The sequence below is a fragment of the Alkalispirillum mobile genome, from assembly GCF_003664325.1.
GTDB lineage: Bacteria > Pseudomonadota > Gammaproteobacteria > Nitrococcales > Halorhodospiraceae > Alkalilimnicola > Alkalilimnicola mobilis.
Genome location: NZ_RCDA01000006.1, coordinates 1 through 56,568, shown reverse-complemented (window position 1 = coordinate 56,568; position 56,568 = coordinate 1). Strand labels below are relative to the sequence as shown.

General features: G+C 66.4%; 52 protein-coding genes (1 of these 52 only partly in view). 39 read left to right on the top strand and 13 right to left on the bottom strand.

Going from position 1 to position 56,568, the window contains the following annotated elements; genetic code table 11:
• The 4 genes in view from glyQ to DFR31_RS13140 are tightly spaced (each overlapping or abutting the next) and all read left to right on the top strand, a layout consistent with a single transcriptional unit that may run on beyond the window.
• A protein-coding gene (gene glyQ, locus DFR31_RS13155) for a glycine--tRNA ligase subunit alpha (RefSeq protein ID WP_245971201.1) crosses the window boundary here: on the top strand, positions 1–119 show its 3' portion. Its footprint begins 835 nt before the window's first position; only the last 119 of its 954 coding nucleotides appear in the window; its start codon lies beyond the left edge, outside the window; its stop codon occupies positions 117–119.
• Complete coding sequence (glyS, locus tag DFR31_RS13150; RefSeq protein WP_121443155.1) at positions 112–2,193, top strand: glycine--tRNA ligase subunit beta; 2,082 nt, start codon at positions 112–114, stop codon at positions 2,191–2,193. Before glyQ ends, glyS begins: the two co-directional genes overlap by 8 nt.
• Positions 2,168–2,746: a D-glycero-beta-D-manno-heptose 1,7-bisphosphate 7-phosphatase gene (gene gmhB, locus DFR31_RS13145; protein WP_121443154.1), complete on the top strand. Its 579-nt coding sequence runs from the start codon at positions 2,168–2,170 to the stop codon at positions 2,744–2,746. The genes glyS and gmhB overlap by 26 nt, the downstream gene beginning before the upstream one ends.
• Positions 2,743–3,504 carry a lysophospholipid acyltransferase family protein gene (locus DFR31_RS13140; protein WP_121443153.1) on the top strand — a complete coding sequence of 254 codons (762 nt, stop codon included), beginning with the start codon at positions 2,743–2,745 and terminating at the stop codon, positions 3,502–3,504. Before gmhB ends, DFR31_RS13140 begins: the two co-directional genes overlap by 4 nt.
• A 216-nt stretch (positions 3,505–3,720) precedes the next feature.
• Here the strand turns inward: DFR31_RS13140 and gyrB are convergent, their stop codons facing one another.
• The 4 genes from gyrB to dnaA all read right to left on the bottom strand — a co-directional run bounded on the left by gyrB (position 3,721) and on the right by dnaA (position 10,017).
• Positions 3,721–6,141, bottom strand: a complete 2,421-nt coding sequence (gyrB, locus tag DFR31_RS13135) for a DNA topoisomerase (ATP-hydrolyzing) subunit B (protein WP_121443152.1) — start codon at positions 6,139–6,141, stop codon at positions 3,721–3,723.
• Between the two features lie 73 nt (positions 6,142–6,214).
• A complete protein-coding gene (recF, locus tag DFR31_RS13130; protein ID WP_121443151.1) occupies positions 6,215–7,267 on the bottom strand; it encodes a DNA replication/repair protein RecF in 1,053 nt (350 codons plus the stop codon).
• Positions 7,268–7,340: 73 nt separating this feature from the next.
• Positions 7,341–8,441 (bottom strand): DNA polymerase III subunit beta, encoded by a 1,101-nt coding sequence (gene dnaN / locus DFR31_RS13125; protein WP_121443150.1) that lies wholly within the window; start codon positions 8,439–8,441, stop codon positions 7,341–7,343.
• 220 nt (positions 8,442–8,661) lie between these two features.
• Positions 8,662–10,017 carry a chromosomal replication initiator protein DnaA gene (gene dnaA / locus DFR31_RS13120; RefSeq protein WP_121443149.1) on the bottom strand — a complete coding sequence of 452 codons (1,356 nt, stop codon included), beginning with the start codon at positions 10,015–10,017 and terminating at the stop codon, positions 8,662–8,664.
• A 190-nt stretch (positions 10,018–10,207) separates the two neighbouring features.
• Here dnaA and rpmH point away from each other — a divergent pair, with 190 nt between their 5' ends.
• The 22 genes from rpmH (at position 10,208) to uvrD (ending at position 32,840) form a co-directional block, all read left to right on the top strand.
• Positions 10,208–10,342 carry a 50S ribosomal protein L34 gene (rpmH, locus tag DFR31_RS13115; protein ID WP_011630617.1) on the top strand — a complete coding sequence of 45 codons (135 nt, stop codon included), beginning with the start codon at positions 10,208–10,210 and terminating at the stop codon, positions 10,340–10,342.
• Between the two features lie 4 nt (positions 10,343–10,346).
• Positions 10,347–10,739 (top strand): ribonuclease P protein component, encoded by a 393-nt coding sequence (rnpA, locus tag DFR31_RS13110; RefSeq protein WP_121443148.1) that lies wholly within the window; start codon positions 10,347–10,349, stop codon positions 10,737–10,739.
• Between the two features lie 61 nt (positions 10,740–10,800).
• Positions 10,801–12,492 carry a membrane protein insertase YidC gene (gene yidC, locus DFR31_RS13105; RefSeq protein ID WP_121443147.1) on the top strand — a complete coding sequence of 564 codons (1,692 nt, stop codon included), beginning with the start codon at positions 10,801–10,803 and terminating at the stop codon, positions 12,490–12,492.
• 4 nt (positions 12,493–12,496) lie between these two features.
• On the top strand, positions 12,497–13,831 hold the full coding sequence (gene mnmE, locus DFR31_RS13100; RefSeq protein WP_121443146.1) for a tRNA uridine-5-carboxymethylaminomethyl(34) synthesis GTPase MnmE: 1,335 nt from the start codon (positions 12,497–12,499) through the stop codon (positions 13,829–13,831).
• Positions 13,832–13,928: 97 nt separating this feature from the next.
• Positions 13,929–15,818: a tRNA uridine-5-carboxymethylaminomethyl(34) synthesis enzyme MnmG gene (gene mnmG / locus DFR31_RS13095; protein ID WP_121443145.1), complete on the top strand. Its 1,890-nt coding sequence runs from the start codon at positions 13,929–13,931 to the stop codon at positions 15,816–15,818.
• Positions 15,819–16,481 (top strand): 16S rRNA (guanine(527)-N(7))-methyltransferase RsmG, encoded by a 663-nt coding sequence (gene rsmG, locus DFR31_RS13090; protein WP_121443144.1) that lies wholly within the window; start codon positions 15,819–15,821, stop codon positions 16,479–16,481.
• The gene (locus tag DFR31_RS13085) at positions 16,478–17,266 is read left to right on the top strand and encodes a ParA family protein (protein ID WP_121443143.1); all 789 of its coding nucleotides are present in this window, start codon (positions 16,478–16,480) and stop codon (positions 17,264–17,266) included. The genes rsmG and DFR31_RS13085 overlap by 4 nt, the downstream gene beginning before the upstream one ends.
• A gap of 25 nt (positions 17,267–17,291) precedes the next feature.
• Positions 17,292–18,164 (top strand): ParB/RepB/Spo0J family partition protein, encoded by an 873-nt coding sequence (locus DFR31_RS13080; RefSeq protein WP_121443142.1) that lies wholly within the window; start codon positions 17,292–17,294, stop codon positions 18,162–18,164.
• Between the two features lie 102 nt (positions 18,165–18,266).
• The gene (locus DFR31_RS13075; protein WP_121443141.1) at positions 18,267–18,707 is read left to right on the top strand and encodes an ATP synthase subunit I; all 441 of its coding nucleotides are present in this window, start codon (positions 18,267–18,269) and stop codon (positions 18,705–18,707) included.
• The gene (atpB, locus tag DFR31_RS13070) at positions 18,704–19,471 is read left to right on the top strand and encodes a F0F1 ATP synthase subunit A (RefSeq protein WP_121443140.1); all 768 of its coding nucleotides are present in this window, start codon (positions 18,704–18,706) and stop codon (positions 19,469–19,471) included. The genes DFR31_RS13075 and atpB overlap by 4 nt, the downstream gene beginning before the upstream one ends.
• 107 nt (positions 19,472–19,578) lie before the next feature.
• A complete protein-coding gene (atpE, locus tag DFR31_RS13065; RefSeq protein ID WP_121443139.1) occupies positions 19,579–19,866 on the top strand; it encodes a F0F1 ATP synthase subunit C in 288 nt (95 codons plus the stop codon).
• Positions 19,867–19,917: 51 nt separating this feature from the next.
• Entirely contained in the window at positions 19,918–20,388 is a 471-nt protein-coding gene (locus tag DFR31_RS13060) for a F0F1 ATP synthase subunit B (protein ID WP_121443138.1), read from the top strand.
• Positions 20,389–20,400: 12 nt separating this feature from the next.
• Positions 20,401–20,940 (top strand): F0F1 ATP synthase subunit delta, encoded by a 540-nt coding sequence (locus DFR31_RS13055; RefSeq protein WP_121443137.1) that lies wholly within the window; start codon positions 20,401–20,403, stop codon positions 20,938–20,940.
• A gap of 12 nt (positions 20,941–20,952) precedes the next feature.
• A complete protein-coding gene (atpA, locus tag DFR31_RS13050) occupies positions 20,953–22,494 on the top strand; it encodes a F0F1 ATP synthase subunit alpha (RefSeq protein WP_121443136.1) in 1,542 nt (513 codons plus the stop codon).
• A gap of 30 nt (positions 22,495–22,524) precedes the next feature.
• Positions 22,525–23,388 (top strand): F0F1 ATP synthase subunit gamma, encoded by an 864-nt coding sequence (atpG, locus tag DFR31_RS13045; protein WP_121443135.1) that lies wholly within the window; start codon positions 22,525–22,527, stop codon positions 23,386–23,388.
• A 91-nt stretch (positions 23,389–23,479) separates the two neighbouring features.
• Positions 23,480–24,856 carry a F0F1 ATP synthase subunit beta gene (gene atpD / locus DFR31_RS13040; RefSeq protein WP_121443134.1) on the top strand — a complete coding sequence of 459 codons (1,377 nt, stop codon included), beginning with the start codon at positions 23,480–23,482 and terminating at the stop codon, positions 24,854–24,856.
• 27 nt (positions 24,857–24,883) lie between these two features.
• The gene (locus DFR31_RS13035) at positions 24,884–25,306 is read left to right on the top strand and encodes a F0F1 ATP synthase subunit epsilon (RefSeq protein WP_121443133.1); all 423 of its coding nucleotides are present in this window, start codon (positions 24,884–24,886) and stop codon (positions 25,304–25,306) included.
• An 80-nt stretch (positions 25,307–25,386) separates the two neighbouring features.
• Complete coding sequence (gene glmU / locus DFR31_RS13030; RefSeq protein ID WP_121443132.1) at positions 25,387–26,775, top strand: bifunctional UDP-N-acetylglucosamine diphosphorylase/glucosamine-1-phosphate N-acetyltransferase GlmU; 1,389 nt, start codon at positions 25,387–25,389, stop codon at positions 26,773–26,775.
• Between the two features lie 75 nt (positions 26,776–26,850).
• Entirely contained in the window at positions 26,851–27,681 is an 831-nt protein-coding gene (locus DFR31_RS13025; protein ID WP_121443131.1) for a universal stress protein, read from the top strand.
• A 121-nt stretch (positions 27,682–27,802) separates the two neighbouring features.
• The gene (gene glmS, locus DFR31_RS13020; RefSeq protein ID WP_121443130.1) at positions 27,803–29,635 is read left to right on the top strand and encodes a glutamine--fructose-6-phosphate transaminase (isomerizing); all 1,833 of its coding nucleotides are present in this window, start codon (positions 27,803–27,805) and stop codon (positions 29,633–29,635) included.
• 2 nt (positions 29,636–29,637) lie between these two features.
• Positions 29,638–30,579, top strand: coding sequence for a LysR substrate-binding domain-containing protein (locus DFR31_RS13015; RefSeq protein WP_121443129.1), 942 nt, complete (start codon positions 29,638–29,640; stop codon positions 30,577–30,579).
• 71 nt (positions 30,580–30,650) lie between these two features.
• Positions 30,651–32,840 carry a DNA helicase II gene (gene uvrD / locus DFR31_RS13010; protein WP_245971200.1) on the top strand — a complete coding sequence of 730 codons (2,190 nt, stop codon included), beginning with the start codon at positions 30,651–30,653 and terminating at the stop codon, positions 32,838–32,840.
• Between the two features lie 18 nt (positions 32,841–32,858).
• On the opposite strand, the gene DFR31_RS13005 is transcribed toward uvrD, so the two are convergent.
• Positions 32,859–33,227, bottom strand: coding sequence for a DUF2782 domain-containing protein (locus DFR31_RS13005; RefSeq protein WP_121443128.1), 369 nt, complete (start codon positions 33,225–33,227; stop codon positions 32,859–32,861).
• Positions 33,228–33,239: 12 nt separating this feature from the next.
• Positions 33,240–33,965 carry an LOG family protein gene (locus DFR31_RS13000; protein ID WP_121443127.1) on the bottom strand — a complete coding sequence of 242 codons (726 nt, stop codon included), beginning with the start codon at positions 33,963–33,965 and terminating at the stop codon, positions 33,240–33,242.
• 146 nt (positions 33,966–34,111) lie between these two features.
• On the opposite strand from DFR31_RS13000, the gene polA reads away from it, so the two are divergent.
• From polA to DFR31_RS12985, 3 genes are all read left to right on the top strand, one after another.
• Positions 34,112–36,829: a DNA polymerase I gene (polA, locus tag DFR31_RS12995; RefSeq protein WP_121443126.1), complete on the top strand. Its 2,718-nt coding sequence runs from the start codon at positions 34,112–34,114 to the stop codon at positions 36,827–36,829.
• A 72-nt stretch (positions 36,830–36,901) separates the two neighbouring features.
• Positions 36,902–37,390, top strand: coding sequence for a disulfide bond formation protein B (locus DFR31_RS12990; protein ID WP_170153696.1), 489 nt, complete (start codon positions 36,902–36,904; stop codon positions 37,388–37,390).
• A 295-nt stretch (positions 37,391–37,685) separates the two neighbouring features.
• Positions 37,686–38,342: a hypothetical protein gene (locus DFR31_RS12985; RefSeq protein WP_121443124.1), complete on the top strand. Its 657-nt coding sequence runs from the start codon at positions 37,686–37,688 to the stop codon at positions 38,340–38,342.
• A gap of 19 nt (positions 38,343–38,361) precedes the next feature.
• Here DFR31_RS12985 and yihA read toward each other — a convergent pair whose 3' ends face one another.
• From yihA to msrP, 3 genes are read right to left on the bottom strand one after another with little or no spacing between them, the layout of a single operon-like run.
• Positions 38,362–38,976, bottom strand: coding sequence for a ribosome biogenesis GTP-binding protein YihA/YsxC (gene yihA / locus DFR31_RS12980; protein ID WP_121443123.1), 615 nt, complete (start codon positions 38,974–38,976; stop codon positions 38,362–38,364).
• Positions 38,977–39,022: 46 nt separating this feature from the next.
• Positions 39,023–39,625, bottom strand: a complete 603-nt coding sequence (locus DFR31_RS12975) for a protein-methionine-sulfoxide reductase heme-binding subunit MsrQ (protein WP_121443122.1) — start codon at positions 39,623–39,625, stop codon at positions 39,023–39,025.
• 1 nt (position 39,626) lies between these two features.
• Complete coding sequence (msrP, locus tag DFR31_RS12970) at positions 39,627–40,574, bottom strand: protein-methionine-sulfoxide reductase catalytic subunit MsrP (RefSeq protein WP_121443121.1); 948 nt, start codon at positions 40,572–40,574, stop codon at positions 39,627–39,629.
• Positions 40,575–40,751: 177 nt separating this feature from the next.
• Here msrP and DFR31_RS12965 point away from each other — a divergent pair, with 177 nt between their 5' ends.
• The 10 genes from DFR31_RS12965 to DFR31_RS12920 all read left to right on the top strand — a co-directional run bounded on the left by DFR31_RS12965 (position 40,752) and on the right by DFR31_RS12920 (position 52,220).
• Positions 40,752–41,759 carry a cytochrome-c peroxidase gene (locus tag DFR31_RS12965; RefSeq protein ID WP_211328313.1) on the top strand — a complete coding sequence of 336 codons (1,008 nt, stop codon included), beginning with the start codon at positions 40,752–40,754 and terminating at the stop codon, positions 41,757–41,759.
• A gap of 212 nt (positions 41,760–41,971) precedes the next feature.
• Positions 41,972–42,589 carry a c-type cytochrome gene (locus DFR31_RS12960; protein WP_121443120.1) on the top strand — a complete coding sequence of 206 codons (618 nt, stop codon included), beginning with the start codon at positions 41,972–41,974 and terminating at the stop codon, positions 42,587–42,589.
• Positions 42,590–42,705: 116 nt separating this feature from the next.
• Positions 42,706–44,811 (top strand): cytochrome c biogenesis protein ResB, encoded by a 2,106-nt coding sequence (locus DFR31_RS12955; RefSeq protein WP_121443119.1) that lies wholly within the window; start codon positions 42,706–42,708, stop codon positions 44,809–44,811.
• The gene (ccsB, locus tag DFR31_RS12950) at positions 44,811–45,998 is read left to right on the top strand and encodes a c-type cytochrome biogenesis protein CcsB (RefSeq protein ID WP_121443118.1); all 1,188 of its coding nucleotides are present in this window, start codon (positions 44,811–44,813) and stop codon (positions 45,996–45,998) included. The genes DFR31_RS12955 and ccsB overlap by 1 nt, the downstream gene beginning before the upstream one ends.
• Positions 45,999–46,002: 4 nt before the next feature.
• On the top strand, positions 46,003–46,635 hold the full coding sequence (locus tag DFR31_RS12945; protein ID WP_121443117.1) for a thiol:disulfide interchange protein DsbA/DsbL: 633 nt from the start codon (positions 46,003–46,005) through the stop codon (positions 46,633–46,635).
• A gap of 7 nt (positions 46,636–46,642) precedes the next feature.
• Complete coding sequence (locus tag DFR31_RS12940; protein ID WP_121443116.1) at positions 46,643–47,473, top strand: endonuclease/exonuclease/phosphatase family protein; 831 nt, start codon at positions 46,643–46,645, stop codon at positions 47,471–47,473.
• Positions 47,474–47,582: 109 nt separating this feature from the next.
• Entirely contained in the window at positions 47,583–48,968 is a 1,386-nt protein-coding gene (locus DFR31_RS12935) for a sodium-dependent transporter (RefSeq protein ID WP_121443115.1), read from the top strand.
• 73 nt (positions 48,969–49,041) lie between these two features.
• Positions 49,042–50,277 carry a bifunctional phosphopantothenoylcysteine decarboxylase/phosphopantothenate--cysteine ligase CoaBC gene (gene coaBC, locus DFR31_RS12930; protein WP_121443114.1) on the top strand — a complete coding sequence of 412 codons (1,236 nt, stop codon included), beginning with the start codon at positions 49,042–49,044 and terminating at the stop codon, positions 50,275–50,277.
• Positions 50,246–50,704, top strand: coding sequence for a dUTP diphosphatase (gene dut / locus DFR31_RS12925; protein WP_121443113.1), 459 nt, complete (start codon positions 50,246–50,248; stop codon positions 50,702–50,704). Before coaBC ends, dut begins: the two co-directional genes overlap by 32 nt.
• Before the next feature lie 106 nt (positions 50,705–50,810).
• A complete protein-coding gene (locus tag DFR31_RS12920) occupies positions 50,811–52,220 on the top strand; it encodes a phosphomannomutase/phosphoglucomutase (protein ID WP_121443112.1) in 1,410 nt (469 codons plus the stop codon).
• A 289-nt stretch (positions 52,221–52,509) separates the two neighbouring features.
• On the opposite strand, the gene fba is transcribed toward DFR31_RS12920, so the two are convergent.
• From fba to DFR31_RS12900, 4 genes are all read right to left on the bottom strand, one after another.
• Positions 52,510–53,574 (bottom strand): class II fructose-bisphosphate aldolase, encoded by a 1,065-nt coding sequence (gene fba / locus DFR31_RS12915; RefSeq protein WP_121443111.1) that lies wholly within the window; start codon positions 53,572–53,574, stop codon positions 52,510–52,512.
• A gap of 87 nt (positions 53,575–53,661) precedes the next feature.
• Positions 53,662–55,131, bottom strand: a complete 1,470-nt coding sequence (gene pyk, locus DFR31_RS12910) for a pyruvate kinase (protein WP_121443178.1) — start codon at positions 55,129–55,131, stop codon at positions 53,662–53,664.
• Positions 55,132–55,136: 5 nt separating this feature from the next.
• On the bottom strand, positions 55,137–56,315 hold the full coding sequence (locus tag DFR31_RS12905; RefSeq protein ID WP_121443110.1) for a phosphoglycerate kinase: 1,179 nt from the start codon (positions 56,313–56,315) through the stop codon (positions 55,137–55,139).
• Between the two features lie 61 nt (positions 56,316–56,376).
• Positions 56,377–56,568, bottom strand: a 192-nt coding sequence (locus tag DFR31_RS12900; RefSeq protein WP_147436982.1) for a transketolase-like TK C-terminal-containing protein, incomplete at its 5' end; no start/stop codon positions are given.

Here is a 56,568-nt window from a genome sequence, read left to right as displayed (position 1 = left end):
GCTATATCTTGCGGGTGCGGACCATGGCCCGGGCAGTGGCCCAGGCTTACTACAACCGCCGCGAGGCGCTGGGGTTCCCCCTCTGCCGCGAGCCGCAAAAGGAGAACGCGAATGGCTGAGTCCACCCGCACGCTGCTCATAGAGATCGGCACGGAGGAATTACCGCCGGTGGCCCTGCCGCGACTGGAGGCGGCGTTCCGCGACGGCATCTTGCAGGGCCTGGAACAGGCGGAACTGAGCCATGGCGAGGTACGCAGCTTCGCCGCGCCCCGCCGGTTGGCGGTGCAGGTCGAGGGGCTGCAGACCCGGCAAGCGGACAAGGCCATTGAACGGCGCGGTCCGGCGGTCAAGGTTGCCTTTGACGACGACGGGAACCCCACGAAAGCGGCCGAGGGCTTCGCCCGCTCCTGTGGCACCACAGTGGATACCCTGGAACGCCTGGAAACCCCCAAGGGCGCCTGGCTAGCCTGGCGCGGGACGCAGGAGGGCAAGCCGGCGGTGGAGTTGCTGCCTGATATCGTCGCCGGGAGCCTCAACCGCCTGCCGATCCCGAAGCGGATGCGCTGGGGGAGTGGCCAGGCGACCTTCGTGCGTCCGGTCCACTGGGTGGTTTTCCTGCTGGGTGACGAACTGGTCCCGGCGACGCTGATGGATATCCCGGCCGGCCGGAGCACCCGGGGACACCGCTTCCACGCCCCCGAGGCCATCGAACTGGCCCACGCCGACGATTATGCGCAGGCCCTGCGCGAACAGGGCCGGGTCGAGGCGAGCTTCGCGGCGCGCCGGGAACGCATCCATGACGGCGTTTTGCGCCTGGCCCGGGAAGAAGAGGGCGAGGCGCTGGTCGATCCTGAGCTGCTGGATGAGGTCACCGCCCTGGTGGAGTGGCCGGTGCCGATGCTGGGGAGCTTTGACCCGGGCTTTCTGGAGGTGCCGGAAGAGGCCCTCATCTCCAGCATGCAGGGCCACCAGAAGTACTTCCCTGTGCGAGGCGCGGACGGCCGACTCCTGCCCCTGTTCATCACGGTCGCGAACATCGACAGCCGGGATCCCGAGCAGGTTCGGGCGGGCAATGAGCGGGTGATCCGGCCCCGACTGGCCGATGCGGACTTCTTCTGGCAGCAGGACCGGAAACGGCCACTGGCTGACCGGCTGTCAGACCTGAAGGGCGTCATCTTCCAGAAAAAGCTGGGCACCCTCCACGACAAGACCCGGCGAGTGGCACACCTGGCGGAGCAGCTGGCCGTGGAGATGGGTCAGGATCCGGAGCCGGTGGCCCGGGCCGCCTGGCTCGCCCGTTGCGACCTGGGCACCGAAATGGTCGGCGAATTCCCGGAGCTCCAGGGCATCATGGGACGCTACTACGCGCGGCATGACGGTGAACCCAAGGCGGTCGCCGACGCCATTCTGGAGCACTACCGGCCCCGGTACGCCGGCGAGTCCATCCCCGCGACCCGGGAAGGCCGGCTGCTGGCGATTGCCGAACGGGCCGACACCCTGGCCGGGATCTTCGCCATCGGGCTGGTGCCTACCGGGGACAAGGACCCCTTCGCGCTGAGGCGGGCTGCGCTGGGGTTGATGCGCACGCTCATCGAGGGGGAGATGCCGCTGGACCTGGAGGGGCTCCTCGGGCGCGCGGCGGTCCTGCTGCCGGAAGGGATCGCCGGGCGCAGCGTGGCGGAAGAGGTCTACGACTTCTGCCTGGAACGGCTGCGCGGCTACTACCAGGAGCAAGGCATCGGCGCAGAGCTGTTCGACGCCGTGCTGGCGGTACGGCCCCGCTGCCCGCTTGATTTCCATCGCCGGCTGCTCGCTTGTCGACGCTTCGCCGGAGTGCCTGAAGCGGAGGCCCTGGCGGCGGCAAACAAGCGGATTGGCAACATCCTGCGCAAGACGGAAGAGCCGGTACCGGAGCGTGTCGACCAGACATTGCTGAAAGAGCCGGCCGAAGAGGCCCTGGGCGCGGCGCTGACGGAGACCCGGGGCAAACTGGAGCCCCGCCTGGCCGAGGCGGACTACGCCGGGGCACTGGAGGCCCTGGCGGGTCTGCGCGATCCAGTGGACCGGTACTTCGACGAGATCCTGGTGATGGCGGAGGACCCGGCCGTTCGGCGCAACCGGCTCGCCCTGCTCAAGACCATTCAGGGGCTGTTCCTGGAGATCGCCGATGTCTCCCGCCTGCCTGCCCGCTGAGCGCCCGCGGCTGGTCATCCTCGACCGGGACGGGGTGATCAACCACGACTCGGATGACTACATCAAGTCACCGGAGGAGTGGCGGGTCATCCCGGGGGCGGCGGAGGCGATCGCCCGGCTCAATGCGGGCGGTATACCGGTCGCCGTCTGTACCAACCAGAGCGGCATCGGGCGCGGGCTGTACGACGAGCCCACCTACCAGGCCATCACCCAGCGGATGTGCGCGGTTCTCGCGGAAGCGGGTGCCCACCTTGATGCCGTTTTCCACTGCCCCCACGCACCTGAGGCCGGCTGCCGCTGCCGCAAGCCCCGGCCCGGATTGCTGGAACAGGCCGCGGACCATTTCCGGGTGCCCCTGGACGGGGTGCCCGTGGTGGGCGACAGCCTGCGGGACCTGCAGGCCGCCCGGGTGGTGGGCGCGCTGCCGGTCCTGGTACGGACCGGGAAGGGGCGGCGAACCCTGGAACAGGGGTTACCCTGGCCCGTGGCCACCTATGATGACCTCCGGGGGGCCGTCGCCGCGCTACTGGCCGCTTGGGAGCACTCGGTATGAAACGCCTAAGAACGCTGGTTGGAAGTGTGCTTCACCAGGCCATCCTGGTGTTGAGCCTGCCTGTCTGGGGCGTACTGTCGCTGCTTACGGTGCCATTTCCGTACGCGCTCCGCTACCGGCTGATCACGAGCTGGGGCCATTTCCAGCTCTGGACCCTGGAGCGGCTTTGCGGCGTCCGGATCCGGGTGGAGGGACTGGAGCACCGGCCTGATCAGCCCTGCGTGGTGATGGCCAAGCACCAGTCTGCCTGGGAGACCCTGGGCCTGCTGCGCTGGTTCCGGCCGCAAACCTGGGTGTTGAAACGCGAGTTGATGCGCATTCCCATCTTCGGCTGGGGGCTGGCCCTGCTGCAACCGATTGCCATCGACCGTGGGTCGGGGGCGCGGGCGCGCCGCCAGGTGGTGGAGCAAGGGGTGGCCAGACTCCGGGCGGGCCGTTGGGTGGTCATCTTCCCAGAGGGGACGCGGGTACCGGCCGGTCACAAGGGCCGGTATCGCGCCGGTGGCGCGATCCTCGCCTGCGAGGCCGGAGTGCCGATACTCCCGGTCGCACACAATGCGGGGGAGATCTGGCCGCGGGGCTCGATCATCAAGCAGCCCGGCGTAATCCTGGTCCGCATTGGGGCGCCCGTGGCGACTGAGGGCCGCCCGGTCGGTGAAGTGCTCGCGGAGGTAGAAGGCTGGATCGAAGACCAGATGGCCGAAATCAGCGCTCAGGCATACCCCGGCACGCCGTACACCAAATCCTTCCGGAAATAACCCCTCCTCCTACGGCGACCGCCTCAAGACGCCTGCCTCACAGCCCAAGCCGGGGCCCGCGAAAGGGCCTTGCGCCCTCTTATGCTGCGCGAAGGAAAAGCCCCATCAGCGAAATGCTGCACCAAGGAAAGGGCGGGGGAGTGGCGGAAGGCCACGAAGGATAGCGTGCTATCACCCGACCTGGGCGGCCGGGTGATAGCACGTGAGGAAACGGCTTTAGATATCCAGGTTGGCCACGGTTAAGGCATTCTGCTCGATGAAATCCCGGCGCGGCTCCACCTGGTCGCCCATCAGGGTAGTGAAGATCTCGTCGGCAGCCACCGCGTCCTCGATGGTGACCTGGAGCAGCCGGCGGGTATCCGGGTTCATGGTGGTTTCCCAAAGCTGGTCAGGGTTCATCTCACCCAGGCCCTTGTACCGTTGAATGCTCTGGCCTCGGCGCGCTTCCTCCATCAGCCAGTCCACCACCTCCTGGAGGGTCTGGACGGCCTTGCGCCGCTCGCCGCGTTGGATGATAGCGCCTTCACCGAACAGCCCATGCAGCTGTTCCGCGAGCCGGCGCAGCGTTTCATACTCGGCGGAGAGGAAGAACGCGGGGTTGAAGGCGTAGGGGTAGAGGATCCCGTGCATCCGCTTGATGACGCGAGCTTCCTTGAAACCACCCTCACTGCCCAACTGCATGTCCAGCGTGTAGGTGACGGCCTTGTCCTGCCGGGCGTTGGCCTTCTCTACCAGCGTCTCGAACCACCGGGTCATGGCATCGCCGTCGACGAAGTCCTCTTCGTCGACCGGGGCTAGCGCGGTCATCTCCGACAGCAGGACCGGGTCCCAGCGCCGGCGCATGTGATCGATGAGGTTCATGGCCTCCAGGTAACGCCGGGCGAGACGGCCCAGGGCTTCCCCGCTGATGGCGGGCGCCCCTTCCTGGTGGTGGAGACCGGTATCGTTCAGGGCGATCTGCAGCAGGTACTCGGTCAGCTCCGCCTCGTCCTTGACGTAGTGCTCCTGCTTACCCCGTTTCACCTTGTACAGCGGCGGCTGGGCGATGTACACGTGGCCGCGCTCCACCAGCTCTCGCATTTGCCGGTAGAAGAAGGTCAACAAGAGGGTCCGGATGTGCGAGCCGTCCACGTCGGCGTCGGTCATGATGATGATGCGGTGGTACCGCAGCTTCTCAGGATCGAACTCATCCTTGCCAATGCCGCAGCCCAAGGCCGTGATGAGAGTGCCCACCTCGGTGGAGGAGAGCATCTTGTCGAAACGGGCCTTCTCCACATTCAGGATCTTGCCCTTCAGCGGCAGAATCGCCTGGTATTTCCGATCACGGCCCTGCTTCGCGGAGCCCCCGGCAGAGTCACCCTCGACGAGGTAGATCTCTGACTGCGCCGGGTCCTTCTCCTGGCAGTCGGCCAGTTTCCCTGGGAGCCCAGCGATATCGAGCACCCCCTTGCGGCGGGTCATCTCACGGGCCTTGCGGGCCGCCTCCCGGGCGCGGGAGGCATCAATGATCTTCTCGGCGATGGCCTTCGCCTCAGCCGGATTCTCGTAAAGGAAGTCATTGAAGGACTCCGCCAGGAGGCTTTCAACCACGCTCTTGATCTCCGAGGAGACGAGCTTGTCCTTGGTCTGGCTGGAGAACTTCGGGTCGGGGGCCTTCACCGAGACCACGGCAGTCAGCCCCTCCCGGATGTCGTCGCCGGTAGGGCTCACTTTAAGCTTCTTGGCGTAGCCCTGGGCGTCGAGGTATTGATTCAGGGTCCGGGTCAGGGCGGAGCGGAAACCGGAAAGGTGGGTGCCGCCGTCCCGCTGCGGGATATTATTGGTAAAGCAGAAGATATTCTCCTGGTAGGAGTCATTCCACTGCATCGCGACGTCCACCCCTACGCTCTCCCGCTCGCCACTGAGGTAGAAGACGCTGGGGTGGAGGGGGTCCTTGTTCCGGTTCAGGTGTTCAACGAAGGCCTTGATGCCGCCGGCGTACTCGAAGACATCTTCCTTCTCGGTGCGCTCGTCCTTCAGGGCGATACGGATGCCCGGGTTTAGGAAGGAGAGTTCGCGGAACCGTTTGGCCAGGATGTCGTAGTTATAGTGAGTCTGCGTAAAGACCTCGCGGCTGGGCGAAAAGGTGATGCGGGTTCCCGTTTCCTGGGTCTCACCCACCACCTTGAGCGGCTCCACGGAATCACCCATGCGGTATTCCTGGGTGTGCACCGCGCCGTCGCGTTGGATGACCAGCCGCAGACGCTCGGACAGGGCATTGACCACCGAGACGCCAACCCCGTGGAGGCCACCGGACACCTTATAGCTGTTGTCGTCAAACTTCCCGCCGGCGTGCAGCACGGTCATGATGACTTCAGCAGCGGAGCAGCCTTCTTCCGGGTGCATATCGACCGGAATACCGCGGCCATTATCGGCGACGGTGATCGAGTTATCGCCGTGAATGGTCACCTGGATCTCGCTGCAATGGCCCGCGAGGGCCTCGTCCACCGAGTTGTCGACCACCTCGAACACCATATGGTGGAGGCCGGTGCCATCGTCGGTGTCACCAATGTACATGCCGGGGCGTTTACGGACGGCGTCCAGCCCCCGGAGTACCTTGATACTGTCGGAGTCGTAGCTTTGGGTTTGTTCGGTCATGGGGTAACGCTCTCTGATTTAAGGTACGAGTATACCATCCGGCGGACGCTCCAAGTGTTGCAGGAGAGGGTCGTCATGCGGGGCGTAACCGGCCCTGTTCCACGTGGAACCATCGACCGCCGCCGGCGGGTTCCAGCTCCGTGGGAGTAAGTGCAGTCAGGAAGGCCTGGCCCCCAAAGCCGGCTATCTCCTCGAGGACTTGCTGCCGACGGCGGCGGTCGAGTTCCGCTGCGAGGTCGTCCACCAGGAGCGTAAGGTCCCGCCCGACCCGCTCCTTGGTGGCCTGGGCTTGGGCCAGGAGGAGAGCAATAACCAGCAGTTTCTGTTGACCGCGGGACAACCTGTGCTGCGCGTCCAGACCCCCACAGCGGAATGCCAGATCGGCACGATGGGGACCGCTGTTGGTGAACCCGCGCTGGAGGTCCAAGGTCCGTTGCGCTTCGAGCCGTTCCGCCAGGGTGCTCTCGGAACGCCAACCCGGCCGGTAACTGAGCTCCAGATCCGTGTCCGGCAACCAAGTCTTCACCAGCCGCAGCCAGTAGGGGACGAGGAGTTCCACCAGCTGGCGACGCAAAGCGTCCACTGCCTGGGCGGCCGCCACCAAGCCCTCGTCGTACGCCCAGGCCGTCTTCGGCTGCTGGTCACGAAGGGCGGCGTTGCGCTGGCGCAGAGCCTTCAGGTAACGGCCCCAAGCCTCCTGGAAATCAGGTTCCACGTGGAACACTGCCCAGTTAAGGAAACTCCGTCGGACCTCCGGGCCATCGAGCAACAGCCGCTGGTGCTCGTTATTAATAACCTGTACCGGAAACCGTCGCGCGATCTCCGACAGGCTCCCCCCATCCTGCCCATCCAGCCGGACCTTCGTCCCCTCGGCATCGCGGGCGACCCCGACCACGTGGCCTTCTCGCTCGGCGCGGACCCAGAGCCCCTCCCGGCCTGCAGCGATCATATGCCGGGGTAGTGCGGTCCGAAAAGAGCGAGTCCTGGAGACAAAGTAGATCGCTTCTAGCAGGCTGGTCTTACCCGCCGCGTTCTCGCCGAAAACGACATTGATGCCGTCGCCGGGATCGATCTCGAAACGCTCCAGATTTCTCACTCCCTCCGCAGCCAGCCGCGTGATCCCCATCAGCCGAACTCCGTCCGCACTGGCCGAAGCCGCAGCAGCCCTCGAACCCGGCACTGGATCCACGCCTGTTCCATTACAGGCGCATCGGCATGACAACGTACCGGGAGGTCTGATCGTCCACCCCTTGAATGAGTCCGCTGCTGGCACTGTCCCTTAGCGTCAGTTTCACGTCCTCATCCTCGAGGGCACCGAGCGCATCCAATACGTACCCGGCGTTGAAACCGACTTCCAACGCCTCGCCGGCATAGTCCACCGAGACCTCTTCTTCGGCCTCCTCCTGTTCCGGGTTATGGGAGGCGACCTTAAGCACACCCCCTTCCAGGAGAAAGCGAACCCCACGGTATTTCTCGTTGGACAGGATGGAGACACGGAGGAGCGCATGGCGGAGATCCTCCCGGTTGACCACCGCCGGTGTTTCCGTCGGTTCGGGCACCACCCGCCGGTAGTCGGGGAACCGTCCGTCGATCAGCTTGGAGGTAAACCGCACGTCGCCCAGGCGGACACGGATGTGGTTCTCCCCCAGTTCCAGGTCCGCACCCTCATCCGAATCACCAAGAAGGCGCAGCAACTCTTGCACCCCCTTGCGCGGCACGATCACCTGCCGGGGCGCGTCTACGCCGGTCTCGATGCCTTTCTCGGCGAGCGCCAGGCGGTGGCCGTCGGTAGCCACCATACGGGCCATTGCCGGCTCCAACTCCACCATCAGCCCGTTCAGGTAGTAACGCACGTCCTGCACCGCCATGGAGAAATGCGTCCGCTCGATGAGTTTGCGCAGCTCCCCCTGGGGTAAGCGGACGGTTTCCCGAGCGCCGATATCTTCGACGCTCGGGTAATCGTCTGCTGGAAGCGTCGCCAGTGTGAAACGACTGCGCCCGGCCCGGAGGCTGGCCCGCTCCCCATCCACCTGTAACTGGAGGCGACTTTGATCCGGGAGATTGCGACAGATATCCAGCAGTTTCCGTGCAGGCAGGGTAATTTCACCCGTTTCTTCCACCTGGCAGGGAATGCTCGCCACCAGTTCCACCTCAAGGTCGGTGGCGGTCAACCGTGCCAATCCTTCGCCCAACTCGAGGCGAACATTGGCGAGGACCGGAAGGGTCTGTCGCCTTTCGACCACCCCGATGATGGCCTGTAACGGCTTGAGCAGGTCTTCACGTTGGATGTCGATGCGCATGCTGATCCCTAATAATAAATATGTAGATAAATAAAGACTGTTGTTATTACTGGGTCCACACCCAATTGTGGATAAGTTTCTCTTCCCTTTTAGTTACAGATAGTTACATGGCGTTCTGCTGCTGTACAGCCTGGTTGGCGGCCTGGGGACTACTGTGGAGTAGTGTGTGGATAACTTTCACCCTTTTCTGCAACACTTAACTGTCCAGTGTTTATCCACATCATGTGCTGAGGGTTCTTAACAGGTTGCTGTAGTCTTCCTCAATTCGGCTGTCTTCGGCGCGCAACGCCTCCACCTTGCGACAGGCGTGCAGCACCGTGGTGTGATCCCTGCCGCCGAAGGCATCACCGATCTCCGGCAGCGAGTGGCTGGTGAGCTCCTTGGCCAAAGCCATGGCCACCTGCCGGGGGCGGGTGATCGACCGGCTCCGCCGCTTCGACAACAGGTCGCTTACCCGGATCTTGTAGTACTCCGCCACGGTCTTCTGGATGTTGTCGATGGTGACGAGCTTGTCCTGCAGGGCCAGGAGGTCCCGCAGCGCCTCCTTGGTGAAATCCACCGTGATTTCCTGACCGGTGAACTGGGCGTTGGCGACCACCCGCCGTAACGCACCCTCCAGCTCGCGGATGTTCGACCGGATGCGCTTGGCGATGAAGAACGCCACCTCGTGAGGCAGGTCCACCCCTTCCTGCATGGCCTTGCTCATCAGGATGGCGACACGCGTCTCCAGTTCCGGCGGCTCGATGGCGACCGTGAGCCCCCAGCCAAAACGCGACTTCAGGCGCTCCTCCAGCCCGTTGACCTCCTTGGGGTAGCGGTCGCAGGTCATGATGACCTGCTGTTCACCCTCGAGCAGGGCGTTGAAGGTGTGGAAGAACTCCTCCTGGGACCGCTCCTTGCGCGCGAAGAACTGGATATCGTCGATGAGCAGCGCGTCCACCATGCGGTAGTGGCGCTTGAACTCGTTGATGGCGTTGTGCTGCAACGCCTTGACCATGTCAGCCACAAACCGCTCGGAGTGCAGATAGAGCACCCGCGCCTCAGGACGCCGACGGAGCATGGCGTTCCCTACCGCGTGCATCAGGTGGGTCTTGCCAAGCCCGACCCCGCCGTACAGAAACAGCGGGTTGTAAGCGGTACCGGGGTTCTCCACCACCTGCATGCTCGCTGCCCGGGCGAGCTGGTTGGATTTGCCCTCGACGAAGGTGTCGAAGGTGAAGTTGCTGTTCAGATTGCTTGCCGCGGAGCGACTGGCCGGTTCCTGTTCGGCACTCGCCGAAGGGGCGGGCGTTGTCACCGAAACCTGGCGCCGCTTGGGCGGGGCCACTACCGCGCTGCTGCCAATCTGCAACTCCAGCGCCGGTGGATCATCCGGCCGTTGTGCGGTCAGCAACTCGGTGATCCGGTCCGCGAAGTGGGACTTCACCCAGTCCAGAACGAACCGGTTCGGTGCCAGCAGGCGCAGCCGGCCATCCTCCTCCTGGGCTTGCAGGGGGCGGATCCAGGTGTTCAGCTGCTGGTCGGGGATCTCCTGCTCCAATCGGCGCAGGCATTGTTTCCAGAGGGAATTCTCCATAGCTCAGCGGGGTACCTCGAAACGGGATTCCGTCAGCGGGTGAGTGTGCCCAGAGTGTACCGGCGGCAACCGAGGTTATCCACAGCTTGTTCAATGCCGGCGGGCCTGGGGTAATTGACACTGGACCGCGCGCGCAGTAGATTTGCCGGCTTAGTTTTTCCCGCACAGACAACGGCTAGGAATCATCATCATGAAGCGCACTTATCAGCCCAGCGTTACCAAGCGCAAGCGCACCCACGGTTTCCGGGCCCGCATGGCCACCAAGAACGGCCGTGCCGTGCTGGCACGCCGTCGCGCGAAGGGTCGTCATCGCCTCTGCCCCTGATCGGGTGGTAGAGCGAGCCACCGGTAGCTGTGCCTTCCCGCGCAGCCGCCGGCTGACGCGTCCCCAGGACTACCGACGCGTCTTTTCCGGCGCCCGCAAGGCCGCCGATCGCTACTTCACCGTACTGGCCCGGGACAACGATCGGGCCGGACCCCGGCTGGGCCTGGCGATTTCCCGCCGGGCGGCCCCCCGCGCCGTCGATCGGAACCGGATCAAGCGGATGGCCCGCGAGGTGTTCCGCCACCGGCAAAGCGGGTTGGGGGACCGGGACTACGTCATCCTGGCCCGCGCCGCAGCCCGGGATGCCGACAAGGCCAGGTTGCGACGCAGCCTGGAGCGGCACTTTGACCGGTTGGCCGGCCCGCCGGCAGGTAATCAGAAGAACGGGACGAGTTAGCGCCCGCCGCGATACAGACGCCCGAGGGTGTCCCCTATACCCAACTCCCTGGTGAGCGGTCATGGAAAACCAGCGTATATTCCTCTTTCTGGCCCTTTCGATCATCGGTCTGCTGCTCTGGACCAGCTGGGAGCGGGACACCAGTGCGCCGGTGGCCACCGAGGAGGCCGTCGAGGAAGAGGATGTGCCGGCACCGGCCGAGGACACCCCGGACGATGCGCCGGACCGGGCGGCCGAGGACACCCCGGCGCGGGAGCAGGCCGAAGCCGAGGATGAGCGCCGGGTGCGGGTCGTCACCGACCTGATGGACCTGGAGATTTCCACCCGGGGCGGCGATATCCGCCGGGTGGACCTGCTGCAGCACGGCACGACCGCCACCGATGACACCCCCTTCCGGTTGATGGCGGATGATCGCGACCCGCTGTTCATCGCTCAGACCGGCCTGATCGATGGCAGTGACAACCGCCCCGACCACCGGGCGCTGTTCACCGCTGAGAACGACGAGTACCGCCTGGAAGAGGGTGAGGACGAGATCACGGTCCGGCTGACCTGGTCCGACGCCGATCGCGGCATTGAGCTGGCCCGCGTCTACACGTTCGAGCGCGACAGCTACGTCATCGATGTGCGCCACCAGGTGCGCAACCAGGGCGAGGAGGACTGGAGCGGCTACAGCTACTTCCAGCTCCGCCGCAACCCCGATCCGCCCGGCACCACGCCCTGGTACATCTACACCTTCACCGGCGGCTCCATCTACAGTCCGGACGACCGCTTCGAGAAGATCAGCTTCGACGACATGGACGACGAGAACCTGTCGCGGGACATCCGTGACGGGTGGGCGGCCATGATCCAGCACTACTTCCTCGGGGCGTGGATCCCGCCGGAGAGCCAGGCCCTCCGGTTCTACACCCAGGCGCAGGCCGGCAACGAGTACGTCCTCGGCATGAGTTCCGGTCGCCAGACCGTCGCGCCTGGCGACGAGACCGAGTTCGCCAGCCGCCTGTTCGTCGGGCCCAAGGAGCAGGATCGTCTTCGCGAGCTCCACGACAGCCTCACGCTGAGCGTTGATTACGGCTTCCTCACCATCCTGGCCAAGCCGCTGTTCTGGCTGCTGGACAACATCCAGAACATCGTTGGCAACTGGGGCGTGGCGATCATCCTCGTCACCCTGTTGATCAAGCTGGCCTTCTACAAGCTGTCCGCCACCAGCTACCGCTCCATGGCCAAGATGCGCCGTGTGCAGCCGCGGATGCAGCAGCTCAAGGAGCGCCACGGCGACGACAAGCAGGCCCTGAACCAGGCCATGATGGAGCTGTACAAGAAGGAGAAGATCAACCCGCTGGGCGGCTGCCTGCCGATCTTGGTCCAGATCCCGGTGTTCATCGCCCTGTACTGGGTGCTGCTCGAGTCGGTGGAATTGCGCCACGCGCCCTTCATGCTGTGGATCCAGGACCTGTCCACCCGGGACCCCTACTTCGTGTTGCCGCTCCTCATGGGGGCCACGATGTTCCTGCAGCAGAAGCTGAACCCGGCGCCGCTGGACCCGATCCAGCAGCGGATCATGATGGCACTGCCCATCGTGTTCACCGGCTTCTTCATGCTGTTCCCGGCCGGCCTGGTGCTCTACTGGCTGGTCAACAACGCCCTTTCCATTGCCCAGCAGTGGTACATCATGCGAAACCTCGAGACCGAGGAGGCGGGCGGCAAGGGCGCCAAGTCCGGTAAGTCGGACAAGGGCGACAAGAAGAACGATTAGGCCGATGGCGCAGGAGACCATCTGCGCACTGGCCACGCCACCGGGTCGCGGTGGCGTGGCCGTTATCCGGGTCTCCGGTCCAGCGGTGCCGGAGCTGGCGCAGGCCGTCGCCGGCCGGCTGCCCGAGCCGCGTCGGGCCACCCTGGCCCGTTTCCGCGACGCCGAGGGTGGTGTGCTGGACGAGGGCCTGCTGCTCTATTTCCCGGCGCCCAACAGTTTTACCGGCGAGCCGGTGCTCGAGTTGCTGGGCCATGGCGGCGAGGTGGTGGTCGACCGCCTCCTGCGCCGCCTGCATGCGCTGGGGGCTCGGCCGGCCCGCCCCGGGGAGTTCTCGGAGCGTGCCTTTCTCAACGGCCGCATGGACCTGACCCAGGCCGAGGCCATCGCCGACCTGATTGCCGCCGACAGCGAGGCGGGCGCCCGGGCGGCGTTGCGCAGTCTGGAAGGGGCCTTCGGTGACGCGGTCCGCGCCCTGGTCGACGGGGTCATCCGGCTCCGGGTCCACGTCGAGGCGGCTATCGATTTCAGCGACGAGGAGATCGACTTCCTCGCCGATGAGGCCGTGGCCATCCAGCTGCGGGACCTGATCGACCAGCTTGCCGCCCTGCGGGCCCAGGCCGGGCAGGGCAGGGTGTTGCGTGACGGCATGCAGGTGGTGCTGGCCGGGCCGCCCAATGCCGGGAAGTCCAGCCTCCTCAACGCCTTGACTGAAACCGATACCGCCATTGTCACCGACATCCCCGGCACCACGCGCGATCTGCTTCGCGAGCACCTGCACATCGACGGCATGCCGCTGCATATCATCGATACCGCCGGGCTGCGGGAGAATGCGGATCAAATCGAGGCCGAAGGCATCCGGCGGGCCCGTTCGGCGATGGCCGGTGCGGACCGGGTGTTGCTGGTCCAGGATGTCCGGGAACCGCCTGTCGACCCGGGGCGGCTTGATCTGCCGTGCGATATTCCGCTCACCCGCGTGTTGAACAAGATCGACCTCACCGGACACGTGTCCGGGTTGCAGGAGGAGGGGCGCGAGGCCGTTATTGCGGTAAGCGCCCGGACCGGTGACGGCCTGGCCGAGTTGCGCGATCACCTGAAGACGGCCATGGGCTACCAGGCGGTGGGGAGCCACTTCTCGGCTCGCCGCCGCCACCTGGATGCCCTGGCACGCTCGGCGGAGCACCTGGCGTTGGCCCGGCGGGCGCTGGAAGAAGAGATGGCCGGTGAGATCGCCGCCGAGGAACTTCGCCTGGTCCAGCACCACCTGGGTGAGATCACCGGTGAGTTCACCAGCGAGGACCTGCTCGGGGAGATCTTCAGCAGCTTCTGCATCGGGAAGTAACGCACGCCACCGGTGCCACCCCGGCCCGTGCGGTTGAACCCGGGCGACCGCCGGCGTGATAATTGGCCCCCGTACCCGACCACGCCCAGAATTCCCTATGGATCACCCTGATCGCTTTGATGTCATCGTCGTTGGTGGCGGCCACGCCGGCACCGAGGCGGCCCTGGCAGCCGCCCGAATGGGCGTCCGCACCCTGCTGCTTACCCACAGTATCGAGACCGTGGGCCAGATGAGCTGTAACCCGGCCATTGGCGGTATCGGCAAGGGGCACCTGGTGCGCGAGATTGACGCCCTGGGCGGCATCATGGCCCGGGCAGCGGACCGGGGCGGCATCCAGTTCCGCACCCTGAACAGCCGCAAGGGGCCCGCCGTGCGCGCTACCCGCGCCCAGGCCGACCGGCAGCTTTACCGGCAAGCCATCCGGTACGCCGTGGAGCACCAGCCGAATCTTTCGCTGTTCCAGCAGGCGGTGGATGACCTGATCGTCGAGGGCGGCCGGGTCACCGGGGTGGTGACCGGCATGGGCCTGCGTTTTCGTGCCCACACCGTCGTGCTGACCGTCGGCACCTTCCTAGGCGGGCGGATCCACATCGGCGAGCGCAATTACGGCGGCGGTCGGGCCGGTGACCAGCCGGCCAACGCCCTGGCGGCGAGGCTGCGCGAGCTGCCGTTCCACGTGGATCGACTGAAGACCGGCACGCCACCGCGGCTGGACGGGCGCACCATCGACTGGGAGCGGCTGACCGAACAGCCCGGGGACGATCCGGCCCCGGTCTTCTCGTTCCTGGGCTCACGCGACGAGCACCCGGCGCAGGTGCCCTGCCATATCGCCCACACCCGGCCCGAGACCCACGAGATCATCCGTGGTGCGCTGGACCGCTCGCCGATGTACTCCGGCACCATCGAGGGGGTGGGCCCGCGCTACTGCCCCTCCATCGAGGACAAGGTGGTGCGCTTCGCCGACAAGGACAGCCACCAAATCTTCCTGGAACCGGAGGGGCTGGACACCCACGAGGTCTATCCCAACGGCATTTCCACCAGCCTGCCCTTCGACGTGCAGTACGCCCTGGTCCGGTCGGTGCCCGGACTTGAGCAGGCCCGCATCGTGCGGCCGGGCTACGCCATCGAGTACGATTTCTTCGACCCCCGCGGTCTTCACCCGACCCTGGAGACGCGCCACCTGGAGGGGCTGTGGTTTGCCGGCCAGATTAATGGCACAACCGGTTACGAGGAGGCGGCTGCGCAGGGGCTGCTCGCCGGCCTCAACGCGGCACTGCGGGTACAACAGCGCGATCCCTGGTACCCCCGCCGCGACGAGGCCTACCTGGGGGTGCTGGTGGACGACCTGATCACCCGCGGCACCCGTGAGCCTTACCGCATGTTCACCAGCCGAGCGGAATACCGCCTGATGCTCCGCGAGGACAACGCCGACCTGCGTCTCACACCGGTGGGCCGCTCGCTGGGGCTGGTGGCTGATGACCGCTGGGCGCGGTTCAGTGACAAGCGCGAGCGGCTGGAGCGGGAGCAGGCCCGCCTGGCGGATACCCTGATTCGCCCGGGCGAGGTGCCGGAGGCGGTGGCCAGCGAGGTGCTGGGCGGGCCGTTGCGCAAGGAGCAGCGACTCGACGAACTGCTCCGTCGCCCGGAGGTCACCTACGCGCGGCTGATGCAGCTGCCGGGGGCGGGCGACCCCGAGTCCGATCCGGCGGTGGTGGAGCAGTTGGAGATCCAGGCGCGCTACGCCGGTTACCTGGAGCGGCAACGGGACGAGGTGGCCCGCACTCGGCGCCATGAGCAACTGCCGCTGCCGGCCGACATGGCCTTCGATCAGGTTGCCGGCCTCTCCAGCGAGGTCCGCGAGAAACTGATCGCGCACCGCCCGGCCACCATCGGCCAGGCTGCACGTCTTCCCGGCATCACCCCGGCCGCTGTCTCCCTGCTGCTGGTCCACCTCCGCCGCCAGGGCCTGCTCAAGGAGAGCGCCTAGATGGCCGCCGACCCATTGCTGGGCAGGCTCCGGGAAGGGGTAGCCGCGTTGGACCTGGCGCTGCCGGGGCCACTCCTGGAGGCCATGCTCGCCTATCTGCGCCTGCTGGAGCGCTGGAACCGCGCCTACAACCTCTCCGCCATCCGCGATCCGGAGGAGATGCTGCAGCGCCACCTGCTGGACAGCCTGAGTATCCTGCCGTACGTTGAAGGCGATACTTTGCTGGATGTGGGTAGCGGTGCCGGGCTACCGGGCATCCCGCTGGCCCTGGCGCGGCCCGGACTCACCGTGACCCTGCTCGACAGCAACGGGAAGAAACAACGGTTCACCCGCCAGGTGGCCCTGGAGCTTGGCCTGTCCCGGTTGCGCTTTGCCCAGGCGCGGCTCGACCGCTACCAGCCTGGGTACACCTTCGACACCGTGGTCAGCCGCGCCTTCGCCGCGCTGGGCGATTACGTTCCCGATGCCCTGCGTCTGTGTCGCCCTGGCGGCCGTGTGCTTGCCATGAAAGGCCGGCTGCCGGAGGACGAACTGGTCGCATTGCCCCATGGCCTGCGCCAATGCGACCGGATTGCGCTGCACGTCCCCGGTGTCGATGCCCAGCGCCACCTGCTCGCCTGGACCGCCCCGGCGGTGTCAGCCACTGAGGAAGCGAATCCATGACACGTATCATCGCGGTAGCCAACCAGAAAGGCGGCGTCGGCAAGACCACCACCTGCGTCAACCTCGCGGCCTCGCTGGCCGCCAACAAGCAGCGGGTGCTGCTGGTCGATCTCGATCCCCAGGGGAACGCGACGGTCGGCTGCGGGGTGGACAAGAACACCGAGGGCGGCCGCGGTTATGACGCCCTGCTGGGCGAACGGCCGGTGACCGAATGCCGTCTCCGCGTGGACGAACCGGCCTTTGATCTCCTGCCCGGCAACGGCGACCTCACCGCGGCCGAGGTGGCCCTGATGGAATCGGACCAGCGGGAGCAACACCTGCGCCGTAGCCTGGATGAAGTCGCCGATGCCTACGATTACATCCTGATCGATTGCCCGCCCTCGCTGAATATCCTGACGGTGAACGCCCTGGTAGCCGCCCACGGCGTGCTGATTCCGATCCAGTGCGAGTACTACGCGCTGGAGGGCCTGACCGCGCTGCTGGATACCATCCGTCGCATCCAGGCCTCGGCCAATCGCGCCCTGACCATCGAGGGGCTCCTGCGCACCATGTTCGATCCGCGCAACAACCTGGCCAACCAGGTCGGCGCGCAACTGCGCAGCCATTTCAACGACCAGGTTTACCGGACGCTGATCCCGCGCAACGTCCGGCTGGCCGAGGCCCCCTCCCACGGGCTGCCCGCCTTGCAGTATGATCGCTCCTCGCGCGGTGCCCTGGCCTACATGGCCCTGGCCAGCGAGATGGTGCGCCGCCACCGCGCCACCGGCGAACTCGCCGCTACCTGACCACCGGAAGACGTAAAAAAACACCATGGCAGCCAAAAAACGAGGATTGGGGCGGGGGTTGGACGCCCTGCTGGGCCTGCCCGAGGAGGGCGCAACCACCGATGGGGGCGACGCCGCTGCAGCCGCGGAACTCCGCGACCTCCCGGTTGATTGCCTGGAGCGGGGCCGGTACCAGCCGCGTACCGCCTTTGACCCGGGCGCGCTGCAGGAACTGGCGGACTCCATCCAGTCCCAGGGGGTTGTGCAGCCGCTCGTGGTCCGACCCTTGGGTGACAACCGCTGGGAGATCATCGCTGGCGAGCGCCGATGGCGCGCCGCCCAGCTGGCCGGACTGAACGCGGTGCCGGCCATCATTCGCGACATTCCTGACGAGACCGCCGTCGCCGTCGCGCTCATTGAAAACCTGCAGCGCGAGGACCTCAACCCGCTGGAGGCGGCCACCGCGCTGCAGCGCCTGGTTCACGAGTTCGGTATGACCCACCAGGCCGTCGCCGATGCCGTGGGCCGCTCTCGCGCCGCCGTCAGCAATCTTCTCCGGCTGCTCGAATTGAATGAACCGGTCAAGGCGTTGATCGGCGAGGGTCAGCTGGAGATGGGGCACGCCCGTGCCCTGGCCGCCCTGAAGGGCGATTTGCAGACCCGCGCCGCGCGCCAGGTGGCCGAGCGCGGCCTCTCGGTCCGCCAGACCGAAGCCCTGGTCCGGAGGCTGCAGGAGGAAGAGGAGGCCGATACCCCTCCGAAGCGGGAAGACCCGGACGTGGTCCGGCTGCAGGACGACCTGAGCCGCCGTCTGGGTGCCCAGGTCCGCATCCAACAGGGTGCTCGGGGCCGCGGGAAGGTCGTTATCCAGTATGCCAGCCTGGACGAACTGGACGGGATACTCGAGCGGATCCGCTAATGCCCGCGCCATTGTTTGACCCCAGGGGGGCGCGCCTATATACTCCGCCCACCCTGGCAAATCAGGTCTGCTTTTCGAAGGCAATCCGGTGGGTACGGTCCGATGTCCGAGCAGCACAACCCGGAGGCCGAACACCTCGTTGAGCAGGCCCGACAAGAACGCCAGTCTGCCCGCCGCCTGGTTTGGCGAATAGCGATATTTCAGGTGGGCGTGGGGTTATTTGCGTCCGGCTGTTGGTTATTGGCCGGGCCAAAAGCCGCGGCGGCCGCCTTCACGGGCGCGTTGATCGCCATGCTTCCTGGGCTATATTTCGCGGGCAAGGTGTTTTCGAAGCCGCCCGAAGCTGACCCGAGAAGCATGCTCGGTGCGTTTTATTTCGGCGAAGCCGTCAAGTTGATTCTTACAGCAGCGCTGTTTATTATCGCGCTCCAGTGGTTCGGCGGTGTTTTCCTGCCGCTTATAACAACTTATGTGGCCGCCTTGTCCGTCCACTGGCTAGCGCTGCTGGGGGCCCTGCAGAAGGAACCGGTGAGAAAATCATGAGTGGAAACACTGCGATCGACTATATCCAGCACCACCTCACCAACCTGGCCGTGGGCGAGGGTTACTGGACCTTCCACGTCGACTCTCTCATCATGAGTTTCTCCCTGGGCGCGCTGTTCTGTTACCTGTTCTGGCTCGGCGCCCGTACCGCAAGCCCCGGCGTCCCCACCGGCTTACAGAATTTCGTCGAACTCATGGTGGAGTTCGTCGACAAGACCGTCAGCGAAACCTTTCAGGGCAAGAGCCGCCTGATCGCGCCCCTGTCGCTGACCATCTTCTGCTGGATCTTCCTGATGAACCTTATGGACCTTGTCCCCATCGACATGGTTCCCAGCTTGATGCTCGCCGCGGGCGTCGACTACTTCAAGATTCTGCCCACGGTGGACCTGAACGTCACCTTCGCGCTGTCCATCAGTGTGTTCTTCCTGATTATTGTCTACAGCTTCAAGGGCAAGGGTGCCGGTGGCTTCGTCAAGGAGCTGCTCTTCCATCCCTTCGGGCCCTGGCTGTTGCCGTTCAACCTGGTCCTGAACGTCATCGAGCTCCTGGCCAAGCCGATCTCGCTCTCCTTGCGACTGTTCGGCAACATGTACGCGGCCGAGCTGATCTTTATCCTCATCTCGCTCCTGCCCTGGTGGATCCAGTGGGCGCTTGGCACCCCGTGGGCCATCTTCCACATCCTGGTCATCCCCTTGCAGGCGTTCATCTTCATGATGCTCACCATTGTGTACCTGAGCATGGCCAACGAGCATGAGGAGCACTGAGGCCGCGGCCTCGATCGACCGAGTCAGGGGTATCCCGTGCTGAGTCCCGCGGGGTGCCCAAAGACAACCTTTAAAAACCCTTAACCTGTGTTGCTTCAGGAGGAACCATGGAACTCGCAGCCCTGATCGCAGAAGTTCAGTCCGTCACCGCCATCACCGTCGGCATCCTGATCGGCCTTGGCGCCCTCGGTACCGCCATCGGCTTCGGCCTGCTCGGTGGTAAATTCCTCGAAGGTGCTGCCCGTCAGCCCGAGATGGCGCCCATGCTGCAGGTGAAGATGTTCATCGTCGCCGGCCTGCTCGACGCCGTCTCCATGATCGGTGTGGGTATCGCCCTGTTCTTCACCTTCGCCAACCCCTTCCTGGGTGCCGTTCAGCAGGCTGCGGGTGCGTAACGCGACCCCCGCAATCCTGCTTCTGACGCCCAAAACGGAGGAGGTGACAGCGTGAACTTTGGTGCCACTTTCTGGGGCCCGATGATCAGTTTCGCACTGTTCGTCTGGTTCACGATGAAATTTGTATGGCCGCCGATCCAGACGGCCATGGCCGACCGCCAGAAGCAGATCGCTGATGGGCTTGCGGCCGGTGAGCGCGGCAAAAAGGAGCTCGATCAGGCCAAGGCCGAGGTCGACAAGATGCTCCGCGAGGCCCGCGAGCAGGCCAGCCAGGTTGTTGCTCAGGCGAACAAGCGCCAGAGCGAACTTGTCGAGCAGGCCCGCGAGGAGGCCCGTCACGAGGCCGAGCGGGTGCTGGCCCAGGCACGTAGCGAGATCGACACCGAGATCTCGCAGGCCCGCGACGCCCTCCGCAAGGAAGTGGCGACCTTGGCCGTGGCTGGCAGCAGCCGGATCCTCAAGCGTGAGATCGACGCCAAGGCCCACAAGGACCTCATCGACGATCTGGTGAAGCAGCTTTAAAGCGGAGTCAGCATGGCCGAGCAGACCACACTGGCAAGACCTTACGCCAAGGCGGTTTTCGAACTGACCAAGGACGCCAAGACCCGTAACACCTGGTCCAAGCGCCTCAAGGCCCTGGGCACGGTCGCCGCTGATAACCAGGTGGCGGCCTTGGTGGGCAACCCGCGGGTTTCCCGCGAGCAGCTCATCGGGCTTTTCCTGGAGGCAGTCGGTGAGGACACCCTGGGCCAGGAAGGCAAAAACCTGGTGCAGTTGCTGGCCGATAACGGTCGGCTTGGCCTGCTTCCGGAAATCGCCGCGCTATACGAACACCTGCGCGCGGAGGCCGAGGGTGTGGTGGATGTCGACGTGACGTCCGCCGACAAACTCACCAAGGAGCAGCAGGACCAGATCGCGGGCGCGCTGAAAAAGCGGCTGGGCCGCAAGGTCCGTCTCCACTGCCGTACCGACGAGAGCCTGATCGGCGGCGCGCTGATCCAGGCCGGGGACCTCACCATTGACGGTTCCGTTCGCGGCAAACTCGCTCGCCTTTCCAGCGCGATGGCTCATTGACGAGGTAGCAAGATGCAACTCAATCCTTCTGAAATCAGCGAGCTGATCAAGCGCCGCATCGAGAACTTCGAGGCGGTGGCCGAGGCCCGCAACCAGGGCACGATCGTCTCCGTGGGTGACGGCATCTGCCGGATCCACGGTCTGGCCGACGTCATGCAGGGCGAAATGCTGGAGTTCCCCAACGACACCTTCGGCATGGCGCTCAACCTCGAGCGCGACTCCGTCGGCGCCGTTATCCTGGGTGACTACGAGCACCTCTCCGAGGGCGACACGGTCAAGTGCACCGGTCGCATCCTCGAAGTGCCCACCGGTGAAGCACTGCTGGGCCGCGTGGTTGACGCGCTGGGCAACCCGATCGACGGCAAGGGCGAGATCAAGGCCGAAGCCTCCAGCCCGGTGGAAAAGGTCGCGCCTGGTGTGATCAGCCGCCAGTCCGTTGACCAGCCGGTCCAGACCGGTCTGAAAGCGGTCGATGCCATGGTTCCCATCGGCCGTGGGCAGCGTGAGCTGATCATCGGCGACCGCCAGACGGGTAAGACCGCGGTCGCCGTCGACGCGATCATCAACCAGAAGAACAGTGGCATCAAGTGCATCTACGTGGCGATCGGCCAGAAGGCCTCCTCCATCGCCAGCGTGGTCGAGAAGCTCAAGGACCACGATGCCCTGGACCACACCATTGTCGTGGCCGCCAGTGCCTCCGAGTCCGCCGCCATGCAGTACCTGGCCGCCTACTCCGGCTGCGCCATGGGCGAGTACTTCCGCGACCGCGGCGAAGACGCGCTGATCGTCTATGACGACCTCACCAAGCAGGCGTGGGCCTACCGCCAGGTTTCCCTGCTGCTGCGCCGTCCGCCGGGCCGCGAGGCGTACCCGGGTGACGTCTTCTACCTGCACTCCCGCCTTCTGGAGCGTGCGGCGCGGATCAATGCCGAAGAGGTCGAGAAGCTGACCAACGGTGAGGTCAAGGGCCAGACCGGTTCCCTGACTGCGCTGCCGATCATCGAGACCCAGGCGGGTGACGTGTCGGCCTTCGTGCCCACCAACGTCATCTCCATCACCGACGGTCAGATCTACCTGGAGACGGACCTGTTCAACTCCGGTATCCGCCCGGCCATCAACGCCGGTCTGTCGGTCTCCCGTGTCGGTGGTTCCGCCCAGACCAAGCTGATCAAAAAGCTCGGTGGTGGCATCCGTCTGGCCCTGGCCCAGTATCGCGAGCTGGCGGCGTTCGCCCAATTCGCCTCCGACCTGGACGAGGCCACCCGGAAGCAGCTGGAGCGCGGCCAGCGGGTTATGGAGCTGATGAAGCAGCCCCAGTACAGCCCGATGACCGTCGCCGAAATGGGCATCAGTCTCTACGCGGCCGATGCCGGCTACCTGGACGACGTGGAAGTCAGCAAAGTCGTGGATTTCCAGGCCGCACTGGTGGACTACCTGCGTTCCGAGCAGAAGGCGTTGCTGGAAGAGCTGAACAAGACGCCTGACTACAACGACGAGGTGGTCGAGAAGATGAAGAAGGCTGTCGAGGCCTTCAAGTCGAGCCGTACCTGGTAACCTCCACCGTCAGCCCGAGTAGGTGAGCGCATGTCCGGCGCAAAAGAAGTACGCACCAAAATCAAGAGTGTCCAGAACACTCAGAAGATCACCAAGGCCATGGAGATGGTCGCGGCCTCCAAGATGCGCCGTGCCCAGGAGCGCATGGAGGCGACCCGCCCCTATGCGCAGAAGATGCGGCAGGTGATCGGCCACCTGGCCGGTGCCAACCCGGACTACCGCCACCCGTTCCTCGAGGAGCGGGAGAAGGTGGAGCGGGTTGGCCTGGTCGTCGTCTCCACTGACCGCGGCCTTTGCGGCGGCTTGAACGTCAACCTGTTCAAGTCCGTCCTCAAACAGCTGCGCGAGTGGGACAAGCAGGGCGTTGGCGTGGACTTCTGCACCTTTGGCGCCAAGGCAGCCTCCTTCTTCGGGCGTCTGGGCGCGTCCACCCTGGCCGAAACCCGAGGCCTGGGGGACAGCCCGCACCTGGAGGACATGATCGGTCCGATCAAGGTGATGCTGGATGCCTACACCGAGGGCAAGATCGACCGGCTGTACCTGGTGCACAACGACTTCATCAACACCATGAGCCAAGAAGCGGCGACGCGCCAACTGCTCCCGGTGGAGCCGGTGGCCGAAGAGGAGATGCTGGAGCACTGGGACTACATCTACGAGCCCAGCGCCTCAGAGCTGCTCGACGATGTGTTGATGCGGTATATCGAGTCCCAGGTCTACCAGGGTGTGGTGGAGAACGTCGCTTGTGAGATGGCCGCTCGCATGGTTGCCATGAAGAGCGCTACCGACAACGCCGGCGAGATCATCGACAACCTGCAGTTGATCTACAACAAGGCCCGCCAGGCCGCAATCACGCAGGAACTGTCCGAGATCGTGGCTGGCGCAAACGCGGTCTGACCGCCAGGTGCCTAACAGGTTTCTTAGTAATACAGACCCAGGGTTGCCAACGCGCAGTCGCTGGTGAACCAACGGCGAGGGGAACAGTAGCATGAGCTCTGGAAAGATTGTTCAAGTCATCGGTGCTGTGGTGGACGTGGAGTTCCCGCAGGACCAGGTGCCCAAGATCTATGACGCGCTTATCGTGGACGAGCGTGGCCTGACCCTGGAAGTCCAGCAGCAGCTGGGCGACGGGGTGGTGCGCACCATCGCCATGGGTTCCAGTGACGGCCTGAAGCGGTCGGAGAAGGTCAGCGCCACGGGCAAGCCGATCTCCGTGCCCGTCGGCAAGGGAACGCTGGGCCGGATCATGAACGTGCTGGGCGAGCCCGTGGACGAGATGGGCGACGTCGAGACTGAGGATCGTTGGGGCATTCACCGCAGCGCGCCGAGCTTTGCCGATCAATCCGGGGGCGCCGAGCTGCTGGAAACCGGCATCAAGGTCATCGACCTGCTCTGCCCCTTCGCCAAGGGCGGCAAGGTCGGCCTCTTCGGGGGCGCCGGCGTGGGCAAGACCGTCAACATGATGGAGCTGATCCGCAACATCGCCACCGAGCACTCGGGCTACTCCGTGTTCGCCGGGGTCGGGGAGCGTACCCGTGAAGGGAACGACTTCTACCACGAAATGAAGGACTCCAACGTGCTCGACAAGGTGGCCCTGGTCTATGGCCAGATGAACGAGCCGCCGGGTAACCGTCTCCGTGTCGCGCTGACCGGCCTGACCATGGCCGAGTACTTCCGCGACGAGGGTCGTGACATCCTGATGTTCATCGACAACATCTACCGCTACACCCTGGCCGGTACCGAGGTGTCCGCGCTGCTGGGCCGTATGCCCTCCGCCGTGGGCTACCAGCCGACCCTGGCCGAGGAGATGGGTAAGCTGCAGGAGCGCATCACCTCCACCAAGACCGGCTCCATCACCTCCGTGCAGGCGGTCTACGTGCCCGCGGACGACCTCACTGACCCGTCCCCGGCCACCACCTTCGCCCACCTGGACGCCACCGTCGTGCTGTCCCGCGGCATCGCCGAGCTGGGTATCTACCCGGCGGTGGACCCGCTGGACTCCACCTCCCGCCAGCTCGACCCGCTGGTGGTTGGCGAGGAGCACTACAACGTGGCCCGCGGTGTGCAGAACGTGCTGCAGCGGTACAAGGAGCTGCGCGACATCATCGCCATCCTGGGCATGGACGAGCTTTCCGAAGACGACAAGCTCACCGTGGCCCGGGCGCGTAAGATCCAGCGCTTCCTGTCCCAGCCCTTCTTCGTTGCCGAGGTGTTCACCGGCGCCCCGGGCAAGTACGTGCCGCTCAAGGACACCATCACCTCGTTCAAGGCTATCCTGGACGGTGAGTACGATCACCTGCCGGAGCAGGCGTTCTACATGGTCGGTACCGTTGAGGAAGCGGCCGAGAAGGCGAAGAACCTGTAATCCACCGGCACAAGCGGGGTACCGCCCATGAGTACAATGCACGTGGACATCGTCAGCGCAGAGCAGGCGATCCACTCCGGCGAGGCCAAGATGCTGGTGGCGCCTGCCCGCGAGGGTGATGTGGGTATCAGCCCTCGCCACGCCCCGCTGCTCACCCGGCTGCGCCCGGGCGAAGTGCGGGTCGAGGAGGAGAGCGGCGAGGAGCGCTTCTTCTACGTCTCCGGCGGGATCATCGAGGTCCAGCCGCACAAGGTCACCGTGCTGGCCGACACCGCGGCCCGGGCCCGGGACCTGGACGAGGCGGCCGCCCAGGAGGCCAAGCGCCGTGCCGAGGAGGCGTTGGCCAACCGTGCGGCGGGCGAGGACTACAGCCACGTCCAGGCGGAGTTGGCCGAGGCCATGGCCCAGCTGCAGACCCTGGAACGGCTGCGTCGCCGGGCCAAGCGGTAAGCAACGGCCTACCTCGTGTTTCATGAAGCCCCGGCTCAAGGCCGGGGCTTTCTGTATCCGACGAGCAGAAGTCACACAGCATGCAGAAGCCGCTGAGTATCATCGTCCTCGCCGCGGGTAAGGGTACCCGCATGCGCTCCCGTCTCCCCAAGCTCCTGCACCGCGTGGGTGGCCGTTCCATGCTCGCGCACGTCCTCGACACCGCCTTTGCCCTCGACCCCGCGGCGGTTCACGTGGTGCATGGCCATGGTGCGGAGGCCGTCCAGGCCGCGCACGGCGAAAGGCCCGTGCAGTGGGCGTTGCAGGAGCCGCAGCTGGGTACCGGCCACGCGGTTCAGCAGGCCGTGCCCGGGATACCCGACGACCACCAGGTCCTGGTGCTCTACGGCGACGTGCCGCTGGTCCGAGGGGCCACCCTGAAGGCGCTGCTGGACCAGGCCGCCGGCGGGCTCGGCCTGCTGAGCGTGGATTTTCCGGATCCGACCGGGTACGGCCGTGTGCTGCGCGGTGAAGACCGGCGCGTGACCGGCGTCGTGGAGCACAAGGATGCCAGCCCGGCCCAACGGCGCGTCACGGAGTGCAATACCGGCCTTTTGACTGCGCCGGCCGGGCGTCTCAAGGCGTGGCTGACGCGCCTGGGTAACGACAATGCCCAGGGGGAGTACTACCTTACCGATATCATCGCGATGGCGGTCGCGGACGGTGAACGCGTTGTGGCTCACACCGTGAGCGACGCCGACGAAGTCCAGGGCATCAACGACAAGGTGCAACTGGCCGCCGCGGAACGGGTCTGGCAGCGGCGCCAAGCCATCGAGTGGATGCAGGCCGGACTGACTATACTGGACCCGGCTCGATTCGATCTGCGGGGCACCCTTCGCGCGGGTCAGGACTGCACCCTGGACGTCGGGGTGGTGCTCGAGGGCGAGGTGACGCTGGGCAACGATGTCTACGTGGGCCCCAACTGCGTCCTCCGCGATGTGGTGCTGGGTGACGGTACCCGGGTGGAGGCGCACAGTGTTCTGGACGGGGTCGCGGCTGCGGCCGATTGCCGGATCGGCCCGTTTGCACGCCTCCGCCCCGGTACCGAGTTGGCCGACGGGGCCAAGGTGGGGAACTTCGTGGAGACCAAGGCGGCGCGCGTTGGCCCCGGCAGCAAGGTCAATCACCTGAGCTATGTCGGGGACGCGGAGCTGGGCCGCGGGGTCAATGTGGGTGCCGGCACGATCACCTGCAATTACGACGGCCACCGTAAACACCGCACCGAGATCGGTGACGGCGCCTTCATCGGCTCCGGGACGCAATTGGTGGCGCCTGTCCGCGTCGGCAGTGGAGCCACCATCGGTGCCGGTTCCACGGTCACCCGGGATACCCCGGATGATGCCCTGACCGTCGCCCGCAGCCGCCAGCGATCGATTAGCGGTTGGCGCCGTCCCGGCGAGCAGAGCGACAGTGACCGCGGCGATGCTTGACGGCCGCCGTGACCCCCGTCAAAGATAAAGACAGAGCCGGTGGCAACACCGAGACAGCCTTGAAGGAGAGTCCGCATGTTTGAGCATACCGTCGTCGCCGTCCATTTCTCGTCCTCCTACAAACCGCTGCTGGAGAGTTTGTCCGAGCTGCGGGAGATGGGGGCCAAAGAGTTCACCCTGGTCGACGTCCTGCGTGTGGACGAGCCCAAGGACCTCAGTGAGGCGCACAAGGCCGAGGCGCGGCGTCGCCTTGAGCAGAAACAGGAGGACCTGCAGAAGGATGGCTTCGAGGTCCATATCGAGCAGCCCGTGGGCCACCCGGCGCAGGAGCTGGTCAAGGTGGCGATGGGGGTCAAGGCCGACCTGATCCTGTTGGCCTCCCGCGGTGAGGGCCTTTGGCGCGAGTTCTTCCACGGCAGCACCGTGCTGGAGCTGGTCCGCCGCACCTCGATTCCGACCCTCATTGAGCGGCTTGACCCGAAGGACGACACGCCGATCAGCGACCTGTTCTCCCATATTCTCCTGGCCACCGACGGGTCCAAGCGTGCCGAGGGCGCCGAGGCCCACGCGCTGGAACTTGCCGGCCGCGGTGGTAACCGCAAGCTCACCCTGCTGCAGGCCAGCGAATCGGACGTCCCCGCCGATGCGGCCGACCGTCTGCGCGAGCTGGCCGACAAGGCGCGCGCCAAGGGTGTCGACGTAGCCGTGCGCAGCGAGGAGGGCGATGCCGACCGCGTGATCAGTCGGGTGGCCAAGGAGGAGCACGCCAGCCTGGTGGTCCTCGGCAAACGGGGTAACGCCCCGCACAAGGAATTGATGCTCGGCGAGACCGCTCAGGAGATCTGCCGCAACGTGGCCAGCTCCGTGCTGGTGGTACCGGGCAGTGCCCCGGTCTGGACCCGCTGAGGGGATTCCCCGCCCCTTTCCGCCTGAGCCCCGGTGGGTCACAGCCTGACCGCCGGGGTGGCGCGGTAACCCCTTTTGTCCTGTCGAGCCCCTGACCCGTGACTCGGTAGCGGAGACCGCCATGTGTGGCATTGTCGGCGCAGTCGCGCAACGTGATGTGGCCCCCATCCTGTTGGAGGGGCTCCGGCGTCTTGAGTACCGCGGTTATGACTCCGCCGGTCTGGCCGTGCAGGACGCGGCCGGGCATATCAGCCGTGAGCGTGCCCTTGGCAAGGTTGCAAGCCTGGCCGAGCGGCTCGTGGCCCACCCGCTGGCCGGCCCCACCGGGCTGGCCCACACCCGTTGGGCGACCCACGGTGCGCCATCCGACCGTAATGCCCACCCCCACATGGCGGGCGAGCGCGTGGCACTGGTCCATAACGGGATCATCGAGAACCACGAGACCCTGCACCGGTCGCTGGAAGCGGACGGTTACCGCTTCGAGTCCGAAACGGACACCGAGGTGGTGGTCAAACAGATCGACCGGGAGCTTGAGTCCGCGGAAGACCTCCTCGGTGCGGTCTTCGCCACCCTGACGCAGATCGAGGGGGCGTACGCGCTCGGCGTGATCTGCCGGGATGAGCCGGGGCGCCTGGTGGCCGCCCGCCGCGGCAGTCCGCTGGTCATCGGCGTCGGGATCGGCGAGTACTTCATTGCGTCCGACGTGCAGGCCCTGCTGCCGGTGACCCGGGCCTTCATCTTCCTCGAGGAAGGGGACGTGGCCGACCTGCGCCGGGACAGCCTGGTGATCTATGACGAGAACCAGCGCGTGGTGGAGCGTCCGGTGCGGCAGTCAGAGCTGAGCGCCGACGCCGCGGAGCGGGGCGGCTACCGCCACTTCATGCTCAAGGAGATTCACCAGCAGCCTGCGGTGGTGGCCGAGACCCTGGAGGGCCGCCTGGCCGATACCGAGGTGCTGGAGCAGGGTTTTGGCCCGGCGGCGGCCGGGCTCTTCTCCCAGGTGCAGCGGGTGCAGATCGTCGCCTGCGGGACCAGTTACCATGCCGGCCTGGTGGCCCGTTATTGGTTCGAGGAGCACGCCGGCCTGCCCTGCGATGTGGAGGTGGCCAGCGAGTACCGCTACCGCAAGCATGTCGTCGCGCCGGGCACCCTTTTCGTCACCATCTCGCAGTCCGGCGAGACCGCGGACACCCTGGCGGCCCTGCGCGAGGGGCGTAAGCTGGGCTACCTGGCCACCATGGCCATCTGCAACGTCCCGGAGAGCTCGCTGGTGCGCGAGTCCGACCTGGTGCTGATGACCCGGGCCGGCCCCGAGATAGGAGTGGCCTCCACCAAGGCCTTCACCACCCAGCTGGTGGCGCTGTTGCTGCTCGTGGTGGCCCTGGGCCGGCACCATGCACTCGAGGCCGGCCCGGCCGCGGAGATGGTGGCTGCCCTGCGCGGCCTGCCGCGTGCGCTGGAGCAGGCCCTGGAGCTGGACGGCGAGATCGCGCGGCTGGCGGAGCTGCTGGTGGAGCGCCAGCATGCGCTGTTCCTGGGCCGCGGCCTGCACTACCCGGTCGCACTGGAGGGCGCCCTGAAGCTCAAGGAGATCTCCTACATCCACGCCGAGGCTTACCCCGCGGGCGAGCTCAAGCATGGCCCACTGGCCCTGGTGGACGCGGAGATGCCGGTGGTTGCCATCGCGCCGCGCGACGACCTGGTGGAAAAGCTCAAGTCCAACCTGCAGGAGGTCCGGGCCCGGGGCGGCACCCTGCTGGTGTTTGCCGACGCCGACGCGCGCTACGCCGAGGATTCCGCCACCCGCGTGCTGACCATCCCCCACTGCCACCCGCTGATCGCCCCCGTGGTGTATACCGTGCCGTTGCAGCTCTTGGCGTATCATGTGGCTGTGCTGCGGGGCACCGACGTGGACCAGCCCCGCAACCTGGCCAAATCTGTGACGGTGGAATAGCGTTGAATCTAAGGGATTTACGGTACCTGGTGGCGGTGGGCGACCACCGCCATTTCGGGCGCGCCGCCAGGGCATGCTTTGTCAGTCAGCCCACCCTGAGCGCCCAGGTGGAAAAGCTGGAGGAATACCTCGGGGTGCAATTGGTGGAGCGCGGCACCCGCCAAGTGCTGCTCACCGCCACCGGCGAGGAGGTGGTGGCGCGGGCGCGGTCCGTGCTCAACCAGGTGGACGATATCGTCGAACTCTGCCGGGCGGCGGCCGAGCCGATGACCGGCGACCTGCGGCTGGGCGCCATCCCCACCCTGGCCCCCTACCTGTTGCCCCACCTGGTGGCCCAGGCCACCGAGGCCTGGCCGCGTCTGCGCTTGCTGCTCTACGAGGAGCGCACCGAGCTGCTGGTGGACCGCCTGCGCAAAGGGGAACTGGACGGCGCCTTGATGGCGATGCCGGTGGACGGTGATGACCTGGCCGCGGTGCCGGTCTTCGAGGAGCCCTTTCTGCTGGCCCTGCCGGCGCAGCACCCACTGGCGGACAGGGACAGCGCCCCCGGCCCCGGTGCCCTGCCCGACGAGGAACTCCTGCTCCTGGAAGAGGGGCACTGCCTGCGGGACCAGGCGCTGGAGGTCTGCCAGCTCGCTACCGAAAGCGCCGGTAGCACCTGTTTCCGCGCCACCAGCCTGGAGACCCTGCGCCAGATGGTTGCCGCCGGGGTGGGCATGACCCTGCTGCCACGGCTCGCCGGGCAGGTGGCCGCTGACCTGCCCGGCGCGTCGGCGGTAAAACTGTTACCCTTCCCGGAACCGGCGCCGGCCCGGACCATCGGGCTTTACTGGCGCAAGGGCGCTGCCCGGGCCAGTACGCTGGAGGCCATTGCCGAGACCATCCGTGATCTCCCGGTGGTCCAGGCGAACACCCGGCCCTGTGCGCCCGGCCCGGTCAGCTGAAGGCAGGCGGCCCCGTCGCGGGCGGGCACCGCCGGCCGAGCCACCCACCGCCATCCTTGACCAGCACACCGATGCACCACGCCGACACCATGGAAGCCGACGTCTCCGACCTGATCGCCGATCTCAACGATGCCCAACGTGAAGCCGTCTGCGCCCGGCTGGGCCGTTCCCTGGTGCTGGCGGGGGCCGGCAGCGGCAAGACCCGGGTGTTGACGCGGCGTGCTGCCTGGCTGGTCCGGGTGGAAGGGGCTTCGCCCTTCGGCATCATGGCCGTGACCTTCACCAACAAGGCCGCCGCCGAGATGCGCCACCGCATCGGCGACCTGCTGGGCATCCGTACCGCCGGGATGTGGGTGGGCACCTTCCACGGCCTGTCCCACCGTCTGCTGCGCATGCACGCCGCCGATGCCGGGCTGCCCGAGACCTTCCAGATCCTGGACAGCGATGACCAGCTGCGCCTGATCAAACGGGTGATGCGCGGCATGGAGCTGGATGAGAAGCGGTACCCGCCGCGCCAGGTCCGCGGCGTGCTGAACGGCTGGAAGGAGGAGGGCCTGCGGCCGGCGGATATCGAGACCGACACCAGCGAGCCCTTTCGGTTTGCAGTCTGGCAGGTCTACCAGACCTACGAGGAGGCCTGCCGCCGCGCCGGGCTGGTGGATTTCGCCGAGCTGCTCCTGCGCAGCTTCGAGCTGCTGCGCGATCGCCCCGAGCTGCTCGCCCACTACCGGGCCCGGTTCCGCCACCTGCTGGTGGACGAGTTCCAGGACACCAACCAGCTGCAGTACCGCTGGCTGCAGCAGCTGGCCGGGGATGACAGCGACGTCTTCGTGGTGGGTGACGATGACCAGTCCATTTACGGCTGGCGCGGTGCCCGGGTGGAGAACATCCGCCGCTACACCCGCGAGTTCGGCGAGGTCGCGGTCACCCGGCTGGAACAGAACTACCGCTCTACCGAGACCATCCTGAGTGCCGCCAACGCCCTGATCAGCCACAACGGCGGGCGCATGGGCAAGAACCTCTGGACCGAGGGCAACCGGGGTGATCCCATCCAGCTCTACGCCGCCTTCAACGAGACCGACGAGGCGCGCTACGTGGTGGACCGCATCGCCACGCTGCTGGATGAGGGCTATGCGCGCAACGACTTCGCCATCCTCTACCGCTCCAACGCCCAGTCCCGCGCATTCGAGGAGAGCCTGCTGGCGCGTGGGCTGCCTTACCGGGTCTACGGCGGCCAGCGCTTCTTTGACCGGGCCGAGATCCGCGATGCCCTGGCCTATCTGCGGCTGCTGATGAACCGCCACGATGACGCCGCTTTCGAGCGGGTCATCAACACCCCCCGCCGCGGTATCGGTAACCGCACCCTCGACCAGATCCGTCAGGGTTCCCGGGAGGCCGGTGTCAGCCTGTGGGAGGCGGCCTGCCGTATCGTGCGCGCCGGGGCCATCAGCGCCCGGGCCGGTAACGCGGTGCAGGGCTTCCTGCAGCTGCTCGACCGACTGGAGGAGGAGACTGCCACCCTGGCCCTGCACGAGCAGATGGACCGGGTGATCATCGGCAGCGGGCTGCGCAAGGAGGCGGAGGCGGACAGCAGTGACCGGGGCGAGGCCCGGCGGGAGAACCTCGACGAGTTGGTCACCGCTGCGCGCAACTTCGAACAGCAGTACGAGAAGGACGAGGGCCTCACCCCCCTCACCGCCTTTCTCACCCATGCCGCGCTGGAGGCCGGCGAGGCCCAGGGCGAGGAGGGCGAGGCCTGTATCCAGCTGATGACGCTGCACTCGGCGAAGGGGCTGGAGTTCCCGGTGGTCTTCCTGGTCGGGCTGGAGGAGGGGCTGTTTCCCCACCGCATGTCCACCGAAGAGCCGGGGCGCATGGAGGAGGAGCGGCGGCTGGCCTACGTGGGCATCACCCGGGCGCGGGAGCGGCTCTACCTGGCGTATGCGGAGAAACGCCGCCTGCACGGCATGGACAATTACGGCATGCCCTCCCGCTTCATCCAGGAGATTCCGGCCGATTACATCGAGGAGGTGCGGGCGCGGATGAAGGTGACCCGCCCCGGGGCCACCGCGGCCGCCATGCAGTCGGAGCCCGTGGACGGCATCACCCTGGGCAGCCGGGTGCGCCACGAGCGCTTCGGCGAGGGCGTGGTGCTGCGCCTGGAGGGGCAGGGGCCATCCGCCCGCATCCAGGTACAGTTCGCCCGCGCCGGGGCCAAGTGGCTGGTGGCCGCCTACGCCAACCTCACCCTGGTGGGGTGAGCCGGACGGCCGCGGTGGTCACCAGCGCAGCAGTTCCCAGCGGTGGATCTTCGGTGCCTTGTGCGGGTCGTAGTCGGCGCGCTCGTTCAGCACCCCGTCACCGTCGGTGTCGATCAGGTAGTAGGGTGGGCCCACCACCGGCGTGATCCGCACCGCGTAGATCTGTCCGTCGATGGAGAACTCCTCGATGGTGGCCCACTCGCGGCGGAGGATCCGCACGGTCGGCTCAATCTCCTCGCCCTCGGTGAGCTCCTCGGGGGCGGGGGGTGGCGTGACGATGGGGCCTTCCTGCTCGGCCGCCACCGGCGCGGACAGCCCCAGCCCGAGCACGAGCGCTGCCGGTAGGAGTCCGCGGCGGAGGTCGGGGCGACGTGGCGTCGTGGTCATGTCCAGCTCCTTTTAAAGGTCCAGCAGCATCTCGCGTTCCCGGCGGGAGGGCTCGAAACCGCGGTCCTCGTAGTGGGCGAAGATGGCGTCCACCACCTCGTCCGGCTCGTCCAGCAGTTTGAAGAGGTCCATGTCCTCCTCGTTGATCGCCCCCTCGGCCACCAGCACCTCCCGGAACCACTTGACCAGCCCGTCCCAGTAGGGCGTGTGCACCAGGATGATCGGGATGCGGCGCGTCTTGCCCGTCTGCACCAGGGTCAGGATCTCCGCGAGCTCATCCAGGGTACCGAAACCGCCGGGCAGTACCACGTAGGCCGAGGCGTACTTGACGAACATCACCTTGCGGCTGAAAAAGTGCCGGAAGTTCAGGCTGATATCCTGGTACGGATTGCCCGACTGCTCGTGGGGCAACTGGATGTTCAGTCCGATGCTGGGTGACTTGCCGCCGTGGGCGCCCTTGTTGGCCGCCTCCATGATCCCCGGCCCACCGCCACTGACCACCGAGAAGCCGGCGTCCGACAGGGCGCGGGAGAGATCCTCGGCCAGCTGGTAGTAGGGGTGGTCCGGCGGGGTGCGCGCCGAGCCGAAGACGCTCACCGAGGGTTTGATCTGTGAAAGCCGTTCAAAGCCCTCCACGAACTCGGCCATGATCTGGAAGATCTTCCAGGACTCACGGCTCATCAGGGAGTCGTTGAGGGGGGTGATACTGCCGTTGCCGAAGAGCTCGTTCTGATCCATGGCTGCTCCGCGCCCTGTGCGTGTCCCCCTATCATAACCGCACTGCCGGCCCTCTGTGGGGGAAGTGCCGGGCCGGCGGTCCCTGGCGCCGGTCAAGGTGGTAGCATTGCGGGCTACGTTGTCGAACCCTTCGCCAGGAGAACACGATGCCCGACAGCCGCAAGCCCCTGATACTGGTGGATGGATCCAGCTACCTGTACCGGGCCTTCCACGCCATGCCGGCACTCACCAACAAGGATGGCGAACCCACCGGGGCCATCTACGGCGTGCTCAACATGGTCCGCAAGCTGGTGGACGAGTACCAGCCGGAGCACATGGCGGTGGTCTTCGATGCGCCGGGCAAGACCTTCCGGGATGAGCTGTTTGACCAGTACAAGGCCCACCGGCCGCCCATGCCCGATGAACTGCGGGCACAGATTCAGCCGCTGAAGGACATCATCCGCGCCATGGGCCTGCCGCTGCTGGAGGTGCCCGGGGTGGAGGCGGACGACGTGATCGGCACCCTGGCCCGGCAGGCGGCCGACGCCGGGCAGCGGGTGGTGATCTCCACCGGTGACAAGGACATGGCGCAGCTGGTGGACGAGCGGGTCACGCTGCTCAACACCATGAACGACAGCCGCCTGGACGTGGATGGCGTGTTGGAGAAATTCGGCGTGCCACCGGAGCGGATCATCGATTACCTGGCCCTGGTGGGCGACACCTCCGACAACATTCCCGGTGTGCCCAAGGTCGGGCCCAAGACCGCCGCCAAGTGGCTCAACCAGTTCGGATCGCTGGAGGCCATCAAGGCGCGTGCCGACGAGATCAAGGGCAAGGTGGGCGAGAGCCTGCGCGATCACCTGGAGGCGTTGGCCCTGAGCCAGGACCTGGCCACCATCCGCTGCGACCTCGAGCTGGAGCAGCGCCCGGAAGCGCTGCTCCCCGGGACGCCGGATACTGAAGCGTTGCGCGAGTACTACCAGCGCTTCGAGTTCCGCCGCCTGCTGCGGGAATTGGGTAACGGCGGTGAGGAGGGGGGTGAGGGCCCGGAGGACGACGACGAGGTGCCCGCCGAAGGCGAGTACCACACCGTCAGCGACCCGGAGGCGTTCGCCGCGTGGCGGCAGCGGCTGGAGGCGGCAGAGCTGTTCGCCTTTGACCTGGAGACCAGCAGCCTCAACTACATGGACGCGGAAATCGTCGGCATCGCGCTGGCGGTGGAGGCCGGTGAGGCGGCCTACATCCCGGTGGCCCACGATGGCCCCGATGCACCCGAGCAGCTGGACCGCGACACGGTGCTCGCGGCCCTGAAGCCGCTGCTGGAGGACCCGGACCGCCCGAAGGTAGGGCAGAACCTCAAGTACGACATGAGCGTGCTGGCGCGGTACGACATCCGGCTGCGCGGGGTGGCCTACGACACCATGCTGGAGTCCTACGTGCTGGATTCAACCGCCAGCCGCCACGACATGGACTCCCTCGCGCTGAAGTACTTGGGGCGGGGCACCACCAAGTACGAGGATGTCTGCGGCAAGGGGGCCAAGCAGATCCCCTTCTCCCAGGTCCCGGTGGACACCGCCACCCACTACGCCGGTGAGGATGCCGACATCACTCTGCGCCTGCACCAGGCGATCTACCCGCGGCTGCAGGGGGAGGGGCGCCTGCCGGAGGTCTTCCACCAGATCGAGATGCCGCTGCTGCCGGTGCTCTCGCGTATGGAGCGGCATGGCGTGAAGGTGGACCGGCGCCTGCTGGACGAGCAGAGCGCGGAACTGGCCGAGGGCATGGCGAGCGTGGAGCAGCAGGCCCACGAGGCGGCCGAGGGCGCGTTCAACCTCTCCAGCCCCAAGCAGATCCAGGAGATCCTGTTCGACCGCATGGAGCTGCCGGTGCTGCAGAAGACGCCCAAGGGCGCCCCCTCCACCGCCGAGTCGGTGCTGGAGGAGCTGGCCGCCCGGGGCTACGAGCTGCCGCGCCTGATCCTGGACTACCGCAGCCTGGCCAAGCTCAAGTCCACCTACACCGACAAGCTGCCCCGGCTGATCCACCCGCAGACCGGGCGGGTGCACACCAGCTACCACCAGGCGGTGGCCGCCACCGGCCGGCTCTCCAGCTCCGACCCCAACCTGCAGAACATCCCGGTGCGCACGCCGGCGGGCCGGCGCATCCGCAAGGCCTTCGTGGCCGAGCCCGGCTGCCGCCTGATGGCGGCGGACTACTCCCAGGTGGAATTGCGCATCATGGCCCACCTTTCCGGCGACGAGGGGCTGTGCCAGGCCTTCGCCGAGGGGGCCGACATCCACAGCGCGACCGCGGCCGAGGTCTTCGGCCTGGCCGCTGACCGGGTGGCGGGCGAGCAGCGGCGTGCCGCCAAGGCCATCAATTTCGGGCTGATCTACGGCATGTCCGCCTTCGGTCTGGCCCGGCAACTGGGCATCGACCGGGGCGAGGCCCAGGCGTACGTGGACCGCTACTTTCAGCGCTACCCCGGGGTGAAGGCATACATGGACCGTACCCGCGCCGAGGCCCACGACCGGGGTTACGTGGAGACCCTCTTTGGTCGCCGGCTCTACCTGCCGGATATCAACAGCCGCAACCGCCAGCGCCGGGAGTACGCCGAGCGCACCGCCATCAACGCGCCCATGCAGGGTACGGCCGCGGACCTGATCAAGCGGGCGATGGTGGCGGTGGATGCCTGGCTGGCGGAGGCCTACCCCGACACCCGCATGGTGATGCAGGTGCACGATGAACTGGTCCTGGAGGTGCCCGAGCGGGACCTGGAGGCGGTCGAGGCCGGGGTGCGCGAGCGCATGCAGTCGGCCGGTGAGCTGGCCGTGCCCCTGGATGTGGACGTGGGCGTGGCCGATGACTGGGAGGGCGCCCATTGACCCTGCCCGCACCGTATCGGGGCAGGGGCAATGGCTGGTGCGTTCCCAACTGACATAGGTACGACGCAGAAAATGAGCGATTGGCTGATCCACCGGCGGGGCCTGGGCCTGGTGCTGGCCGCCACCGTGTTACTGAACCTGGGGGCCTTCGCCCTGGAGCACCTGGCGGACATGCCGCCCTGCCCGCTCTGCTGGGTCCAGCGCGGGGTGTTCGGCCTGATGGGGCTGGTGGCCCTGGCCGGGCTGATCCGCTTCCCCCGGGGCTGGGGCCGCTGGCCGCTGGCATCGGCCATGGGCCTGACGGCAGTGGGAGGCAGCGCGATCGCGCTGCGCCACCTCTATATCCAGAGCAACCCGGATGCGGTGAGTTGCGGCATGTCCCCCGAGGTGTTGGTGCAGTTCCTGCCTTGGTGGGAGGTGTTGCTGGAGATCCTTTCCGGCACCACCGACTGCACCCAGGTGGACGCGGTGCTGGGGCTGCCCCTGCCGGCCTGGACGCTGGCGGGTTATATCGCCCTTGGGGGTGTAGGGTTGTACGCGGTGCTGGTGCGCCGGACGTAAGGGCAAACCGTAAATCGGCGAAATTTTTTCGATCGATGCAGAAACTTTTTCCAGCGACGCTAGTCTTACCCAATGAGCGCCGACGCTGGCGCCGCCCGCTTCCCTCCTCTTCTAGCGGGCTTCTGCACCCGGCTCGCCCCAAGGCCGGGTTACAGCTTGGCCCCGGTTCCCTCCCCCCAGGGACCGGGGTCCTTTTCTTTCCGGCATCCGTGCACCCCCTTCCGTCGGGCTAGATCTCTTATGGGTGATGTGGGTATTATCCTGGCTTCGCAGGATGAGCAAAAGGACAACAAGCATGAAGCAGAGGTATTGGGTCGGGGGGAGCGCGCTGGCATTGGCGCTGATGCTGGGTACCGGGACGGCGCAGGCCGCCGGCCCGTTTGCACTGGGTGTGAAGGCAGGGACCACCGGTCTCGGCGTGGAGGGCACGCTGGGCATGACCGACCGGGTTAACCTGCGGGCCACGGTCACCGGGTTCGATTACAGCACCGACCTGGAAGAGGACGACATCGAGTACGACGGCACCCTGAAACTGCGCAGTGCCGGGCTGCTCGCCGACTGGTACCCCTTCGGGGGGCGCTTTCGCCTGAGTGCGGGTGGGTTTTACAACGGCAACGAGTTCAGCGGGTCGGCCCGCGGTGAACTGGATGTCGGGGACAACACCTACGACGATGCGCGCCTGGACGCCGAGGTGGACTGGCGCAGCTTCGCCCCCTACCTGGGTATCGGTTGGGGCAATGCGGTGGCTGGCGGGCGGCTGACGCTGACCTCGGACATCGGTGTGCTGTTCACTGGCTCACCCAGCGTCAGCGTGGATGGCACCACGGGCGACGCGAACGTGGATGACCAATTCCGTGATGACCTACGCGAGGAGGAACGCAGCCTGGAGGATGATCTGGACAGCGTTAAGTACTACCCGGTCATCTCCATCTCGCTGAACTACCGGTTCTAGTCCGCCGGGGCCGGGCGACTCAGTCGCCCTCGACCGGCCCCAGCCCCAGCCACTCGTCCAGCCGGGCGTGGGCCTCGTCCACGCCCATCCGCTTGCTGGCAGAGAAGATCTGCCAGGTCACCCCGGGCCACTCCGCCTGCAGCTGGCGGCCCACGTTCTGACCCCGGTTGCGCGCCGCCCCCTGCTTAAACTTGTCGGCCTTCGTCAGCAGCACATGCACCGGCACGCCAATGTGGGTGCACCAGTCCAGCATCTGGCGATCGAATTCGGTGAGCGGATGGCGCAGGTCCATCACCAGGACCACGCCACGGAGGGCGTCGCGCCCGGCCAGGTACTCCGGCAGCACCTGGTCCCAACGTCGGCGCACCGCGGCTGGGACCTTGGCATAGCCGTATCCGGGCAGGTCCACCAGTGCGGCGTTCTCGGTGACCGGGAAGACATTGATGAGCTGGGTGCGTCCGGGGGTCTTGCTGGTGCGGGCCAGGGATTTCTGGTTGGTCAGGGTGTTGATGGCGCTCGACTTGCCGACATTGGAGCGGCCGGCAAAGGCCACCTCGCGCCCCAGGTCCTGCGGCATGCGGCGCAGGTCCGGGGCGCTGGTTAGAAAACGGGCCTGGAAGTAGATAGGGTTCATGCCGCCATTGTCCCCTAGCGGGCGCCGGCGGCCAAGCAGCGGGCGCTTACCAGCGCCGGTCGACCACTACGCAGCCCAGGCGGAAGGCGACCAGCGCGGCCAGCACGATGGCGAAAAGGGTCACGTCCCGGTAATCGGCCCGGGTGAGGATCCAGAAGTGCACCACCCCCAGCGTGGCGGAGATGTACACCAGGCGGTGCAGCCACTGCCAGGCGACCTTGCCCATGGCCTGCTGCGCCGCGCGGAACGAGGTGAGCACCAACGGCACCAGCAGCAACAGCCCAGCGACGCCGTAGCGGACGTACTCCAACCCCCACAGGTCCTGCCAGATCCAGGGCCAGTCCCAGTACTGGTCCAGCCCCATCCAGGCCAGGGCGTGGCCGCACAGCCATACGAACGCCCATAGGCCCATCTGCCTGCGTGCGGCCATGAACCCGACCCATCCGGTGAGCCGGAAGGCCGGACCAAGCGCGATGGTGGCGAGCAGCAGCCCCAGGCCGAAACGGCCGGTGAAGTGGACCACCGCCTCCGCCGGGTTGGCCCCCAGTTCCGCCTGGGTCCAGGCCCAGCCCAGCCACAGGGCCGGGCCGGCGCAGGCCACCAGAACCAATAATCGAAATGCATTAATCGCCGTTTTCTTGTTAAACATATTAAAAGTATTTTTCCAGGTCCATGCCCTCGTACAGGTGGGCCACTTCGTCCTCGTAGCCGTTGAACATCAACGTCTCCCGTCGGCCTGATTCGCCGATGCGTCGCTCCCGGGCCTGCGACCAGCGCGGATGGTCCACGTGGGGGTTCACGTTGGCGTAGAAGCCGTATTCCTCCGGTGACTTCTCTTCCCACGCGCTCATCGGCTGCTCCTCCTGCAGCCGGATCCGCACGATGGACTTGATGCTCTTGAAACCGTATTTCCACGGTACCACCAGGCGGATCGGGGCGCCGTTCTGGTTGGGCATCGGCTTGCCATAGAGGCCCACGGCCAGCAGCGTCAACGGGTGCATGGCCTCGTCCATGCGCAGCCCCTCCCGGTAGGGCCAGTCGATGATGTCCCGGCGCTGGCCGCGCAGGTTGTCCGGGTCGTAGATGGATTCGAAGACGACGTACTTGGCACGGGACGTGGGCTCGTGCCGCTCCAGCAGCTTGCGCAGCTCGAAGCCGACCCAGGGAATGACCATGGACCAGGCCTCCACGCAACGCAGCCGGTAGATGCGCTCTTCCAGCTCATCGGGGCGGATCACATCATCGAGGTCGAGTTTCCCGGGTTTATTCACTTCGCCTTCTATACTGAGTGTCCAGGGGTCCGTCTGCAGTTGGTGGGCCCAGTCCGAGGGGTCCCGCTTGCGGGTGCCCAGTTCGTAGAAGTTGTTGTAGGAGGTGATGTCGTCAAGACTTGTCAGTGACTCGTCCGTCGAGAGATCGCTCTCCGGTACAGCGTCCAGGCCCCCTTGCCAGGCGGCGGCGGGCTTGATGAGCAGGCCCGGGGCGGCGGCGGCCACGGCCAGCCCCGCGCTTTGACGGAGGAACTTGCGCCGGGCCCGGTAAAGGGGCTCCGGGGTTACCTCTGATTCGGGGATCTTCGGGTAGCGGTATCGGGCCATGACGAGTCCTCCAGGAAAGTGAGCAAAAACTTGATCCGCAGCAAAACCGAGTATTTCACTTGGTTGTATAGGGTTACAACCTGCCGTACCTTCATTTTGGAACAGTTACAGAGCAATTGGATTGATGCTCTGCAAAGGGGTTCACCTCGCCAGCGTCAAATTTCAAGGAGGCGCACTATGTTCAGCCTGGGTTCCAACCTGCGCAAGGTTATTCCCGCCCTCGGTGTCGGTGCCGTCATGGCCTTCACCGCCGGGAACGCTGCTGCCGACGACGGTTTCTACGACCAGTATGCCGATCGTTTCGAGCCGCTGCCCGCCCTGCCGCCGATCCCCGCCGACAACTCCCTGACCAAGGAGAAGATCGAGCTGGGCAAGATGCTCTTTTTCGAGCCGCGGATCTCCTCCAGCGGCGTCATCAGCTGTGCCACCTGTCACAACCCCGCGCTGGGTTGGGCAGACCGCATCCCGCGTGCCGTCGGGCATGAGGGCCAGGTCGGTGAGCGCAACACTCCCACCGTTCTGAACTCCGGTTTCCTGGAGTCGCAGTTCTGGGACGGCCGCGAGCCCGATCTGGAGGGCCAGGCCCTGGGCCCGATCGAGGATGACATCGAGATGGCCATGGATCTGGACGATGCCCTCGATCGCCTCGAGGCGTTCGACGAGTATCAAGATGCCTTCTCCGCGGCTTACCCGGGTGAGGATGCGCCGATCACCGCCGACAACGTGGCCAAGGCCCTGGCCACCTTCCAGCGCACCCTCAACACCCCGAACTCGCCTTTCGACCGCTATCTGAGGGGTGATCTGGACGCGCTGACCGACAAGCAGAAGCGCGGCATGGCCGCCTTCGTGGACAATGGCTGCATCGCCTGCCACCGCGGGCCGGCGCTGACCGACAGCCAGTTCCACAGCATTCAGGTGCCGGGCTCCACCGACAAGGGCCGCTATCTGATTACCGGGGATGAGGCGGACAAGTACGCCTTCCGCACCCCGACGCTGCGCAACGTGGCGGTGACCTACCCCTACTTCAACAACGGTGGGGTGGAGACCCTGGAGGAAGCCACCCAGGTCATGGGGCGTGAGATGCTGAACCGCGAGTTCGACGACGAGACCGTCGCCGAGCTGGTGGCCTTCATGGAATCCATGACCGGTGAGATGCCGGACTTCCAGGTCCCGGCCCTGCCGTAAGGCCTGTGCGCCGCGCCCGGCCCCGGGCGCGGCGTTTTTCCACACGCCCCAGATTGACCGCCTACCGGGCGGCTGATATAACTATCAGCCGTTTATCCGTCGGCCACCGGCCTTCACGCTAGAATCATCAAAACCAAACACCAGGTTGAGTCAGCGCCTGATCAATGTGTGAGCGCGTACCAGCCCGGAGGCATCCAGAGGTGATCGGATCCATGAACAACCGGTTTATTGCAGCCGCTGCCGGCCTCTTCCTGGCTGGCGCCAGTCTGCCGGCCCTTGCCGTTGATGGTGACATCGAAGCCGGCGAGCAGAAGGCGTCAACCTGCATCGCCTGTCACGGTGCCCAAGGCAACAGCACCAATCCCGAATGGCCCTCCCTGGCCGGTCAGCCCGCCGAGTACACGGTCCACCAGCTCAAGCTGTTCCGTGACGGCGGTCGCGAAGACCCGCTCATGAGCAGCCAGGCCGCCCCGCTCTCCGACGAGGACATTCGTGATCTGGCCGTCTACTACGAGGCCCAGGAGGCCAAGCACCACGAGGCCGACGAGGAACTGGCCGAGCGGGGCAAGCTGATCTACCGGGGTGGTTTGCCGAATGAGGGTGTCGCTGCCTGTATTGCCTGCCACGGCCCGGCTGGTGAAGGCATCAAAGGCGCCAAGTACCCCCGCGTCGGTGGTCAGCATGCGGAGTACATGCGCAAGGCACTGCGCGAATACCGTGACGGTGAGCGTGATTCCGACCCGAACCGCATGATGCGCGATATCGCTTCGCGGATGAGCGACGAAGATATCGAAGCCGTTACCGAATACATGACCGGTCTTCACCGCTGATTTCCGGGCAGACGTCCATGCGCCCGCATCAGCGAAACGCCGCCCCGACCACCGGGGCGGTATGACTCCGCAGGGACCGCGGCCGGTCAGCCTCAGCGCCGAGGTCCGAACCAAGCATGTCCAGTGAAAGCCCCGCTGCCGCCAGGCAGACGCCCCGCAAAGGGCGCACCACCTCCGCGATCCTGATCGAATTTCTCGGGTCCATGAACCTGGCCATCACGCTGCTGGTGGCGCTGGGGATCGGGTCTATCATTGGGACCGTGCTCGTCCAGGAGCGGACCTGGTCCGAGCACATGATCGACTTCGGGCCCTTCTGGTTCGAGGTGTTCCGCCGGCTGGGGCTCTACGATGTCTATTCCGCCAGCTGGTACCTGGCCATCCTTACCTTCCTGGTCATCTCCACCAGCGTGTGCATGTACCGCTACACGCCCACCGTCCTCAAGGAGATGACCCGCTACCGCGATCACTACCAGGCGACCTCCCTGCGGGCGCTGAGTAACCAGCGCGAGTGGACCATGGGCCTGGTACCGGAGCAGGCGCGTGAGGCCACACAGCAGACCTTCCGCAACAAGGGCTTTCGCTTCCGCGACAAGTCCCGGAAGAACGGGCAGGTGCTTTACGCCGGCATGAAGGGGCGGAGTAACCGGCTGGGCTACATCTTCACCCACGCTGCGATCGTCGTGATCTGTGTCGGGGGGCTGATCGATGGCGACCTGTTGCTCAAGTGGAACGAGTGGCGGGGCAACCTACAGGTCGAAACCCGGGACGATATACCGGTCTCCCAGATCGACGACAGCAGGAAGCTGCCGGTGCGGCCCGGATCCTTCCGCGGCACCACCAACATCCCCGAGGGGCGGGCAGCCAATGTTACCTTCCTGCCCCTGCGCGACGGCTACGTGGTGCAGGAACTGCCCTTCACCATCCTGGTGGAGGATTTCCGGATTCAGCACTACCCCGATGGCCAGCCACGTTCTTACGAGAGTGACCTGCGGATCATCGACCAGGAGTATGACAAGGAGTTCACCCAGACCATCCGGGTCAACGAACCGCTGACCTACCGCGGCCACTCGATTTACCAGGCCAGTTTTGGTGACGGGGGCTCCAACCTCGACCTGCGTATCTGGCCCCTGCGTGGCGGGACCGAGGGCGTGGAGCAGTTGGAGGCCAAGGTGTTCTCCCAGGCGGAGGTGAACATCGGTGGCCAGCGCTACACCCTCTCGATCGAGGACTTCGAGCTCGCCAACGTCCGCCCCGACGAATTGATGGAAGGGGGAACCCGGCACCGGAATGTGGGGCCGACCTTCAATTACAGCATGCGGATGCGCGATGGGCGCGTGCTGGAGTTCGAGAACTACATGCTGCCCATCCGGATCGACGGCCGCGACTATTACCTGAGCGGCGTGCGGCCCTCGCCGGACCAGCCCTTCCGGTACCTGCATATCCCGGCCGGGCCGGACCGCAGTCTCGATCGCTTCATGACCTTCCTGGACAACCTTCGCCAGACCGAGCCCCGGCGGGAGGCGGCGCGCTCGGCCGCGCGTTACGTCCTGCTCGAGCTGGGGATGGTCGAGGACCAGGAGCAGGCGCGGCAGCTGTCGGGTCAGATGGCGCTGTCCGCCGAGCAGATGATCCAGCAGCTGCTCCAGGAGGGGTTTGAGGCGGTCAGCGAGGGCGTTGAGGCACGGGTACAGGCCGGGGCCAACGACCCGGAACAGCAGGCCCTGCTGAGGGACTTCTCCCACATGCTGCTCGAGCGCACCCTCACCAACGCCTACCACAACGCCGTGGCCGAGGAGGCCGGGGTGCAGTCGGTCAGTGATATGGGCGGACTGACCGAGGATGATCGGCTCTTCTACGAGGAGGCATTGGCAGCGCTCTCCGCCCTTCCGGGCTACACCTCACCCATTTTCCTGGAACTGACCGGGTTTGAGCAGGTCCAATCCACTGGGCTGATGATCGCCCGCGCACCGGGTGCCGGCATCGTCTATTTTGGGAGTGCGATGCTCGTCTTGGGGCTGTTCCTCATGTTTTACGTACCCCACCGCCGCCTCTGGGCGCTGGTGGAACAGGACGAGTCCGCAGGCCGGACCCGAATCCTGCTGGCCGGGGTGGGGCAGCGTGACCCCAAGGCCTTTGGCAAGGAATTTGAGAGGGTGGCGCAGGAACTGGACCTGCGTCTCCGACTGGCGGAGTCGAAGGGCGGCGAGGAGGTTAAGACCTGATGTCTACCACCCAGGAAAAACTGGCTAATGAGCTGAAAGACCACGAGCGTGGTGCGTACTTCCGGCGGCTCTCCGCGTTCGACTGGATCTGGGCGCTGGCCTGCATCGGCGGCGGGTTGAGTGCCTACCTCCTCTACGGCGAATACATGGCCTATTACGAGGAGATCATCCTGGCACTGACGGTGGCCTGGCTGATCCCCCAAGGCTGGCACTGGAAGGCGGCCCGCCCCTTCACGCTGATCGTGGGTGCCCTGTCGGTGCTCGCGGTGAGTATCTACCCCGATCTGGGCGCGGCGCAGGAGAGCTTCCTGCTCAACTACCTGCTCTCCAGCCAGTCGGCCATCATGTGGATGTGCGTCTTCTTCCTGGGCGCCACGGTCCTGTACTTCGCGGACCTGGTGCTGAGCGGCGGTGATCGCGACGCCTTCCTTGGCAAAGTGGCCACCGCCTTCACCTGGCTGGGCTCCGGCGCGGGCCTGCTGGGTTTGCTGGTGCGCTGGTGGGAGACCCACCTGCACGGCCCGGGCATGGGCTACTTCCCGGTCAGCAACCTCTACGAGGTGTTCGTCCTGCTGGCCTTCACCACGGCGTTGATCTACCTGTATTACGAGGGTCGGTTCCGGACCCGCGCCCTGGGTGGTTTCGTGATGCTGGTGGTCTCGGCCAGCATCGGCTTCCTGCTCTGGTACCACTTCGGTCAGGAGGCCCACCATATCGAGCCGCTCATCCCCGCCCTGCAGAGCTGGTGGATGAAAGTGCACGTGCCCACCAACTTTGTCGCCTACGGCGCTTTCGGTGTGGCGGCCATGGTCGGGGTGGCCTACCTGGTGCGGGCCCGGTCCCATCCGGAGAGCAAGGCGGCGCAGCGCCTGCCCAGCTTCGATCAGATGGACGATCTGATGTACAAGTGCATCGCGCTGGGCTTCGCCTTCTTCACCATCGCCACCATTCTCGGTGCCCTCTGGGCGGCCGAAGCCTGGGGCGGTTACTGGAGCTGGGACCCGAAGGAGACCTGGTCGCTGATCGTCTGGCTCAACTACGCTGCCTGGCTGCACATGCGATTCACCAAGGGCTGGCGGGGTACGCCGATGGCCTGGTGGTCCATCCTGGGGCTGCTGGTGACCACCTTCTGCTTCCTCGGGGTTAACATCTTCCTCTCCGGCCTGCATTCTTACGGTGAGCTGTAAACCGATGAGCCCAAAGCGACTGTTTATACTGATGTTCGCCCTGCTGGCCCTGCCCGGCCTGGCAGGGGCGTTCGAGGCGGGCCGCGACTACCGGGTGTTCGAGGAACCGCGTCGGACGACCAGCGGTGACCAGGTGGAGATCACCGAGTTCTTCGCCTACAGCTGCCCGGCCTGCCGAGCGTTCAACGGTCCCTTACATGAGTGGTACGAACAGACGGACCTGGACGTGAAGCTGGTCCGGGTGCCGATCCCGCTGAGGGCGCAGGACCAGGCCCACGTGCAGGCCTATTTCACCGCCGAGGCGCTCGGCGTGGTGGAAGAGGTGCACGACGACATCTACACGGCGCTGCACGACGACGGTAGGCCATTGCAGAACCAGGCGCAGTTCCGCGACTTCTTCCAGGAGCGCGGCGTGGACGCCCAGGACTTTGACCAAGCCTGGGACTCCCGCGTGGTGCAGACCCGCACCCGGAGGGCCATGGCCACGGCACAGGACTACGGTGTGCGCAGCACACCCACCGTGGCGGTGGATGGGCGCTACCTCACGGCCGGCGGTCAGGCCGGATCCCGTGAGCAGATGATCGAGCTCATTGAGCAGCTTGCCGAGCGGCGTCAGGAGGAGCGCTCGGCGGAGTAGGAGGCCGATGACCGTACTCTCGCATCGCACTCCGGAGGGCGCCTTCACGGCGTTGGATCCAGTGATCGAACGCGACCCGCCGCGGGTGTTGCGGGTGATGAGTTACAACATCCAGAGTGGTCTGGAAACCAGCCGTTACCACCACTACTTCACCCGCGGCTGGCGGCACTTCTGGCCCTCGCCCAGCCGCGAGGGCAACCTGGACCGCATGAGCCACATGCTCCACGACTACGATCTGGTGGGGCTGCAGGAGGTGGATGCGGGCAGTTTCCGCACTGGCTACGTCAACCAGGTGGAGTACCTGGCCCGCCGGGGCACCTTCCCCTACTGGTACTACCAGACCAACCGCAATCTGGGCCGCATCGCCCAGCACAGCAATGGCCTGCTGACCCGGTTCCGTCCCGCCTCCATCGATGAACACGCCCTGCCGGGGCGGGTGCCCGGCCGGGGCGCCCTGCACATGCGCTTCGGTGGTCCGGGCGAAGCACTGAACGTGATCATTGTGCACCTGGCCCTGTCGCGGCGGGCGCGCATGACCCAGCTGGGCTACCTGACCGACCTGATCAACGACCACCGCCACGTCATCGTGATGGGGGACTTCAACTGCCATTCGCGCAGCCCGGAGTTTGCCCGGATGGTCAGCTGCACCGAACTGCTGGAGCCGGTGCACGATCTGCATACGTTTCCGTCCTGGAAACCGCACCGGAATATCGACCACATCCTGCTCTCCGAGTCCCTGGACGTCAGCCATGTCCGGGTGCTCGACTATCCGCTGTCCGATCACCTGCCGATCACCATGGATGTGGCCTTGCCGGACGGGGTGCAGCTGATCGGCTGATGCCGGCGGTTCCCGCCGCAGCGTGGGCTGTACTATGCTGCCGGGGGTTTGTGGGCGATGGATCACAATGATCGGGCCGTGGGCCTTGCCCCGGCCCAGAGGGGGGAACATGGCACTGAATCAGCGCACTTCCATCCACGGGCAGTGGGGCTCCCGCTGGGCCTTCATCCTGGCGGCCACCGGCTCGGCTGTCGGGCTGGGTAATATCTGGCGCTTTCCCTACGTGGTGGGTGAGAGCGGTGGTGGTGCCTTCGTGCTGGTCTACCAGCTGTTCGTGCTCGCCATCGGTATCCCGGTGATGATGGGTGAGATCCTGCTCGGCCGGCATGGGCGGCAGAGTCCTATCAATACCCTGAAGTCCCTCTGCGTGGACTACGGTACCCACCGGTTGTGGACCCTGCTGGGCTGGCTCGGCGTATTGGCCGGGTTCATCATCCTGTCCTTCTACAGCGTCGTGGCGGGCTGGTCGCTCGCTTACGTGCCCATGACCGCCGGTGGGGCGTTTGTGGACGCTAGTGCCGAGCGGGTGGGGGAGATCTTCCAGGGGTTGCTCGACCGCCCCCTGGAGTTGCTGCTCTGGCACAGCGTGTTCATGGCCATGTGCTTTGCGGTGGTCTCCCGCGGCGTGCGCAGCGGGCTGGAGAAGGCGGTGCGTTTCCTGATGCCGGCGTTGTTCCTGCTCCTGATCCTGCTGGTCGGTTACGGCATGGGGGCCGGGGCGTTTGCCGAATCGCTGCACTACCTGTTCGTGCCTAGCCTGCGGGAATTGCTTGCCGGGGGCGAGGCGGGCTCGCTGGGCGCACTGATGCTGGGGGCCGTGGGCCAGGCCTTCTTCACGCTCAGCCTGGGCATGGGGGCCATCATGGTGTACGGCTCCTATCTGTCCTCCCGCTCCTCCATCCCGCAGAACTCCGTGATTATCGCCGGCTCCGACACCGCGATCGCCCTGATCGCCGGCCTGGCCGTCTTCCCCATCGTCTTCGCCGTGGGCCTGGAGCCCGACTCCGGCGCCGGCCTGGTGTTCATCACCCTGTCGGCCGGGTTCGGCCAGATGCCCGCCGGAGCCCTGTTCGGCACGCTGTTCTTCGTGCTGCTCAGCTTCGCTGCCTGGACCTCCGCCATCTCCATCATGGAGCCGGCCACGGCCTACCTGGTGGAGAACCGGGGTTGGAGCCGTCGCCGTGGGGCGGCGGTGGTCGCGCTGGCGGCCTGGGCCATGGGTATCCTCTCGGCGCTGTCACTGAACGTGATGAGCGGGCTCACCGTGGCCGGGATGGGCTTCATGGACCTGATGGAGTTCCTGACCTTCGCTGTGATGCTGCCGCTGGGCGGGCTGCTGGTGGCGCTCTATGTGGGCTGGGTGCTGCCGCGCCGGGTGGCTGAGGCGGAGCTCCAGCTCAGCCACCCGGTGTTCAACGCCTGGTTGATGCTGATTCGCTGGCTGGTACCGCTGGCCATCGCCCTGGTGTTCCTGAACGCCCTGGGTGTCTTCTGACGGGGGCGCCCCGGCGTGCCGAGAGGCTGGTGAATGCGTTAAGCTTGCGGCACATTGCAACCGGGCCGTCAGCATGAGTACGCCAGTCGTGAAACGCATCCTGCTCGGGATCACCGGCGGGATCGCCGCCTACAAGACACCGGACCTGGTCCGCCGCCTGCGCGAGCGGGGTGTGGCGGTGCGGGTGGTGATGACGCAGGGCGCGCAGGCGTTCATCACCCCGCTCACGCTGCAGGCGGTCTCCGCCGAAAGGGTGGCCACCGACCTGCTGGACGCCGAGGCGGAGGCGGCCATGGGGCATATCGAACTGGCGCGCTGGGCCGATCAGGTGCTGATTGCCCCGGCCAGCGCCGATTGCCTCGCCCGCCTGGCCCACGGCTTCGCCGATGATCTGCTGACCACCCTCTGCCTGGCCACCGAGGCACCGATCGCGGTGGCCCCGGCCATGAATCGGGTGATGTGGCAGGCGCCGGCCACCCGCGCCAACTGCGAGCTGCTGGCCGAGCGGGGGGTCCGCTTCCTGGGCCCTGGTGAGGGCGACCAGGCCTGCGGCGAGAGCGGCTCCGGGCGCATGCTGGAACCGCTGGACCTGGTGGCCGCCCTGTTGGACGGGCCGACCGAAACGGCCACCGCGGGCCCCCTCGCCGGCCGGACGGTGCTGATCACCTCCGGCCCCACCCGCGAGGCGCTCGACCCGGTGCGCTACCTGACCAATCACAGCTCGGGGAAGATGGGCCACGCCCTGGCCGAGGCGGCACGTGACGCCGGTGCCCGGGTGGTGCTGGTCAGCGGGCCCAGCCGCCTGTCGGCGCCGGCCGGCGTGGAGGCCGTCGCCGTGGAGAGCGCGCGCGATATGCACCGTGAGGTTATGGCGCGGGTGGGCGAGATGGACCTTTTCATCGGCGCTGCCGCGGTAGCCGACTACCGGCCGGAGCAGAGCGCCGGGCGCAAGATCAAGAAATCGGATAGCGACACCGCGCTGCGCCTGGTGCCGAACCCGGACATCCTGCGTGAGGTGGCCGCGCTGGGCGAGGGCCGCCCCTTTACCGTCGGCTTTGCCGCCGAGACGGACGACCTGGCGCGGCATGCGCGGGACAAGCTGGACCGCAAGCGCCTGGACATGATCGCCGCCAACTGGGTGGGGGCCGACCGCGGTTTTCACGCCGACGACAACGCCCTGGAGGTCTACTGGCCCGGGGACGGACACGCCAGCCTGGCCCGCGCCGACAAGCCGGCCCTGGCCCGTCAACTCATCCAATTGATCGCTGAGCACTACCATGCCCGAAGCCGTGGAACTGAAAATCCTTGACCCCCGCCTTGGCAACGACTGGCCGATGCCCGCCTACGCCACCGACGGCTCCGCCGGGGTGGACCTGCGGGCCTGCCTGGACGCCCCGCTGACCCTGGCGCCCGGCCAGACCGAGCTGCTGCCCAGCGGTATCGCGGTTCACATGGCTGATGCCAACATGGCCGCCACGGTGCTGCCGCGCTCCGGGCTGGGGCACAAGCACGGCATCGTGCTGGGCAACCTGGTGGGCCTGATCGATTCCGACTACCAGGGGCAGATCTTCATCTCTTGCTGGAATCGTAGCGACCAGCCCTTCGTGGTGGAGCCCGGCGAGCGGGTGGCGCAACTGGTTTTCGTGCCAGTGTTGCGTCCGGCATTCCAGGTGGTGGACGAATTTACCCCCAGCGAGCGGGGGGACGGCGGTTTCGGGCACACCGGACGGCATTGAAACCGGCCCCGGTGGGGAGCTGGTGTCGAGGGTGGGTCATTCCTTCAGGCCGACTTTGCGCGCCGAGCAACGCAGGAAAAACCAGAACCAGAGGACCGGACGTACCATGACCGAGAAGCAGGATCAGGCGCCAGGCCTGCCCGACAGCATCTTCCGCACCTATGACATCCGCGGCATCGTCACCGAGGGCTTCGATGCGGACGTGGCGCGCCTACTGGGGCGGGCTATCGGCAGCGAGGCGGCGGACCATGGCCAGCAGCAGGTGGTGGTGGCCCGCGACGGCCGGCTGTCCAGTCCGGAGCTGGTCGCCGGATTGACGGAGGGGCTGCAGCAGGCCGGCCGCGACGTGATCGACCTGGGCTGCGTGCCTACCCCCCTGATGTACTTCGCCACCCATCACCTGGACACCGGCGCCGGCGTGATGGTTACCGGCAGCCATAACCCGCCGGAATACAACGGCATGAAGATCATGGCCGGTGGCCGGACGCTCTCCGGCGATGACATCCAGGACCTGCGTCGCCGGGTCCACGAGGGGGACTACGTGGCGGCGGCCAGGCCCGGTGGTCGCCAGGCCCACGACATCGTCCCCGACTACCTGGCCCGCATCACCGGCGACGTGAAGCTGGCGCGGCCGCTGCGGGTGGTGCTGGATGCCGGCAATGGCGTGGCAGGTGCGGTGGCACCGCAGTTGTTCGAGGGGCTGGGCTGCCAGGTGGAGGCGCTCTACTGCGAGGTGGACGGCCGCTTCCCCAACCACCACCCGGACCCGGCGGACCCCGACAACCTGGCGGAGTTGATCGAACGCGTGCAGGCCAGCGGGGCCGACGTGGGCCTGGCCTTTGACGGTGACGGCGATCGGCTCGGCGTGGTGGACAGCGAGGGAGGGGTGATCTGGCCGGACCGGCAGCTGATGCTCTACGCCCAGGACGTGCTCTCGCGCCGCCCGGGAGAACCGGTGATCTTCGACGTGAAGTGCTCGGCGGACCTGGCTAACGTGATCCGCGAGGCCGGCGGGGAACCCTGCATGTGGAAGACGGGGCACTCGCTCATCAAGTCCAAGCTAAAGGAGACCGGTGCGCCGCTGGCGGGGGAGATGAGCGGGCATATCTTCTTCGAGGAGCGCTGGTATGGCTTTGACGACGCGCTCTACACCGGTGCCCGCCTGCTGGAGATCCTGGCCGCACGCGGAGGCAGCAGTGCGGAGGTCTTCGCCGCCATTCCCGATGCGGTGAGTACGCCAGAGCTGCGGGTAAACCTGCAGGAGGGTGAACCCACCCCGCTGATGGAGCGCCTGCTGACCGCCGGTCGCGAGCGTTTCACCGACGCCACGTTGCATACCATTGACGGGCTGCGGGTGGAATTCCCGGACGGCTGGGGCCTGATCCGCAGCTCCAACACCACGCCGAGCCTGGTGCTGCGGTTCGAGGCCGACGACGAGGCGGCACTGGAGCGGATCAAGGCGGCGTTCCGGGCCCTGCTGAACAGCGTGCAGGAGGGGCTGGAACTGCCCTTCTGATCACCAGCTTCGGTGACAAGCTCGTCGAAGTCTCAGCCTAACCAGGTGTCGTGTCGTCTTGTGGGGCGGCTATTGCCCCTCAGGGGTGTAGGCAGCAGGGATGCTGCCTACAAGCCCCCAGGGATGGGTTCACGGCGTCCCCTGAGGGGCAATAGCCGCCCCGCAAGACGACCCAGCCGCAGCCTGCCCCCATCGCTACCGCTCACCCAACAACAAAAACCCCGGCCCGCCATGCAGCGAACCGGGGCCACAAAGCAGGGGGAACTCCCCCTGATCAACGCGTGCTGCTTCAGGACACCTTCGGGTCCAGCTCCCCGCTCGCGTAGCGATCCACCATGTCCATCAGCCCGATGGGCTTGATCTTCGAGCCCTGCCCGGCGCTGCCAAAGGCCTCGTAGCGTGCCTTGCAGATGTCCTTCATGGCCGCCGTGGCCGCCTTCAGGAACTTGCGCGGGTCGAAGTTGGACGGGTTCTCCGCCAGGTGGCGGCGTACCGCACCGGTGGCGGCCAGGCGCAGGTCGGTGTCGACGTTCACCTTGCGCACCCCGTGGCGGATCCCCTCCTGGATCTCCTCCACTGGCACCCCGTAGGTCTCCGGCATTTCGCCGCCGTACTGGTTGATGATCTCCAGCCACTCCTGCGGCACCGACGAGGAGCCGTGCATCACCAGGTGCGTATCCGGGATGCGGGCGTGGATCGCCTTGATCCGGTCAATGGCCAGGATATCCCCGGTCGGCGGGCGGGTGAACTTGTACGCCCCGTGGCTGGTACCGATGGCGATGGCCAGCGCGTCCACGTGGGTCTCGCGGACAAACTGGGCGGCCTCTTCCGGGTCGGTCAGCAGCATCTCCTTGGACAGCTTGCCTTCGGCGCCGGAACCGTCCTCCTCGCCGGCCTCGCCCGTCTCCAGCGAGCCCAGGCAGCCCAGCTCGCCCTCCACCGAGACACCGCCGGCATGGGCCATCTCGCAGACCGTGCGGGTCACCCGTGCGTTGTAGTCGTAGTCAGCCGGCGTCTTCATGTCCTCGCGCAGCGAGCCGTCCATCATTACCGAGGTGAAGCCGCTCTGGATCGAGCGCAGGCAGACCGCCGGCGAGGCGCCGTGGTCCTGGTGGATGCACAGCGGCACCTCGGGGTACTGCTCTACGGCCGCATGCATCATGTGGCGGAAGAAGGGCTCGCCGGCGTACTTGCGGGCGCCAGCGGAGCTCTGCAGGATCACCGGGCTGTCGGTCTCCCGGGCCGCCTCCATGATGGCGTGGAACTGCTCCATGTTATTGGCGTTGAATGCGGGCATGCCGTAGCCGTGCTCGGCGGCATGGTCCAGCAGTTGTCGCAGCGTGATGAGCGCCATGGTTTTCCTCCGTTGCCGAAAAGTCGGGCCTGACACGCAGGCCGGAATACCGGAAATCGCGCCCGTCCCGGTAGGGGACGGGCGTTATCAGTCAGATGGGGAGGCCCTTTCCGGGCCTTCCAGCAGATCCCCTACCTTCACCACTTTCATGGTGTCCGTGCCGCCAGCCACGCCCATGTGGCTGCCGAAGGTCAGCACCAGGTGATCGTCCTCGGTGACTAGCTGCTTCTCCAGCAGCGTCTTGACCAGGCGCTGCCGGACGCTGTCGGCGTCGCCATGGGTGGGGTCGAAGGCGATGGGGTAAACCCCGCGGTAGAGGGTGACCCGCCCCTGGGTGGCCGGATGGCGGGTGAGAGCGTAGATGGGAATGCCCGAGCGGATGCGCGACATCCAAAGGGCGGTGGTGCCGGACTCCGTCAGCGCGATGATCGCCTTCACCGGCAGGTGGTTGGCCGTGTACATGGCGGCCATGGCCACCGCCTCCTCGGCGCTACCGAAGCGGCACTCCAGGCGGTGGCCGGACTCGGTGGCGGCGCGGCTCTTCTCTGCTTCGCGGCATACCCGGTCCATCGCCGCTACCGCGCCGTCCGGGTACTGGCCGGCCGCGGTCTCCGCCGAGAGCATCACCGCGTCGGTGCCATCCAGCACCGCGTTGGCCACGTCAAAGACCTCCGCCCGGGTGGGCAGCGGGCTGTCGATCATGGACTCCATCATCTGGGTGGCGGTGATCACCACCCGGTTGAGGTCGCGCGCCTGCTGAATCAGCCGTTTCTGCACCTGGGGCAGGGCGGCATCGCCGATCTCCACCCCCAGGTCACCGCGGGCCACCATGATGGCATCGGCGGCCTCGATGATGTCCACGGCACCGTCCATCGCCTCCGCCCGCTCCATCTTGGCCACGATGCCGGCGTTGCCGCCGGCCGCGTGCAGCAGCTCCCGGGCACGGTGCACGTCTGCCGGCTCACGGACAAACGAGACGGCGAGATAGTCGGCCTCCAGTGAAACGGCCGTGCGGATATCGGCCTCGTCCTTATCGGTGAGCGCCTCGGCGGACAGTCCGCCCCCCAGGCGGTTCAGCCCCTTGCGGTTGGACAGCCGGCCCCCGGTGGCCACCCGGCAGCGGATCGCCGTGTCGGTGACGGCCTCCACCGTCAACAGCACCCGGCCGTCGTCGAGCAGTAGGGTGTCGCCGGCGTGGACGTCCCTGACCAACTCGGGGTAGGCCACGCCCACCCGCTCCTGATCGCCGGCATCCTTGTCCAGGGTGGTGTCCAGGGTGAAGGGCGCGCCTTCCTCCAGGTCCACCGCGCCGTCGCGAAAACCCTCGATGCGGATCTTGGGCCCCTGCAGGTCGGCCAGCACGCCCACCTGGCGGCCGGCCTCGCGGGCGGCCTGGCGGACGGTTTCCACCCGGCGGCGGTGGTCCGCCACCGTGCCGTGGGAGAAATTGATCCGGACCAGGTCCACCCCGGCGGCGACCAGGCGGGCAGCCATGTTGGGGCCGTCGGAGGCCGGCCCCAGGGTGGCGATGATCTTGGTGCGACGAGGTGTCGGCATGGCATTCACCGCTGGGCGCGGGCCTCCAGCATGGCCACGGCGGGCAGGGTCTTGCCCTCCAGGAACTCCAGGAAGGCGCCGCCGCCGGTGGAGATGTAGGAGATGCGGTCGGCAAGGCCGTATTTCTCCACGGCGGCCACGGTGTCGCCCCCGCCGGCAATGGAGAAGCCGTCGCTGCCGGCGATGGCCTCACCCAGCTTGCGGGTGCCCTCGCCGAACTGGTCGAACTCGAACACGCCCACCGGGCCGTTCCAGACGATGGTGCCGGCCTGGCGCATCATTTCGGCGTAGCGCTGCGCGGTGTCCGGGCCGATGTCGAAGATCATGTCCTCGGCGTCCACCTCCTCGACGCGCTTGACCACCGCCTGGGTGTCGGCGCTGAACTCGCGCCCGACCACCACGTCGGTGGGCACGGGGATCTCGCCACCGTTGGCCCGGGCGGCGGCCATCAGCTCCCGGGCCTTGTCCACCAGGTCGGCCTCGTACAGCGATTTGCCCACCGGGTGGCCAGCAGCCGCGATGAAGGTGTTGGCGATGCCGCCGCCCACGATCAGCTGATCCACCTTGCCGGACAGGGTTTCCAGCACCTCCAGCTTGGTGGAGACCTTGGAGCCGCCGACGATGGCGGTCATCGGCCGCTGCGGGGCCTCCAGCGCCTGGCCCAGGGCCTCCAGCTCGGCCGCCAGCAGTGGGCCGGCACAGGCCACCGGGGCATACTGACCCACGCCGTGGGTGGAGGCCTGGGCGCGGTGGGCGGTGCCGAAGGCGTCCATCACGTAGACATCGCACAGGGCCGCCATGCGCCGGGACAGCGCCTCGTCGTTCTTCTTCTCGCCGACGTTGAAGCGGACGTTCTCGCAGAGCACCGCCCGCCCATCGTCCACCTCGACGCCGTCCAGCCAGTCCTGCACCAGGGGCACATCCTGGCCCAGCAGCCCGCTCAGGTGGTCGGCTACCGGTTGCAGGGAGGCGGCGGGGTCCGGTTCGCCCTCCTTGGGGCGGCCCAGGTGCGAGAGCAGGATCACCCGGGCGCCGGCCTCCAGCGCGTGGCGGATGGTGGGCAGCGAGGCGCGGATGCGGGTGTCGTCGGCGACCTGGCCCTCCTTCAGGGGAACGTTGAGGTCCTCGCGGATGAGGACGCGCTTACCCTTGAGGTCGAGGTCGGTCATCTTGATGACGGCCATGGTGTCTCCCTTCGATGTTGAGTCGTTCAGGTACCGGGTTCGCTGGAGCGCAAGTGTCCCGTTACCGGCGCCCCGGCGCAAGTGAGGCCGTGCCGGGTGCCGGTTGCAGGGTTTCCGCCCAGGCCACCACTGCCTCCGGCGTGAAACCGAAGTGCTCGTAGAGCGCCGGCCCCGGGGCCGACTCGCCGAAGGTCTCCATGCCGATCACCCGGCCCCGGTCGCCCAGCAGCGCCTGCCAGGGCATCGGGTGGGC

What these genes read in the sequence shown, in the direction of transcription:
- glyS (WP_121443155.1), top strand. Translation starts at nt 112, where the DNA reads ATGGCTGAGTCCACCCGCACGCTGCTCATAGAGATCGGCACGGAGGAA.
- gmhB (WP_121443154.1), top strand. Translation starts at nt 2,168, where the DNA reads ATGTCTCCCGCCTGCCTGCCCGCTGAGCGCCCGCGGCTGGTCATCCTC.
- DFR31_RS13140 (WP_121443153.1), top strand. Translation starts at nt 2,743, where the DNA reads ATGAAACGCCTAAGAACGCTGGTTGGAAGTGTGCTTCACCAGGCCATC.
- gyrB (WP_121443152.1), bottom strand. Translation starts at nt 6,141, where the DNA reads ATGACCGAACAAACCCAAAGCTACGACTCCGACAGTATCAAGGTACTC.
- recF (WP_121443151.1), bottom strand. Translation starts at nt 7,267, where the DNA reads ATGGGGATCACGCGGCTGGCTGCGGAGGGAGTGAGAAATCTGGAGCGT.
- dnaN (WP_121443150.1), bottom strand. Translation starts at nt 8,441, where the DNA reads ATGCGCATCGACATCCAACGTGAAGACCTGCTCAAGCCGTTACAGGCC.
- dnaA (WP_121443149.1), bottom strand. Translation starts at nt 10,017, where the DNA reads ATGGAGAATTCCCTCTGGAAACAATGCCTGCGCCGATTGGAGCAGGAG.
- rpmH (WP_011630617.1), top strand. Translation starts at nt 10,208, where the DNA reads ATGAAGCGCACTTATCAGCCCAGCGTTACCAAGCGCAAGCGCACCCAC.
- yidC (WP_121443147.1), top strand. Translation starts at nt 10,801, where the DNA reads ATGGAAAACCAGCGTATATTCCTCTTTCTGGCCCTTTCGATCATCGGT.
- mnmE (WP_121443146.1), top strand. Translation starts at nt 12,497, where the DNA reads ATGGCGCAGGAGACCATCTGCGCACTGGCCACGCCACCGGGTCGCGGT.
- mnmG (WP_121443145.1), top strand. Translation starts at nt 13,929, where the DNA reads ATGGATCACCCTGATCGCTTTGATGTCATCGTCGTTGGTGGCGGCCAC.
- rsmG (WP_121443144.1), top strand. Translation starts at nt 15,819, where the DNA reads ATGGCCGCCGACCCATTGCTGGGCAGGCTCCGGGAAGGGGTAGCCGCG.
- DFR31_RS13085 (WP_121443143.1), top strand. Translation starts at nt 16,478, where the DNA reads ATGACACGTATCATCGCGGTAGCCAACCAGAAAGGCGGCGTCGGCAAG.
- DFR31_RS13080 (WP_121443142.1), top strand. Translation starts at nt 17,292, where the DNA reads ATGGCAGCCAAAAAACGAGGATTGGGGCGGGGGTTGGACGCCCTGCTG.
- DFR31_RS13075 (WP_121443141.1), top strand. Translation starts at nt 18,267, where the DNA reads ATGTCCGAGCAGCACAACCCGGAGGCCGAACACCTCGTTGAGCAGGCC.
- atpB (WP_121443140.1), top strand. Translation starts at nt 18,704, where the DNA reads ATGAGTGGAAACACTGCGATCGACTATATCCAGCACCACCTCACCAAC.
- atpE (WP_121443139.1), top strand. Translation starts at nt 19,579, where the DNA reads ATGGAACTCGCAGCCCTGATCGCAGAAGTTCAGTCCGTCACCGCCATC.
- DFR31_RS13055 (WP_121443137.1), top strand. Translation starts at nt 20,401, where the DNA reads ATGGCCGAGCAGACCACACTGGCAAGACCTTACGCCAAGGCGGTTTTC.
- atpA (WP_121443136.1), top strand. Translation starts at nt 20,953, where the DNA reads ATGCAACTCAATCCTTCTGAAATCAGCGAGCTGATCAAGCGCCGCATC.
- atpG (WP_121443135.1), top strand. Translation starts at nt 22,525, where the DNA reads ATGTCCGGCGCAAAAGAAGTACGCACCAAAATCAAGAGTGTCCAGAAC.
- atpD (WP_121443134.1), top strand. Translation starts at nt 23,480, where the DNA reads ATGAGCTCTGGAAAGATTGTTCAAGTCATCGGTGCTGTGGTGGACGTG.
- DFR31_RS13035 (WP_121443133.1), top strand. Translation starts at nt 24,884, where the DNA reads ATGAGTACAATGCACGTGGACATCGTCAGCGCAGAGCAGGCGATCCAC.
- glmU (WP_121443132.1), top strand. Translation starts at nt 25,387, where the DNA reads ATGCAGAAGCCGCTGAGTATCATCGTCCTCGCCGCGGGTAAGGGTACC.
- DFR31_RS13025 (WP_121443131.1), top strand. Translation starts at nt 26,851, where the DNA reads ATGTTTGAGCATACCGTCGTCGCCGTCCATTTCTCGTCCTCCTACAAA.
- glmS (WP_121443130.1), top strand. Translation starts at nt 27,803, where the DNA reads ATGTGTGGCATTGTCGGCGCAGTCGCGCAACGTGATGTGGCCCCCATC.
- uvrD (WP_245971200.1), top strand. Translation starts at nt 30,651, where the DNA reads ATGCACCACGCCGACACCATGGAAGCCGACGTCTCCGACCTGATCGCC.
- DFR31_RS13005 (WP_121443128.1), bottom strand. Translation starts at nt 33,227, where the DNA reads ATGACCACGACGCCACGTCGCCCCGACCTCCGCCGCGGACTCCTACCG.
- DFR31_RS13000 (WP_121443127.1), bottom strand. Translation starts at nt 33,965, where the DNA reads ATGGATCAGAACGAGCTCTTCGGCAACGGCAGTATCACCCCCCTCAAC.
- polA (WP_121443126.1), top strand. Translation starts at nt 34,112, where the DNA reads ATGCCCGACAGCCGCAAGCCCCTGATACTGGTGGATGGATCCAGCTAC.
- DFR31_RS12990 (WP_170153696.1), top strand. Translation starts at nt 36,902, where the DNA reads ATGAGCGATTGGCTGATCCACCGGCGGGGCCTGGGCCTGGTGCTGGCC.
- DFR31_RS12985 (WP_121443124.1), top strand. Translation starts at nt 37,686, where the DNA reads ATGAAGCAGAGGTATTGGGTCGGGGGGAGCGCGCTGGCATTGGCGCTG.
- yihA (WP_121443123.1), bottom strand. Translation starts at nt 38,976, where the DNA reads ATGAACCCTATCTACTTCCAGGCCCGTTTTCTAACCAGCGCCCCGGAC.
- DFR31_RS12975 (WP_121443122.1), bottom strand. Translation starts at nt 39,625, where the DNA reads ATGTTTAACAAGAAAACGGCGATTAATGCATTTCGATTATTGGTTCTG.
- msrP (WP_121443121.1), bottom strand. Translation starts at nt 40,574, where the DNA reads ATGGCCCGATACCGCTACCCGAAGATCCCCGAATCAGAGGTAACCCCG.
- DFR31_RS12965 (WP_211328313.1), top strand. Translation starts at nt 40,752, where the DNA reads ATGTTCAGCCTGGGTTCCAACCTGCGCAAGGTTATTCCCGCCCTCGGT.
- DFR31_RS12960 (WP_121443120.1), top strand. Translation starts at nt 41,972, where the DNA reads ATGAACAACCGGTTTATTGCAGCCGCTGCCGGCCTCTTCCTGGCTGGC.
- DFR31_RS12955 (WP_121443119.1), top strand. Translation starts at nt 42,706, where the DNA reads ATGTCCAGTGAAAGCCCCGCTGCCGCCAGGCAGACGCCCCGCAAAGGG.
- ccsB (WP_121443118.1), top strand. Translation starts at nt 44,811, where the DNA reads ATGTCTACCACCCAGGAAAAACTGGCTAATGAGCTGAAAGACCACGAG.
- DFR31_RS12945 (WP_121443117.1), top strand. Translation starts at nt 46,003, where the DNA reads ATGAGCCCAAAGCGACTGTTTATACTGATGTTCGCCCTGCTGGCCCTG.
- DFR31_RS12940 (WP_121443116.1), top strand. Translation starts at nt 46,643, where the DNA reads ATGACCGTACTCTCGCATCGCACTCCGGAGGGCGCCTTCACGGCGTTG.
- DFR31_RS12935 (WP_121443115.1), top strand. Translation starts at nt 47,583, where the DNA reads ATGGCACTGAATCAGCGCACTTCCATCCACGGGCAGTGGGGCTCCCGC.
- coaBC (WP_121443114.1), top strand. Translation starts at nt 49,042, where the DNA reads ATGAGTACGCCAGTCGTGAAACGCATCCTGCTCGGGATCACCGGCGGG.
- dut (WP_121443113.1), top strand. Translation starts at nt 50,246, where the DNA reads ATGCCCGAAGCCGTGGAACTGAAAATCCTTGACCCCCGCCTTGGCAAC.
- DFR31_RS12920 (WP_121443112.1), top strand. Translation starts at nt 50,811, where the DNA reads ATGACCGAGAAGCAGGATCAGGCGCCAGGCCTGCCCGACAGCATCTTC.
- fba (WP_121443111.1), bottom strand. Translation starts at nt 53,574, where the DNA reads ATGGCGCTCATCACGCTGCGACAACTGCTGGACCATGCCGCCGAGCAC.
- pyk (WP_121443178.1), bottom strand. Translation starts at nt 55,131, where the DNA reads ATGCCGACACCTCGTCGCACCAAGATCATCGCCACCCTGGGGCCGGCC.
- DFR31_RS12905 (WP_121443110.1), bottom strand. Translation starts at nt 56,315, where the DNA reads ATGGCCGTCATCAAGATGACCGACCTCGACCTCAAGGGTAAGCGCGTC.